We start from the raw sequence: 42532 nt of genomic DNA, 5'->3' as shown, positions 1-42532 counted from the left end.
AAATCATTCCTAGCGTTTGTATATGTCGCGTCCATCTTTAAACTAACTCAATAATGAGTTTTCAGACACATCCTAGAATATCACCAAAACTTGACCATAATGTTGTTTTGTAATTGCTTTTTTTTGTATTCATATAAATATTTAACTAGCACATCAACTAATTTATAAATATCAGGTTCTATATTTATGTGTTGGAAGTAATAATACATGTTGTACCCCATTTCGTACAAACAAAAATAATAAATAATGTATTAATAGTGATTTCGTACAAACGCTCTCAGACCGTCTATATCGCCGTTTAAGGCGTTTTATATTTAGGTTAGATAAAATTATACCTACTTTATATAAAAATTGCTGTATCGGGCTTATAGAGCGTCTGGTGACGTGTTTAACATCAATTCTATTTCAAAATTTCACACAGTAATTAATAAATTTTTGACATGTCGTGTTGGGCGGGTATGGTTAGAGTGGACAAGGGGAAAGGGGAAAAATTTATTATCCTGACAATGAAAAAGAAGCGGATTGACCGCTCCTTTGAATGTGCTATTCTGCTTGTCTATATACTTGATTCATTGCTTTAGCGTACCGTTCAAACTCATCCGTCATCAACCATTCTTCATACATCTGGATTTCTTTTTCTTGATCCATTACGCAGCTACCTCCTGAATCAATTGATAACCAGCCGAATCAATTTCCCCATCTTCATCATAATCAATGACGTACTTGCAAAGCCCTTCTTCAACTTTGATAATCCCGTCAATTGGATTATCACCCAAACATACTGCATCTTTCAGATCATCAATGGACGCAAGATAATGTTCATATTGTTTTGCTTCCTCTTCGTCAATTGTTACAAACCAATCTTCAAGCGATGGGCAATAGCAAATGTACGCTTTTTTGGTTTCAGTTTTTTGCATGGTGAATCCTCCCTTAGTTTTGATGATTCAGGATTTCATTTCGTTTTTGGCGCAATGCTTCAATTTCTTGCATGATTGCTTGGCGGCGTTCAGTTGTCGTGGCTTTCTCGGAAAACTCTTTCGCCAAAGAAATATGACGTAAAGTAATGGACTGTAATTCCTCATGTAAAGTGTCATCACGCCAAAGGCGTAATGCTAAGGACATTATTTCACCCCCTTTGGCTTTAGGGCTGTGAAATACAGGATATGGAGTGTGTTCAGGTCTGGTTTGACTGGTACTCGATGATCGGCGTACTTGATGTGTAATCCTTGGCTATCTTCATGCAAAACACGTTGATAGAATCTACCAGCCATTAGCACTTTGACTTTTTTGCCGATTAATGATTGTAAATCGGATTGTTGGAGTGGAGTCATGGGCATGTCCACTCCTTATATCTCTAAGGAGTTTAAAGGATTAAATTTTTCATTTTGAGAAGCCAAAGCAACACCCCAAATTGCCAAATACCTTTGAGTCATAGCAATATTCGAATGCCTAAGCATTTTTTGCAATGTGAAAACATCACAACCGTTCATCAACATCCGATGGGCAAACGTGTGTCTAAAGGTATGAGCTGATAAGCGGCAATCAGGGAAATTCATGATTTCCTTCAACCGTTTAAAAACACATTTAACTGCATTGTCCGTAAGTTTTTTACCTTCTACATCAGTAAAAACATATTGAGGAACTTCACCAAACGTCTGCTCACAATATACCCTGTACTCACACAGTTCTTTGATTAACTTTTCCGTAATCGGAATGGAACTTTGTTGACGTTTCTTTCCAAAGACAATGATAGTACCATTTTTCAAATCGACTTCATTCCACGACAGATTAACCATTTCACCTAACCTAACACCTGTCCCAAGGAGGAACACAATCATTGTATAGTCCCTATAAGCAAAGAATGATTTTTCACGCTGCTTCAATCGTCTGTAATAACCTAGCATTTGTTGAATATGCCGATCCTGAAACACTTCAATCTTAATGTCCTCTTTACCATAGCCGATTTTTTTGGCTGGATTTTGTTTCTGCGTAATGACTTCGATTTCTTCAAGATAGTTGAAGAATATCTTGAGGACATGCAACTTACTGTTTCTGGTTGTAACATTGTTGTTTCGTTCCTTTTGGCAATACATAAGATAATTCTTAACTGTGTTCGGAGTTACATCACTTACATCAACAATTTCCTGTTTGCCACAATAATCCTGAAATTCATTGAGGGCTGACATGTACGATTCAATTGTTTTAGGGGACAGATTTTTAAATTCCCTATCGTCCTTAAAATCTTTGATGGCAAACTTTAATAACACGAAAAAGCACACTCCCTTCCAGTTTTCTGATACTGAAAGAAAGTGTGCTTCCTATTTGAAAGCGTGTTTGTATGCGACCACTTATTTTTCAAAGTGTTAAAAAGTCGCTCAAACCCTTGATATATCTGTTATGGTGATCCGGACTGGGTTCGAACCAGCGACCCCCACCCTGTCAAGATGGTGCTCTCCCAACTGAGCTACCGGATCATGGGATATGTATGTGATCTTAAACATCTTATGTACTCGCTTAATGGTGGGCCCTGTAGGACTCGAACCTACGACCAATCGGTTATGAGCCGACCGCTCTGACCAACTGAGCTAAGGGCCCGAATCGCACCGGACGTCGATCACATTTATTACTATACAGCATCCCGAATTGGATTTCAAGAGGAAATGAATAATTTCTTGTAATTTTTTTCACTCTTACCAAAAGCACATGAAAAACCGCGTAAAATCAGCCTTTCAGCGTGCTCTTCTCCCCTAAAAATCAAGCTTGTACACACTCCTTCGCATAAAAATCGCCGAGAACGAAAAAGTTTTTACGAAAGATATTTCCTCCCCTAGTGTCTCTTCGCTGATGAAGGGTTTCGGGTTTCGGGGTTCGGCTTTCATGTTAAGGTTTCGATTGAGTTTTTCATTGAGTTTTTTTGTTAAAGCCTTTGTTAAAGCCTTGTTGAAGCTTTTTGTTGAAGACTTTGTCAAAGCTTTCATCGCCCCCCACAACTCCTATCAGCAATGCACCAGAAAGAACAGGAACAAGTCCGAGTAAACGACGGATGAACGAATGAACAGTTAAACAGGCGAACAGACGAATAGAGCGCCGGATGACCACTCCCCGCCCCATCCACCCCAAAACAAAAAGCCATCCCCCCGCCGCTACTCTCCCCACACTCCCGGCCCCGCTCACTCAAACGGCGGGCGCCCCGAACATGGGAACAGCACCAACGAAAAAATGGCTCTCGCTCATCCATTGCAAACACCTTTTCCCCTGCGAAACGGAAAAGCCTCACAGGCGAAATTCCTAAGAGAAGAAAACCCTAACAAGAGAAAACCCTAACAGACAAAAAACTGCAATGAAAAAAACGCAAAAAACCTGTCATCAAAAATCCTGCAGAGCAAAAAACCCGCCAAAACCGCCACACCCAAACCACAAAGATAGATAGGTAACAATCCAGGCAAGTAAGTCTGGATGCAAGCCTGCAAGCCTGTAAACCTCCAAACCGCAGTTCAGCAGTTCCACAACTCCACAGCTCCCCTGCTACCCGGCCTGCTCCGTCCCTTCACCTTTATCCTCCACGCGCAGCTCGGCTTTCAGCGCTTCCGCCTCGGAGCGGGCCAGCTCGGCTTCCTGTTCATCGCGCATGCGGTGGGCCATTCGGCTGGAAGCGTTTGCCGCCACGCTTGCGATCAGGTCGTCGAGGAATGTGTGTACGCGGCCCTCGGCGGACTTGGTGTCCAGTCTTTTGATGACGCCGACTTTATGTTTGTCCAGATGTCCAAAGGTTGTGACGGCGATGCTGCCGTATCCGAAGACCGATCCCAAAGCCAACGTCTCGTCGCACCCAAACAGGCCCTCGTCTGTTGCGATGATCGACTGGAGCGGCTCGGACAAAAGGCCCTTTTCCGCCAACGTATCCAACTCAACGCCAACTAAGATGGCGTGCTGCATTTCCCTTTTTTCCAAGACGGCTTTCACACTCTCGATGCACGGCTCCATGGTCAGGCCGGGATGGTACGGAGACTGCATGAGATAGACGATCTCCGCGATGTCCTCCACCGTGACGCCACGTTCTGCCAGGCGATTGAGAGCAGCGTTTCTGACTTCGATGCTGTGTACTTGCTTCTTCATATAAAAGACAACCCCTTCCACAAATCGAGTGAAGTCGTTTCCTACCATAGTATCACACGGTGACAAAATTGCGACAATCTTTCGCCCAAAGAACATGCGGACAACCTTGCCGTCCGCTTGCCGAAAAGCTCTTTGCCCACGAACCAACTCTCGTCATGGTTCTCGCAGCACACGAAAGCATTGGGCAGCCCATGCGCTCTCCTGTATAATAATTTTTGCGTAAACATCCATAAGGAGGACACCGCTGTGGCCCTTGAGGAAATCGTCTTGGACAGCCGGCATTTGGGAACGCCGGAAAAACTGATTGTCTACACCCCCAAACGCTATTCGCCGCTCTACTCCTACCCGGTCCTCTACGTGCAGGATGGCGACGATTATTTGGCCATGGGCCGAATGGCGACCTTGCTGGATCGGATGATCGAGGACAAAGAGCTGCCCGATCTCATTGCCGTTTTTCTTCCCGTCGAAAAAACAAAGCGTTTTGACCGCTACCATCCGGACGGCAAGGAGCATCTGGCTTACACCCGCTTTCTGGCTGATGAAGTCGTCAGCTTCGTGGATTCCCGTTACTCTACGCACCCACTCGGCAACGGGCGGACCTTGCTTGGGGAATCGCTCGGTGGCGTCGTTTCCCTGTTTACGGCGCTGGCTTATCCGCATACGTTTGGACAGGTGGCCTGCCAGTCGGGGGCCATGGACGAACGGCTGAACCGCCGTGTCGCGGAAGCTGAGCTGACGGTGCCGCAGACGTTTTATCTGGAAATCGGGACGGAAGAAACCGCTGTGAACTCTTCGCGCGGCGTCCTGAACCTGTATGCGGCCAATGAGGAGCTGCGAGCCATTTTGCAGACGAAAAAGGCCACCCTCTTCTACGAAACGTTCGAGGGTGACCATACGTGGGGCCACTGGCAGCAAAACCTCCCCCGTATGCTGCGTACGCTTTACGGGTAAACTTACCGTGGCTGTTCTTCCTGCGGGCCTTCATCCTTTAAGGGCGAAACGAGTGCTTCTTCGAACTCTCCTTTGCGAATCGCCGACAAAATGGTGAAGGTCAGCACTGACAACAGGAGCAGGACGAGAAAAATGAATGTTATCATCATGGCCGTGTACATGCAGTGCGGCACCTCCTTGCACTACACAGTGTGTCCCGACGCGGCCGGAATATACGGTTCGACGCATAACATTACACAAATGAAGAATTTTCTGTTAAAATAGTTTCTTGTAGAGCATGCATGATAGATAGCAAGGAGGAGTGGTTCTCATGATGTATAGTATCGTAATCTTTCCATCCAGCAAGGTGCAAGAAGTGGCCAACTCTTACCGGAAGCGTTATGACCCTGCATACGCATTGGTACCTCCATATATCCGTTTGAAAGAAGCCTTTGACCTTGAAGAAGCCAAGCTGCCAGAGCTGGTGAGCCATCTGGAGCAGGTTGCCTCCTCTACTGAAAGCTTTACTGCTCATTTCCATCGGGTTTCTACTTTCCATCCGACGACGAACGTCATTTATTTGGCTGTGCAAAACAAAGAGCCATTCCACGCCCTGCACGAAAAGATCGTGAACCAGTGTGTGTCGGAAAAAGAAACCTACGCGTACGTACCGCATCTGACCATCGGGCGCGACCTGTCCGACGATGAACTGCGTGATGTAACCGGACAATTGAGCATGGCCAAAATCGACCTGACGAGCGAAATTGACCGCTTCCACCTGATTTACCAACTGGAAGACGGCATCTGGAGCGTTTACCAGACCTTCCTCTTGAAAAAATAAAGCAAGATTGGCGCCCTCCCCGTGAGCTTGGCTTGCAGGGAGGGATCTTTTTACCGCAAAACAGAAAAGGACGTGTCCTCTATGAAGCAGCAATCTTATGTGATCCAAAAAGTAAACTCGGACCAGGAAATGCAGGATGCCCTCGCTGTGCGAAAAGCGGTGTTCATTGATGAGCAGGAGGTTCCCGCCGACCTGGAGATTGACGAGCATGACCAGCCAGCAAGCGGCACCGTTCATTTCGTCGCGTACAACGAGCAGCAACCAGTCGGGGCAAGCCGCTTGCGGCCGTATGAGCCTGGCGTGGGAAAAATCGAGCGCGTGGCGGTACTAAAAGACGAGCGCGGCACCGGACTGGGGCGCCAGATCATGATCGTCATGGAAGAAGCCGCCAAAGAGCTCGGCTTTGACAGCCTCAAGCTGAACGCCCAGACGCACGCGCAACGTTTCTATGAAAAGCTCGGCTACGAGCCGCACGGCGACGTTTTCGATGAAGCCGGCATCGAGCATATCGCGATGGTCAAAGCGTTGCGCTAACCGATTTCATCGCCAGACTGCAAAACTTGTTCGTCTCGCCCTCCGCCCTCCTTCACAATGGGAGCGGAGGGTTTGTTTGTATTTTTGGCTGGCGCGTCGCCTTTCGTCTTGACATGCCCTCGCTATCTGGAATAGGATGGAACCAAAACATACGCTACCGTATTTTCAGAGGTGAACGATGCAATACACACGCGAGGATTGGGTCCGGGCAGCGCTGGATACGCTTGGCGAGTCCGGCATCGAGGCTGTGCGCGTGGAAGCGATCGCGCGCAAGCTGCGAATTAGCAAAGGCAGCTTTTACCACCATTTTCAGGACCGCCGCGATTTGCTCGACGCCGTGATCGACTATTGGGAGGAGCACGCCACAGAGCGGATCATCGCGGCCCCCCAAGCGGACGACGCCACTTTGGAGCGGCTGTTGTCGTTTGTTTTTACGACAGAGCGCAAAGTCGAAGCGGCGATGTACGCGTGGGCCAAACAAAACCCGGACTTGGGCAAGCGGTTGGTCGGAATTGAAAAACGGAGAATCGGCTACGTCGCGGCCTTGTACGAAAAAAAGGGGCTGTCCTCCGCCGACGCATCTGCCCGTGCCCACCTGGCTTACCTCGTCTACATCGGCTGGCTGGTGCGCGGGGAGCTGGATGAGCCTTTTGACATCTCCGGGCCTTTGCAGCATTTTTTGACGTGGGACTGTTGAAAGCTTCTTTGCTTGGAAAAGCTTCTCTGCTCGCGAAAAGCTCCCGCAAAAAGGAGTTTTTCACGGCCAAAACATACGGTTGCGTATCTTTTTGTGTGAAAGAGGATAAAAGGGAAAGCCGACACCAAAACGGGGGCAACCCCAAGGAGACGTTTTTCATGACCACTCTGTTTGTCCTTGTCCGCCGCGTTTTTACTCGCTGCTGTATCGCTGCTGCACGTCTACTGGGCTGTTGGCGGAAGCTGGGGAGCCTTGTCGCCATTCCTGTATCCGCGGACAGTGCCCGCCCCTTGTTTCGCCCGGGAAAAGCGGGAACGCTCGCAGTAGCAGGCTTGCTGCTGTTCGCCGACTATTTGCTGCTTGCCAAAAGCGGCTACCTTGCGCCACTGATCGCGCCTGCCCTGATCCAATGGGGCTGCATCGCCTGCGCCGCCGTCTTTTTGCTGCGCGCCATGGGCGACTTTCGCTATGTGGGCTTTTTCAAGAAAGTGACGCACACTGCCTTCGCCCGCCAGGATACGCGGCTGTTTAGTCCGCTGTGCCTGTGGCTTGGGTTCGCGTTTGTGGCGGTTTTGCTCTAGGAGCAGCAGCAAACGGGGAGCTTCGCCTGCTGCTTTTTGCCCTGGGACTGGGATGGAAAAGCCGATCTGTCTGTACAAAAAGCCCCCTCTTCTGGGTTAGCCAAACTGGCTACAGACAGGGGGCTGACTTTTTTCTGATGAGACAAAAGGCTCCTGCGCTTTGGTTAGTCTTGCCGTCCAGCGATGGGGCATGGCGTTCTGTGCTTTGCACTGGCGAGCTATTGATTCAGGCTCGTTTCCCCTTTTCATTCCCGAGTGATTGAACACCGTGCCCTTTCACTTCCGGGCGAATGACTCGTTCGCCTTTCTCGCTCCCCAATCATTGTCCTGGGCCGCCCGTTACCCCCTCCGCTTCTGCGCTAACTCCCGCAACCGCTCCACGACCTCCAGCGACGCCGTGTGCGAGCCGAGCATGGCGTGAAACGGCTCCTCGCCGCGCCAGCCGTGAAAATCCGAGCCGCCTGTCATGACGAGGCCGTGCTCGTCGGCCCATTTGCTGTAGCGCAGCTTTTGCAGCTCGTCGTTGTCCGGGTGGTTCACTTCGATTCCGTCCAGCCCGAATGCGATCAGTTCGCGCACAAGCTCGTCATCGTCGTACAGTCCCGGGTGCGCCAGCACGGCTACGCCGCCCGCCTCCTGAATCAGCGTGATTGCCTCCTGCGGCGTGATGCGCGGCGGGTTGACGTACGCCGCTCCCCCTTTTCCCAGGTATTTGTCGAACGCTTCTTCCATCGTAGCGACGACGCCAAGCTCGATCAGTTCCTCGGCGATGTGCGGACGGCCGATGTTTTTGTCCGTCCCCTGCTTGCGGCGGTAGACGTTTTCCAGCGTGATCGCAATGCCCAGCTCCTGCAGGCGGGCGATCAGCAGTTGGTTGCGTTGATGGCGCGTCTCGCGCAGGCTCACCAGCCGCTCCTGGAACGCCTGATCTTCGTAAGGCACAAAATAGCCGAGCACGTGAATGTCCTGGCCATTGCCGACCGAGCTTACCTCCACGCCCGGGATGATTTCCACGCCGAGCTTCGCTCCCGCCTCCATCGCTTCGGCTACGCCTGCCACCGTATCGTGGTCCGTAATCGCAAGAGCAGCCAGTCCGGCTTCTTTTGCCAGGCGCACGTTTTCCGCAGGCTCGCAGGTGCCGTCTGACGCCTTTGTATGAGTATGTAAATCTGCTTGCTTGAGCATGTTGCTTCCACTCCTTCTTTTCGTTTTCTCTAAGTCTGAAATCCGCCCACCACTCATAGGATGGTACCAAACCCGAATTTTCTCACAGGTTGAGCCGAGGAGGATGTCCATGCGGTTAAAAAACAAGACCCTGACCGGTGTCGTGCAGCCACTCTCCTATGTCGACAAAATGCTCAGACAGCAGGGGTTTCACCGATCAGGCGGGGACGGCATGCCCACGTATGATGTCGTCATGTACGATTCTGCCAGCAGCAGCACGTATTTCCTGCGCATTCCCACCAATTTCACCAACTCGTCAACAGGCAAAGGCGAGATGACTGTCAAGCTGGGTCATCCGTATCTGGAAGCGAAATTTTACATGAACACCTCGGAAGAAATTTTCTTCATACCGAAATCCGTTCGGGAAGCAGCCGAGCACAAACTGGCAGAGATTGCCGATTACCTGTCTTCTCCCTCCGCTCCATCCTGAACCGTGCTCCACAGCCATCTGTTCGCAGCAAACCGATACGCCACTCTCTTTTCTTTTGCCAGGCCGACGAGATAGCCCATGAAAGCCGTCCGGAACAGGGCGTAGCTTGTCGCGTTCTCGATGGAAATGTGCAAGCGTTCACACAGGAGGGCGAGAGCGTCTTCTACTCCGCGCTCCTCTCTTAAAATGTCTTCGATGACGGCGTAAATCCGTTCATGCCATTCCATATTTTTGTGCACCGCACCTTGAGAGGAGGTGGTGTACGCTCCATGACCGGGCAAATATCCTCTGCAATCGGTCGACAGGAGCTTGCGCAAACTGTTCATCGTCTCATGTGCATCTACGAGAAACGGCAGCTTGTGCTTTTCCAATACTTCTTCACCCAAATAACTGTCCGCGGCAAAGCAAATGTCCTCGCAGATCAGACCGACCTGCTGATAGCTGTGCCCCGGCAGAGAAAGGATCGTAAACGGCACACCGTCGATTTCCAGCATCCCTTCTAATGGAAGGAGGTGGTCCACCCGGGAAGCTTGCGCCAGCAAAAACTTGTTTTTCAGCTCCGCAAGCGGTTCTGCTCCCATGTTCAAGTAGATGGGTTCCAGAACCGGATAGCGGATGATCGCTTCTTCCAGCGGTGGCGCGAATACTTTGGCTTCGGGCCAGCATCCGAGCAGGTAGGCGTTTCCTCCGAAGTGATCGGCATGAGCGTGTGTTTGAATGATCGCGCACAAGGGCTGGGCAATCGCGTCCAGCCCTTTTTTGATTTTTTTGGCGGTTTGCGCCTCCAGTCCGGAATCGATCAGAATCGCTCCGCTGTTGCCGATAACCAGGCCGATGTTGACGTGACCGGGAAAATAGCCGACCCGCTCGGTTATCATTTGCGGTGTATAGGCAGACACGATGTTGTCCCTCATTTCATCCTTTTCCTATTTATTTTCTCCAAAATGTCTGCTTCCCCTGCCCTGTTTGCCGATCTCCCTGCCGCTTTTGCGCGAACAGGCTCGCTTGGGCCGCTTTTTCTTTGCGCAATCGGCGAAAGCGACAGGCCAGGCCCGCGCTTCTCGCGTGTGCCTGCCTGCCAAGTATGCAGCGGACCGATGATCGTATAGGGAGGCTGCTGCCGTCCAAGCCCGCTGAACATGTGCGTCGTCGCCGCTACCGCGATGATGGTCACAAGCGAAAACACCGTGCGCTCCAGCCCGATCGTATGCAGCGAACAGAGGACGATCAACCCGTCGATGGCGAGAATCAGCAGCGCCACAGACATGTTGAAGCGCCTGGCCAAAAATTGCGCCAGCAGGTCGGTCCCCCCTGTATTCGTGTCAAAAGCGAGCATCAGACCGACGCCCATTCCGATCAACACCCCGCCCGTCACCGCTGATGCGGACGTCGACCAACTGTTGAAGCCGCGCAAATCCGAGAGCACGTCGATAAAAAACGAAGAGATCAACATTCCGTGAAAGCTGTGGAAAAACAGCCTGCGGTCATAAAAAAAGACGAGGACATAAACCGGGATACTGACACCCATCATCACCATTCCGGGCGGCCATTGCATGTAATACGTCGCAAGCAGCCCGATCCCGATCATTCCCCCATCCATGAGGCGGTGCGGCACCAAAAACAGGTTGACGCCAATGGCAACGAGCACACTTCCTACGATGATCGCCACACTTTTTTGCAGCCAGTACACGCGCCTCCCCTCCCCCGGACAACTGCTCGCTTATGAATATGAAAAGACAGATTCGGGTATGTCCTGACAATGTGCAAAATGCGCCAGAGCAAATCGGAACGTTTTGACTCTTCGGTTGACCTATTGGTATACTTACCTGTAACAAGGAAGATACGAATGTTTAGCCGTTTTTGTTCGTACATTTAAAATACACTTAGCGTAACGGAGGTGAATTCTCCGCCTTTCGCACCGCGGGAGGCTGGAGGTGCGCTTGGAGAGTCCGATAGGGGAGATTACGCTGAATCTGCTGCTCGTGGTGTTTTTGGTCCTTCTGAACGGCTTCTTCGTCGCAGCAGAATTCTCGTTGGTAAAAGTTCGCCAAACTCGTCTGGCCCAGCTCGTCAGTGAGGGCAACAACAAACGTGCCCACTACGCGCAAAAGGTCACCCGCGAGCTCGACGCCTATTTATCCGCCTGCCAGCTCGGCATCACGCTGGCATCGCTTGGACTAGGCTGGGTTGGTGAGCCTGCAATCGCCCATTACGTCGAACCCATGATGGCCTATTTTCAATTCCCGTCCTATATGGTGGGGCCCGTTTCGCTTGCCATCGCGTTTGCCATCATCACATTCATGCATATCGTGTTCGGGGAGCTTGCTCCCAAGTCGCTTGCCATCCAGAGAGCGGAAGCAACCTCGCTGTGGACGGCTGCTCCGCTCATGTTTTTCTACAAGCTGAGCTATCCGCTCATCTGGTTTTTAAACGGCGCGGCCAACCTGTTCATCCGGCGTCTGGGCATCGAGCCTGCCCGGGAAAACGATCCGGCCCATACAGAGGAAGAAATCCGGCTGCTCGTCAACCAGAGCCATAAGAGCGGGCATATCGACCAGACGGAAATGGCCCTCGTGGACAACGTGTTCGAGTTTTCCGAACGCCTTGCCCGGGAAATTATGATCCCGCGCATCGACATGATTTGCCTGTACGACGACAACACATTTGACGAAAATCTCCAAATTATCCGGCAATCCCGCCATTCGCGCTTCCCTGTCGCGCACGAAGACAAAGACAGGCTGATCGGCTTCGTTCACACGTCCGACTTTTTCCTGTCGGCGCTGACAACCGGGAAAGCCGAGCTGAAAGATTTTCTCCGTCCCCTGCTCACGGTGCCGGAATCGATGGAAATCAGTCACGTATTGCGGCTGATGCAAAAACGCCGCTCGCAAATTGCGATCGTCATTGACGAGTACGGCGGTACGGCGGGTATTTTGACGATGGAGGACATTCTGGAAGAAATTGTCGGCGACATCCAGGACGAATTTGATGAGAACGAGCGCCCGGAAATCGAAGAAAGCGCAAGCAATGCCCTCTCCGTTTCCGGCAAAACGCTTTTGGCCGAGCTGAACGATTTTTTGACCATCGAGATCGTCTCCGATGAGGTCGACACGATCGCCGGTTGGCTCTACAGCCAGTTAAACGAGGAAGTGACGCTCGGAAAAGCCGTCATGTACCAGGGCTATCTGTTCACCATCAGCGAGCTGGAAAACCATCGCATCACCCGTGTAGCGATCACCCATCTGGATGAGGAAGATTCAGCCGCCCTTCCCGACGATACGATTTTACTGCACGCCCAATCGTAAAGAACGACTTTTTTGGCACGTGTCCCCTGCCGCCAGGGGGCACTTCTTGTTTCCACGGTCCGCGTACGACTTTGACAAAGAAGCTGCTTTATCGAGGTGTCATCATGAACTATGCGTTACTAGACAACAAACCTATCCTGTTGCAGCCCGAGACTTACAACCGCATCCCGTACTGGCGCATGGCCGCCCGGCAGGACAAGGTTCGCTGTCCAGCCTGTACCGCCGCGCTGCGCCTGATTGCCGGAATCAGCTTTGAGCCGTACTTCGCGCATCCGGAGGGAGCCGTCTGCCCGCTTTTGGCGCAAGACAGCTCTGCTTCCATGGAGTGGCTGCAAGCTTTGGACGAGACTGCTGCGGCCGTTCTGCACCCGCTTGTGACTGGCGCAAGCCCTGGTGCTGCGACTGACGCTGCGCCCGCTCTCGCTGATGATCCGCATACGCGCGCGCCTGAGCACGCGGCTGCTGCCGACAGTTCGCTCGCCTTTTCGGATGCGGCCGTCCCGGCTCCGGCACAAACGCCAGACGAGCCTGCTGCCCGGGAAGAAGACACGGCGATGATCGGCTCTTTTCGCTTGCCGAAAAAAAGGGCGATTGGCAGCACGGTCACGCCTGCACCGCCTCCGTCAAAGCCTCCGGTCTTTCGCAAACGGTTTATGCCCAAAAAGACGATTGCGCATTTGGCCGAGCAGCAGTTGGACCAGCCGCTTCATCCTACCCAGCAGCAAGCCGTGCAAACGACTGACGGCCCGCTTTTGATCCTCGCCGGAGCCGGCAGCGGCAAGACGCGGGTCATGACGGCCCGCACCGCTCATCTCATCAAAGACTTGGGCGTGGAGCCAAAACGGATCATGGTCGTGACGTTTACGACCAAAGCAGCAGAGGAAATTCGCCAGCGCATCGCCCGGCAACTGCCGTCCGGCCAGGCTCGCGAGCTGATTGCCGGAACGTTCCACAGCATTTTTTACCGCATGCTGTTGCACCATCAGCCAAACGGCTGGGATCAGCAGCGGCTGCTGAAAAAGGACTGGCAAAAGTGGCGGCTGCTGCGCGAAACCGGAGCATTGCTCGGCCATGACGAGCTTATGGCGCTGAAAGAAACGGACATCACCGAAGCGCTCAGCATCGTCAGCCGTTGGAAAAACGAATACATTCTCCCGCAGGAAGCGGCTTTTCGCGAGGCGGCGACCGATGCGGAAAAACGGGCCGCCCAGCTTTACCCGCTCTACGAGGCCGCGAAAAAAAAGCACCAGTGGTTTGATTTTGACGACATGCTGCTCGGCTGCTACGAGCTGTTGCGCGATAACCGCGATCTGCTGCAACGCTACCAGGAGCGGATCACCCACGTCATGATCGACGAGTTTCAAGATATTAACCGCATCCAGTACGAAACGGTCAAGCTGCTCGCCGCACCGCAAAACAACCTGTGCGTCATCGGCGATGATGACCAGTCGATCTACGGCTTTCGCGGCAGTGACCCCCAGTACATATTGGGCTTCACCAAAGATTTTCCGCAAGCTTCCACGATTACGCTGGAAGTCAACTACCGCTCCCACTCCTCGATCGTCAGCCTCGGCTATTCGCTGATCGGCCACAACCGATCTCGCTGGGAAAAAGCGTGCCGGTCGTTCCATCGCGAAGAAGGCGACACGTTTTTGTTCGAACCGGACGACGAAGAAGAGCAGGCATCCCGAATCGTGGATGAAATCGTGCATCGGCGCGAGCAAGGAACGGCGTTCGGCGAGTGCGCGGTGCTGTACCGCACGAACGAGTCGGCCCGGCCGATCCTGGAGCGGCTGAGCGAGGCAGGCATTCCGTTTCACTACACGCAGGAGGAAGACTCGTTTTACCAGCGCCAGACTGTACGCTGGACGTTGCACTATTTGCGGCTGGCGCTCAATCCGGACGATACAGACGCGTTAAAAGAAATTTTGCCGACGCTCTACATCTCCGGCGATGCCTGGAATGCCGTGCGCAGCCAGGCGATTCTCGAGGACAAGCCGATTTTGCACATCCTCCCGCATCTGACCCAGCTCAAGCCCTACCAGCGCAAGCATATGCAAGCGATCAACGACATTCTCGCCGCCTGCAAAGACTGCCCTCCTGCCCAGGCGCTGGAGCTGATTTACGAGGACGGCAAGCTCCGCGAATATTTGAAAAAGCGGGCGCGTGACCGGGAAGATGGCCGGGAACGCTGGAGTGACGAGCTGCAGCAACTTCTCTCTGCCGCCAAGCGCCACGCGACGATCCGCGACTTTTTGGCCTACATCGAGCAGATGATTAGACAGGAAAAAGAGTGGCGCAATCTGCGGCCACTCCCGGATGAAGCTGTACACGTATTGAGTATTCATCGGGCAAAAGGGCTGGAGTACGATCACGTCTTTCTGCCTGATCTGGTCGAAGGCGCCCTGCCGCACGAGTACACGCTGGACGAGCTGCGCAAAGGCGGGGCGACAGCCCTGGAAGAAGAACGGCGCCTGCTATACGTGGCGATTACCCGGGCCCGCCGCAGCCTGTGTATCGGTATCCCCCGGGAGCGCTTCGGACGCAAGACCCGCCCCTCCCGTTTCATCAGCGAAATGGGCCGGTAAATACTGATAGCCGCCGCCCATGTAAATCAGAAACTCTTCCATGTTCGTAATCAATGGAAACATAAGCCAGGCTCCCTTCGTCGCATTTTGGTTAGTATGCGAGCAAAGGGAGCCTGTTATTCATTCGTATGGGCGCAAAACTTGGCCGCTTAGCCGCCGATGATGTTGTATCCGGCGTCTACGTGCAAAATCTCGCCCGTAATGCCTCTGGACAGGTTGCTGAACAGGAAGAGGGCTGTATCGCCTACTTCGGTCTGGTCAATCGTCCGGCGCAGCGGCGCTTTTTCTTCGATTTCTTTCAGAACCGCGTTGAAATTGCGGATGCCTTTTGCCGCCAGGGTGCGGATCGGACCTGCGGAAATCGCGTTGACGCGAATGTTTTCCTTGCCGAGATCGTTCGCGAGGTAGCGCACCGATGCGTCCAGCGCTGCTTTGGCTACGCCCATGACGTTGTAGTTTTGCACGACGCGCTCGCCGCCCAGGTAAGTCAAGGTCACGATGCTGCCGCCTTCTGTCATCAACGGACGAGCTGCGCGGGCAACCGCCACCAGCGAGAACGCGCTGATGTCTTGCGCAAGCGCGTAGCCGTCACGGGAAGTGTTGACAAATTCGCCTTCCAGCTCCTCGGTTTTGGCAAACGCGATGCAGTGCGCCAAGCCGTGAATGACGCCGACTTTTTCCCGAATCGTCGCAAACGCCGCTTCCACTTCTTCATCTTTGGTCACGTCGCAGTTGACCAAGAGCGATTCCTTGCCCAGTTTGGCGGACAGCTCTGCCACGTTTTCGCGCAGACGCTCTCCCTGATAGGTAAAAATCAGGTTCGCTCCTGCGTTGTGCAAAGATTGCGCAATTCCCCAAGCGATGCTGCGGTGGTTCGCTACACCCATGATTACGATATTTTTGCCTTGCAACAATGTATTCATTATGTATTCGCCCCTTCCCAAGCTATTCCCCGCCATTATAACCGATCTTGTCCTTCGTTACGAGAGGGGCGGAAGAAAAGAGCGCGAAACGCTTCGTTTCGACAGCTGCTTTTTGGCTGTTACTCGGCGGCTCCATCCTGTTCAGTCAGCGGCTTTGCAGAAGCAAACGTCCCCCACGTTTCGTCAAAAGGATTCAGCGACGTCCCCATGACCGGGAACTCCGTTACTCCCTGTGCGGCTTCGTCGAACTGGTTCAGATTGGGCTGGTTCATGCTCACAAGACTCCTTCCATCCTGCTGCGATTCCATTGTTTTCTTAGGCTGGCAAGGAGCGCCCCTGTTTATGCATGCAGATGATTGGCATGCATGTACGCCGACAGCACAATGTAGATCAGCACCGCGCCAAAAAAGTAGACGCCGTATTCCGCCCGCCTCGCCTGCACGATATACGGCACGAGGTGGCTTGCTGACACGTACAAAAAAATTCCCGTCGTCATCGCGAGCATCACGCTCGACCAGTCAGGCGGAAAAAACCGTTCGGCAAGCCCGAAGCTGCATGCCCCCACTATCGTGGCAATCCCGAGCGAAGTCGCGCCCCACAATGCTTTTTTCCGGGAGTTCGTCGCGGCGAGCATCAAGGAGGCTACCGTGACCCCATCCGGTATTTTATGCAAAAGCATCGCCAGCAGGACAGACATGCCGACCTCTGCGTCCACCTTCAAGCTCGCCACGAGCGACACCCCTTCGACAAAAGCGTGCAGCAAAAAGCCGCCCAGCACCCCGATCACGCCCGTCGAGCCGATTTCCCCTCCGGCCGCCTTTACGAGCAGCTCCAGCGCGAACAACGCGGCAAAGCCTACGAGCACAAACGGCATCATCCGCGAGCTTTCCCCCTGGATGACGTGCGGCATCAAGTCCAGCATCGTAATCGCCAGCAACAATCCGGCCCCTGCGCTAATCATCGCGAACAGCGCTTTGCGCGACCAGGCGCGAAGACAGAGCAGAAGCCCGCCGATACAGCTCGCAAGCGCCGCAGCAAGCAAAACAAGCCAAAAGAAAGGTTGCATCATACGGTCCTCTCCTCATCCCGCATGAGTATGGGGACGTGTATTCCTTCCATATGTACGCGCCTGTCCGGGTCAATATGAGTGAGCCAGCCACAATTTGTCCGGCTCGTGACGGAATGACAAAAAACGGAGCACCTGTCCGAAACGGGCGAAATGCCACTACTTTTTAGAACCTTTGTCGATTCTCTCTTACCCGGAAAAAAATGGTGCTATAATGAGTCCACCGGGAATACCGAGGGGAAAAAAGGAGTGATTCGGGATGGATGTACAAGTTTGGATGGCTTCGAAAGAGGTAGCTGATCGCCTTGACGTACATGTTCGTACGCTGCGCAACTGGCTGGACTTGTTCGTACCCGCAAAGGAACGTCTGAAAAATCCGCAGGGTCACTATTTGATTAGCGAAGCGGGCTTTGCCCTCTTGAAAGAAGTGAAGGAACGCAAAGATAGCGGAAACAGCTCGCTCAAGGAAATTCAGCGACAGCTCATAGATGAAGGCCGTTTGTCGGAAGAAATGCTGACTGCCGAAGAGTACGCCAGTGCGGAAGAAACAGCCGTAGCCCTCAGTTCCGGAAGCAACCTGGAAGCAGGCGTGAAGGAAATGGAGCTGGCCGTTCACGAGACGCTGCTGAAGTTCCAGCAGGAGCTGGCCCAGCTTTCCTCGCTGAACAACATGCAGTCGGCCATCCTGCAAAAAATCGCCGACATCGAAGAGATGCAGGAATCGCTGCGCCTGGAGATGCGCCGCGTCACCTTCGAGATGGATTTGATGCAGCAGCGACTGACCCGCCGCAAGGAACGGTACGCCCGCCACGAGCCACGCTGGTCGTTGAATCCGTTTCGCTGGTTTACCCGCTCCGACCGGGCGGCAGAACAGTGAGTTTGGCGAAAAAACGACAAAATGGGAAAAACCGACAATTTTAAGAAGTGACGGCAAGCAGTAGTGCCCTAGACTTTCCATATGATAGAATTGTACTAAGCGAACTGGCAGAATATCAGGACTATTTACATTCTATCGACAAAGGACTGGGGCTTTCGTTGTGAGAAAATTGCATATTACTTCAGTGAAGCCAGGAGATGTTATTGCCAAAAGCATTTTTCAGGAAAACGGGAACGTCCTGCTCGGGATGGGCGTACAACTGACGGAACGCTACATCGAACGCCTCAAGCAATTAGGGATTGATACACTCTACATTCAGGACAAGCGTACAGACGACATTATCCCGGAAGACGTCATTCGCGATGAGACGCGCAAACAGGCGGTCGATGCCGTGTACAAGAAGATGACCACCCTGATGGACCAGCCGCACATGAAACGCCGTACCTCTCTGCCTGATTTTGGAAGCGCTTTTCAAAGGTGTTCAAAGAGATATTGCAAGACTTGAGCAGCAGAAAAGACGTGCTCGTCAATCTGTCCAATCTCCACGTAATGGACGGCTATTTTTTTCACCACGCCGTCAATGTCGCTGTGCTCGCAGGTGTGGTTGGCCTGGCAAAAGGCTACAACCAGCAACAGATGCTGGAGCTTGGCATCGGCGCCTTGCTGTTTGACATCGGAATGACCCAAGTGCCAAAAGAGCTGTGGAGCTTGCGCAAAGAGTTGACAGCCGAAGAGCGTCAGCGCCTGCAATACCACACCGAAGAAGGCTTCAATCTCCTGCGCAGCCAGCATAATATTTCCGTCGTTTCCGCGCACTGTGCGCTGCAGCATCACGAGCGCTACAACGGGACGGGCTATCCGCGGCAGCTCTGTGGCAAGGACATTCACGAATACGCGCGCATCGTCGCGATTGCGGACGTCTACGACGCGCTGATCTCGCCGCGCCCTTTTCGGCAAAGCTATTCCCCCTCGGATGCGACCGAGTATTTGTTTGCTTCGGGGAATACGTATTTTGATCTGGAGCTGCTCAAGCTGTTTTTGCAGCACGTCGCCATTTTCCCGATTTCCTCCACCGTTCAGCTCAGTTCGGGACATACGGGCGTCGTCTCGCGGGTCAATCCGCTCGCCGTCAACCGGCCGACGATACGCATCCTGACCAACGAGGACGGCTCCGAGGTCGCTGCGCCGTTTGAAATCAACCTGTACGACAAAGAATGGATGAGCGTCACGATTGTCAAAACATTGTAACAATTCCAGTCATAGAAACAGCAGCCACTCCGCTATCGGAAGGGCTGCTGTTGTTTGCGCTATTTTCTAGTCACGCAACAGGCGAAATACTTGCTCGACGTCTTTGTCGCCGCGACCGGACAGGTTGACGATCACAATCTGCTCCCGCGACAGCGTCGGGGCAAGCTTCAGCGCGTAGGCGATGGCATGGGCGCTTTCCAAGGCAGGGATGATTCCTTCCGTCCGGGACAGCTCCTGGAAAGCGGCGAGCACTTCTTCGTTCGTCACGGTGTAATATTCCGCCCGCCCACTCGTCTTGAGCTGGCTGTGCTCCGGCCCGATGCCCGGATAGTCCAGCCCGGCAGCAATCGAGTACGTTTTTTTCGGCTCTCCCTGTTCATCGAGCAGCACGAGGCATTTGAAGCCGTGAATGACAGCCGGAACCCCTTCGGTCAAGGTCGGGGCCTGGTCTGGCTCCACTCCGATCAGGCGCACGGAAGGCTCGTCAATGTAATGGGCAAAAGCACCGATCGCGTTGCTTCCGCCCCCTACGGCAGCGATGACGGCATCAGGCAACCGCCCTTCCTTCTCCAAAATTTGGCGCTTCGACTCCTCGCTGATGATCGCCTGGAAGTGCTTGACCATCGTCGGGAACGGATGCGGCCCTACAGCAGAGCCTAGCAAGTAAAACGTGTTTTGGTAGTTTTGCACCAAATCGTTCAGCGCTTCGTCTACCGCGTCTTTCAATCGGCCCTGCCCTTTGGACACAGGCACTACTTTTGCCCCTAACAACTCCATCCGGAACACGTTCAGCGACTGGCGCTTCGTATCTTCCTCGCCCATGTAGATGATGCATTCCATGCCAAACATCGCGCACGCTGTCGCCGTCGCCACGCCGTGCTGCCCCGCTCCCGTCTCGGCAATGATCCGGTGGGCGCCCATGCGCTTGGCGAGCAAAATTTGCCCGATGACGTTGTTGATTTTATGGGCACCTGTATGGTTCAAGTCTTCACGTTTCAAGTAAATTTTCGCGCCGCCCAGCTTGTCCGTCAAATGGCGGGCATACGTCAACGGATTTTCCCGTCCGACGTACTCCTTCAAATAATACCGGAACTCTTCGTTGAACTCGGGATCGTCCTTGTACGTCTCAAACTGCTCTGCCAAGTAATCCAATACTTCCTGCAGCTCTGGGGGAACAAAGCTCCCGCCGAATTCACCGAAATATCCCTTTTTGGTCTGCTCTGTCAAAGACATGCTCATCTCTCCTCAGCTATTACTGGACTCTTCTAATTTTTTCAATCATATAAGATAAAAAGAGCGTTTGTCAACGAATGTAAAGTTTATTCTGAAACTTCTTTGTTTACTGGACAGAAACGGGCAAAACGCTTTCCCGCTCCCGCCCAGGCGGCTTGTCATCGCGCCTTTGCATGCGAACGCTGCCAGTACCCGAGCAGCAAAACTGCGCCCACCAACACGACCTTAAACAGCACCACCAGCCATGGCACCGGGGCGATCCATTCGCGGACCGCTTCCTCTGTGAAAATCATGTTGGCTGCAGCGAGGGCAAGCACTCCAGCCCCGACATAGACGAGCCAGGCGAACCGTTCCATGACGCGCAAAATCAACTGGCTGCCAAATACCATCAAGGGCACGCTAATCAGCAGCCCGATGACGATGAGGATGATATTCCCTTGCGCCGCTCCTGCGATGGCGAGAACGTTGTCCAGCCCCATCATGACGTCGGCCACGACGATCGTTTTCACCGCCTGCACGATATCCTCGCTCGCGTCAATGTCCTCCTGCCCGTCCTCCTCCCGCAGCAGCCTGTAACTGATCCACAGCAAAATCAGCCCGCCGATCAGGTACAAGTACGGGATTTTCAGCAAGTACACCGCGAGGATCGTAGCGATGACCCGGACGATTACGGCGAGCATCGTCCCCCAGATGATCGCCTTTTTTTGCTGCGCGACAGGCAGCTTGCGGCAGGCAATGGCGATGACGACGGCATTGTCTCCGCTCAGGACGATATTGATTGTAATAATGAGCAAAAGCGAAGAGTAAAAACCAGGCTCGAACAATGAATTTCCCTCCGTTTCCTTTTGCGTAAAATCTGTCATTTTTACGGTCACAAGCAAAAACAGCCGGTTCTCCCGCCGTGTCCGGGCTTGTTGTCACTGGGCGATTTCAGTATGATGGTAACGAGGAGGGTTGTCGAAATGTCGAAACAATTCGTTATTGAAGCGATCATGTTGGCTATCTACGGGGAGTTGATGGTCCCATCGCAACCGGTAGAATACCTGATACCCGCGTCGACAATCTATGAATTGGACGAATTTATCCAGAGTCCTGAACCAATCATGCCCTACTCCGGCGACGATCAGTACGTGCGTCGGGTCATGAAGGAAATGAGCCAGTTTTTTGCCGATCCATTCAATCGCAAGCGACTGGAAAAAGGACTGATTGCCCCCTGGTCCAAAGTTCCGTTCACCTTTCCGAACGGCGTCACGCTGACGGTCATCAAGGTGGAGGACAACGCCATGTGGGGAGAAATTTTTGATCCCGTCGAGACGCAGCTTCTGCTGACGTCCGTACGTTTTGAAGTCCCGCTGCTCACAGACCAGCCCGATTTTCAGGATCGGATTTTGGAATATATCGTACCTGTTCAATTTTACGATGTGGATGATTTCGATTTCGCCCTGGAGCAAGGCATCTCGCTCAACGACCTGCGCGAGCCGTAAAAGTTGCGAAAGCATGCCCGCAAAAAACAGACGAACAGACTGACGAGCCTGTGCTTGTTGGTCTGTTCGTTTTCTATTATGGCTTTTTATCCGAAGAAAATTGGCTCTTTTATTCTCATTTTTTTATGCGTATAGTGAGACAAAAGAAAGGGAACAAAGGAGCCGTTTTTATGGGGAGAACTCCGATTTACACCCGCGTTTACAACCAGCTCAGGTACCAAATTTTGAGCGGCGAGCTGCCAATTGGCTCCCATTTGCCGCCGGAGCGAAAGCTCGCTGCCAGGCTCGGCGTCAGCCGCAATACCGTCGTCAGGGCGTATGCCGAGCTGGAGGTGGAAGGCTTCATCGCCGGAAAAATGGGCAGCGGCCGCTACGTCGAGGCTCTCCCGCCTGCCCCGGCCTTGAGCAGAATCCACTGGAGCAGCCAGCACAACTACACGCATCTGCACGCCGCGCCGCCTCATATGGCTGAACTGCTGGCGATTACGGATACGTACCCGGACACGATCAACTTCGCGCATGGCGACGGAGGCAAGCATACGCTCGTCACTTCCGGCTTTCCCGCTTATGTCAAAAGCGCCGCCGACCAGATCAACTCCTACTTTTTCACATCGGTCCAGGGCTTTCCCCTGCTGCGCGAGCAACTCGTCCGCTGGATGGGCTTCGAACAAGTTTCTTCGCCCGAGCAAGTTTGCGTGACTAGCGGCTCGCAGGAAGGGCTATACCTCATCACGTCCATGCTCGCCAGGCCCGGAGACTGCATCGTCACGGAAATGCCAACGTACTTCGGCTCGTTGCAGCTTTTTCAGTCGCTGGGCATCCAGGTGATTCCCGTTCCGCTCGATCAGGAGGGCATGAAGACGGATATTTTGGAAGGCATTCTTGGCCGCTACCGCCCGCGCTTCATCTACACAGTCCCGACGTTTCACAACCCGACTGGCTACACGCTTTCCCTGGTGCGCCGCAAACATCTTCTGTCGCTGTCCGAGCACTACGGCATCCCGGTCGTGGAGGACGACGCCTACCGCCACTTGCATCTGGACACACCGCCGCCGCCAGCCCTCAAGGCACTGGACCAAGCCGGCCACGTCATTTATTTAAACACGCTGTCCAAGCTATTGTTCCCCGGGCTGCGCATCGGCTGGATCGCCGCCAATCAGCATTTTATCCAGCTTGTACGCAGGCTCAAGGAGCTGTCCATCTCTACCAACATGCTGGGACAGATCGCTCTTGCCAACTACTTGAAAGCCGATGCGCTCACGCCTCATCTCGCTCGTTCACGCAACTTGTACCGGCAGCAGGCCGAAGTGATGGAAGCCCATCTACAGCCGCTGACAGCACTCGGTCTGCAATATGAAAAAGCAGCGGGCGGCTTTTACTTCTGGGTCTCGCTTCCGGAAGGCGTCGAAGCGCGCAAGCTGATGCAAACGTGCAGGCAAAAAGGCGTGTCGTTCACGTGCGGGGACATGTTTTTGCTGCGCCATGCCGAGCAGCCCTACATCCGTCTCTGCTTCACCCACGAGCCGCCGAGCCAGATCGAGCGGGGAATGTCGATCATCAGCGAAATTCTCACGCGTCAAAAGGAGGAAGCGTAAATGAAGCTGTCCAAACATTCAGCCAGCTTGTTTCGGCAGGGAGCCTGGGACGCGCTGCCGCTTGCGGCCAGCTACATTTTGTCGGCCATCATTTTCGGGATGATGGCGCTTGCCGCTGGCTTGACCGTCTGGGAGAGCGTGGCGATGTCGCTGTTCATCTACACGGGAGCGGCCCAGTTCAGCGCGGTCGGGATGATTGCGGAGCATACAGGCATGTGGGCGATCCTTCTCACGACGTTCCTGTTGAACACGCGCCATTTTTTGATGGGACTGTCGGTATCTCCGTACTACCAGCGCTTGCCGCTTGCCCACGTGAACGTCCTGGCCTTTTTTATGACCGATGAACAATATGCCGTCTCACTGAATCGGTTTCGCCATCATCAGAGCGAGGCGGCTTATTTGTACGGGGTCAGCCTGACTTTGCACGCTTGCTGGGTGTTGGGCACGTGGGCAGGCAGCCTCGCCGGAGAGTGGATTCCTGATCCGGGGGCGCTTGGCCTTGGGTTCAGCTATATCGCGATGTTCATCGCCTTGTCCTATTTTCAGCTCACCTCGCTTTCGCGCATCCTCACGTTTCTTTTGTGCGGAGGGCTGGCCGTCGGCGTCGCCTTGCTTTTGCCAAACGGGCTGCATCTGCTCGTAGCGGGACTGGTCGCCTTTTGCATCGGATTCGCCTTGCCTGCCAAGGAAAAAGCCGCTTCATCGCCACAAGCCGAATCGGCACAGGGGGTCGAGACTGCATGAATCTGTTCTGGCTGTTTGTCCTCATGAGTATCGCCACGTACTTCTCCCGCCGCGCTTTCATGCGCCTGCCCAGCCACTGGATGTCGCCACGGCTGAAAAGCGGGCTGAGCTACATTCCGGTAGGGATTTTCGCAGCGCTCATTTTCCCGGCGCTGTTCGTGCAAAACCAGTCGCTCGTCTTCCAGCCGATATTCTTCGTCGCCGGGATCGCCTGCCTCATCGTCATGCTGCTCAGCAAAAACGCCTTTCTCAGCTTTGGCGTCAGCATGGCGATTGTCGTGATCGCCTCGCTGCAGCTCCTGCCCTAACCTGGCGGAAAAAATGCCGCCGCAGAGGTTTGTCCATGGTACAATGTGGGTAAAGACATAGGAAAGCGGTCCGGGGAGGAATTGTATAAATGGAACTGACAAAACGAAGCAACGGTACAGATTGGGAGGCAGAAGCGGCGACGGCCCAATCGATCTTGTTTAAAATGGGAAGCGAGTATTACGGGCTCTCCATTGCTTTGGTGCGCGAAATCATCAAGCCACTGCCCATCACCCGTTTCCCCAAGTCGCCTGTGTACGTGGAAGGCGTCATCGACCTGCGCGGGCGGATTTTGCCGATCGTGAACCTGCGCAAAATGTTCGGCCTGGAGCCGATTGCCCAGACGGATGACACCCGCTTTGTCGATTTGCAACTGGAAGGGCTGAATATCGGCATCATCGTCGACGCGGTGTCCGAAGTGATGAACATTCCACAGCATCTGATCGAACCGGCGCCACCGATCGTCGCTGGCGTAGAGGGCAAGTATTTGCAAGGAATTGCCCGCCTGGACGATAAGTTGATTATGCTTTTGGATGTCGATGAAATTTTTGGTCAATGGAAAAAAGTGTAGGCGATAGCCTGAGCGAAACCAGTACATGACAACTGTACTGGTTTTTTTGTACGGTCGTCCTGCCGCTTTGGACGGCGGTCTTTGCGAAACCTGGCGGCAGCTTGATGCGTACTACTCGTTGCAATCATTTTCTTTTTAACGGAGCGTGAATCCTGTGCATACTCATCCGCTTTTCCCGCTGGCAAAAGCAATTCCGCTCGCTCTCTGCTGCGGTCAGTATAAAACGCTGTACAGCATGTGCAGCGCGGCCTTTCGGGACGAGGTCAGTCTGGAGGAATTTGTTTCCTTCGCCTCCGACTTTCAGCGCGATGGCACCCCATATGCGGAACAGCCACTCTCCGTCGTGCCGCTTGCGGGGATGAGCCGTTTCGTCTGGACTACAAGCGATGGACAAAAAGGCTTGTCCGCGGCGATCGACTCGCAAGGAACCATCCACGGGCTTCGCCTCGCCCATCTGACGCCCCATCCGGAAACGGATCGCATCGTCAGCCGCCACCTTTACCGCCTGCCTTTTCGGGGCGAATGGTTCACCTTTTGGGGCGGCATGAACGAGCTGGTCAACTACCATTACGCGTATGACAACCAGCGCTACGCCTACGATTTTTTGCTGCTCAAGGACGGCCGTTCCTGCAGCGGCGATCCTTCTGTCAACGAGAGCTACTACGCCTTCGGGCAGCCGATTGTGGCTCCGTGCGCCGGAACCGTGGTCAAGGTAGTCGCTGACGTGCCGGACAATTCGCCCGTCGGGGTGATGAACGAGCAGCAACCTGCCGGAAATTTCGTCGAGATCGACCACGGACAGGGCGAATTTAGCGTGCTGGCCCACCTTCAGCAGCATTCCATCACGGTGAGGCCAGGCGACCGGGTCGCAGCCGGGGATGTGCTCGGGCGGTGCGGGAACTCGGGCAATTCCAGCGAAGCGCATCTGCATTTTCAAGTCTCCAACGCCCTCGACCCGTACACCGCCGTCTCGATTCCGATCCGGTTTCAGTCGCACGCTGCGATCGTCCAAGGGATGTTTGTCCGTGGCTGATTCCCCGATCGCGGACTCCCTTGCTTCCCGATTGGAAAACTTGGCGGCACAATTCTTATCTGTACAAAAAAAGAGCGGGAGCCATCCCGCCCTTTCTGTTTTCTACTCCCTGCCCCCACTTGCCAAATACGCATAATTCACCCAGACCATTTCTTCGATCCCTAAAATCTCTTTGAAAAGATCCACCGAATCGTACAAAAGCGAAGCGCCGGTTTCTTCGTCTACATCTGTCAGCAGTTGCAAATCAAACAGCGAGCGCAACTGCTGCACTTGTTTTGGCCCCGCGATCCGACTGAACGATTGCGGCTTGATTCGCGTAATTCCTTTGCCTACCTCTCGCCGATACAACTCCGAACGCACAACCCGGTCCAGTATGTCTTCATACTTTTGCCGAACGTCCTCGCTGTCTGTAATCCCTTCCTGCAGGTCAATCTCCGGATAAAGTCTGCCGAACTCCGCCTCCGCCATCTCCACATCCAGTGAATAGCTGATCGTCGCCGAAGAGACTTCGAAACCAGCATCGAACAGACGAAACCCCCAGCCATTGTCTTCTGCGTCGTGAAACCAAAGCAGCGGCACGAATTGCTTCGACAGTTGAAGCAAAAACTCAAGCGTCGAGGAAGTTTCAATCCACTCATCCTGCAGGAAAAATGCGTTCCAGTCGCCATTGATGCTTCTGTGGAAGTACGGTTGCGAAGACTTGGACAAGGCAATCAGCACTTTCGGTTCGTATTTGCGTGGATAAAGAATGCCGGTCGTGAACTCACCCATCCGTTTTCCACCGCTTTCTGGAAAGCTTTCCCTGGTCCTTTTCTTAGTCTATTCAGGTACCGCTTGTTTTTTGCTGTGATCTTTATCAAACGTGCTCGTGTGGATCACCGTATGCACAGCTCCCTCCGGCAAAAGCTCCGAACGGTACAGATGGACATGCCGCACCTTCCAGCGAGGCGCGTCGGCTGCCAAGTACCGCTCGTTCCAGTCGAGCAGCGGCAGCCCTTCCGGCGATGCTTGCGGTCCGCGGGCGAGCGTGATGTGCGGACGGTAGCGCTTGCGATCATACGACACCCCCTGATGTAGCTCGAACCGTCTGCCGAGCAGCAGGTGAAGCTGCTTGAGCGGATTCGTTTGCCCGCGCAGGCCGAGCCAGAGGACGCGGGGATGCTGGGCATGGGGAAACGCCCCGAAGCCGCCGATGCGCAGTTGAAACGGTTCGATAATCGCGCTGACGATGTCCATGTCCTCACAGATGGCCGGGACGAGCGCTTCGTCGACTTCGCCGAGAAAATGCAGCGTCAAATGAAGATTGTGCAGCGGCTGCCATCTGTCTGCCTGTACTTCCGATTTCAGCCGCTTTTGTACATCGGCAATATAGCGGACAGCCTCTTCGGGAATGTCCAGGGCCACGAACAAACGCATAGACGGATTCCTGCCTCCTTTTTATCCAAACGCCTGCCTTGCCGCGAACGAAAAATAGCCCCCCTGTGACGGAGAGCCATTTTTTACATCCACGCCGCGTCAGGCAGCCATCATCTTTCCGGTTACGATGCCCAAAACGCTGCGCACATATTCGCCGAGTCGCCCGGAGCCAGGCTGATACGTAAAACGAAGCGTCAATTCGACATGTCCCACATGTCCCGCAGGAGGAATGTTCCAGAAAAGGTCCGCTTCTCCGTACAAAATTTCCTCAATGCGCTGCTTCTTGCCTTCGATGTCCAGATCAGGATCGTGAGACAACGAGAATTTCATCATGATGGAAAACGAATCTTTTTTGATCCCATCCCGCAAGCTTAATTTGCCGTGGATCGCGACGAGTCCCGCTTCTCCCCACAAGTTGTACTCCAGCAAAGCCTGGCATTGCGGTTGAACCTGCAGCTCAAGAGCCGGAAGTCCTCCCTCAATCGTAAGTGCATGACGCTTTGCCAACAGTTCGATCTCCCCTTGAAAACGGTGAGCGCATTCGGAAACAGCCTGGAACAAATCGGGCTCTACAGCGTACATCGTCGTCACCTCTCCCCAACGGATTATCTGCTTTACTACTTCGAAACTCCCCTTGTCGTATCCTTTGTTGAAAAATGACTTATTTACCCATATTTCCTCGAAGGGCAAAAGATTCCTATGAAAATTCTTTTTCACAATGTTGCAACATTCATTCGTACGGGACGGGCATTCCCGGAAACGCTTTCACAAACAGGGCTCGCAGGTGCTCCTGTACACGCTCGTCCAGCTCCAATTGGTAGAGTGCGCCATTTTCATAGCGCAAAAAGGGAAACGCTCCCAAGCGCAAAGGAGAAACTTCTTTAGTCTCCACATACTCCGGCAAAGTCAGCAGGAAACGGGAAAACGGGTTCGCCTCGTCCTCGGACATATGGACGACTTCAAACAGGTCGGACAGGCCGGGCGTCACAATCAGCTCCAGCAGCTCGCCGCGCTCTGCGACCCAGACCGTAAACGACGATTCCCTCACTTCGCTGCGCGCGTGCCTGCGCATCACCCAGACCGCCTGGCGGACCGTACTCATTAACAGATGCTGCGCGCCTTCTGCCCCATGTGCCTCAACCATCCGCCTGTAGCGGAAAACAAAGGCCAGCCCTTCTTCTGCAAGCACAGCGTCGGGCAAGGAAAGCGCCGGGATGCTGAGCGTCTCCTCCTCGCGCACCTGCGCCTCCTGCGGTATGGCTTCGCTTCTCCCCTCGAACAGCGAGCGAATCATTTCCCGGGTGCGCTCAACCTCTGCTGTGGAAAACGAAATGGCCTCGGAGTATATGTGCGTCAGCTCGCCTCCCTCGTAAGCCAAATAGTGCAAAAAGGTGCGCGGCTGCTCCAGCATTTTCAGCGCCATGCCCCGCTGCTCCGCCTGCCGGATGTCAAAAGTGAGCGGAAAGCCGAGCGGCTGCAGCGGATCGGACAAAGTCCAGATCACGCCGAGCAGCTTTCCCTGGTACGTCTTGAATTCGACGGAGACAGCATCGCGCGTCTGCTCGACGAAGGCGTCCACCGATTCAAACACCAGGTACAGCTCGACTTCGCCCTGCCCGTTCAACCGGGCAAAATAGGGCAGCCCGGCCTCGCTCGCAAGCTCGTACAAATCACGGTACGCGCTCTTGTCGAGCACCTCGCCCTGCGTCGCCGCCTCGGGCGATCGCAGGGCACGGTCCGGGCTGAGCACAGGATAAAAGTCCTCACTCATCCGGTTGCTCCCCCTGTTTTGCCCACGCCTGCATCAGCGGCCAGCCATCCATCTGCGCGAGCAGCGCACGGTCCGTCGCATCAATGTGCACAGGCGTGATGGCGATATAATCATGCTTCACGAGGTCGTAGTCAAACGGCTCGGCAATCGGCATGACTTGCGGATACTCGCGTGTCAAAAAGTACCCTTCCGCTTCCTCGCTGTACTTGTCTTCATAATGATGCAGCGAAAGCGTGGCCGGGACGATGCCTTTCACCTGCGCCAACGGAACGTGCGGGATGTTGACGTTCCAGAAAACTTCCGGGGGCAGCTCGCCTTTTACTGCCCGTTCGCTGAACTCTTTCACCAGCGGCTCAATCATCTGCACGACATCGCCGTAATTTTCCTGGTCATACCAGTTATCGTAGGACAGGGCTACGCCAGGAACGCCCAAAATGACCGCTTCCCGCGCCCCGCTGCACGTGCCGGAGTAATAAATGTCACGCCCCAGATTCGTTCCGACATTGATTCCGGAAAAGACGATATCCGGTTTTTCGTCCGCGGCAAACAGCAAATGGTACGCCGCCTTGACGCAGTCGGCCGGATTGCCGTTCACGGCCCACGCTTTGACGGGAAGACCGTAAAAGTCGCGTTTTTCCGGTGCCAGTGCGGTACGATAGGTTACCCCATGACCGACACCGCTTTTTTCTTCAACGGGAGCCACCACAAAGATTTCCGCTTGGTCCAGTACGAGCAGTGCTTCCACCAATCGCTTGATGCCCAGGGCATCAATGCCGTCGTCATTCGTCACTAAAATTCGCAACACAAGATCTCCTCCTTTATCGTGGCGCCCATCTTCACTTGCACGTGGCTTCCTTTTATTGTACTTTAGAAAGCTTTGCCAAGCCAAGCTTCCAGAAGCTTCCGGTCGAGAGCGCCGCCTCTTTGCCTATTAGAAAACTTGGCTGCGCCAAGCTTTTGGCGCAGCCTTCGTTGCCCTTATACTTATCTGTATGAAAAAAAAAGGCCCCAACGACGGGGGCCTTGCCTATTCACCGACAATGTCCTTCCAGCGGTCGCGCCAGGCAATGCCTTCGCGAATCCACTCCTCAACCTGCGCCTGCTTCTCCTCCGAGATGCCAATCAGGCAGGCGATCCGCGCGATTTCCTTCGTCTCCGACGGCGACAGCTTCCGGTCGATCAAAGCCATGTGATACAGCTTGCGCATCATCACGAGCTTCTCGCTTTGGCTCATGTCAACCAGATCCTCCACAATCGTCTCCGGGCGCTTCGGATAGTCGATGTCATCCATTAAAATTTGCCGTTCTTTCAAGGTAAAATGTTCCGAATTGACGATGTCATGAATGCGATCCACTTCTCTTGAACCTATATAACCGTCGGCATGCCCAACGCAAATCATCAAACGAATGGAGGCAAACAAAATATGTTTGTCCTTTTCTGTTCTCGTATACAACGTGCGGTTCCTCCTCCGAGCTTAAGTAACAAACGATAATATCTACATCTAATAATACGATGAAAGAGGAAAGCGGTTTCATACGATTATGTGACAAATTTATGCTACTCTCTCAAAAAAACGGACCGAAAGTCAATCCAGCCGTATGCGTCAAGGCTTACCCCCGACAATCGCGGGTGCGCGATCATCTCGATGCGGTTCGCGTACAGCGGAACAAACAGATGGCGGGCCTTCAGCCTGTCCATGATCGCGCGCACGACAGCCTGCCGCTCCTCTGTCGTTGTAGTTTGCCCCATCTGGCGAATCAGTTGCTCGACCTCCGCTTTTGTCCGCTCGTCCAGGTGGTGCGTAATGCTCAGCGCCTCTGCCCGCAAAAATTCAACGAGCGACAGCTCTGTGCGTTCATCCGCATTGGCGCTGTCCACGACCAGGTCGGCTGCCTGCAGCACGGCAGGTTGGGCCAGCTCTTCAGGCGACGCGTAGCGGATTTCGATGACGATGCCGTATTCCTTCGCCTTTTCCCTGATCCACTCGGCATCCTCCACGTGGTCCGCATCTGGGTAGGTGTACAGGGCAAGCTTCTCCCCGCGGTAGCCGCTGGCTGCAATCAAGCGCGCGGCCTCTTTGGCATCGGGCAGACGTGTATCCTGCTGCATCCGTTCTCCCCATACCTCAGCCTGCTCTCTTCCGCCTTGCAGCGCCGCTCTCAGCGCTGCGCCAGATAGCATGCTGGCGACCAAAGCGCGGAACGCATCGTCTGCGAGCGGCCCTTTTTTGGCTGCATTCAGGCTGACGTATTGAAAGCATTGCTCCTGGCGGACGACGTCTCTCCAGGAGGCATCTGCCAGCTCATAGGCCGGATGCGCTTTGTCCACGACCAGCATGCTCTCCTCGGTCAGCTCCGGCTGGCGCATCCCAGGGACGCACCAAAGTTCAATCCGGTCCAAAAACGGCCGCCCGGCAAAGTACGGCGCAAACGCTTCGAGCACGAGCATGGAGTCGTCATGGCGCACAACCCGAAACGGCCCTGTCCCTGCCGGAAGCCGGGCGAATTGCTCTCCCATCTGCTCGGCATAATCGCGCGGAACGATCGCCATCTGCTCTCTGCTCAGCGCTTGCAAAAACAGCTCATCCCGCTGCTTCAGCCTGATCGTCACCACATAGTCATCGCGGACGTCCACCGCCGCAATCGAGCGGGCAAGCCAGCGGTGCTTGAACGATTGCTGCATCAGGCGCAGCAGGGAAAAACGCACATCGTCAGCCGTCAGCGTGCGGCCATGATGAAACAGCACCCCTTTTCGCAAATAAAACGTCCAGCGCGTCCCGTCCTCATCCGCCTCCCAGTAAAAGGCGAGATGCGGCTCCACCCGCTTCGTGGCCGGATCGAAACGGACCAGCGTATCGAACAAATGCTTGACCAAATGCGTCTGCGAGCGCAGCAACACGTGGATCGGGTCCAGCCCTGCAAACGGTCGGTCGAAAAAAAGACGCAATGTATCCACTCGGCCACTACTACCCTTTTCCCGGGTAATCCGCGCTCCAAACTGGATATTCATCCAGCGGGAAAAATGTTGGGCAAAAGTCGGCCAAGCCTGCCCGTATTGCTCCAACAGCTCCTGCGAAGCGCGAATCTCGCCGGTTTGGACGAGCTCCTTGGCCACAGACAGCAGCAAGTCTGCCGGGTCGAGGACGAGCGTCAGCACCGAACGGTTCCCTCTCCCTCGTCCCGGCTGCCAGAGCAGCCAGCCGCGCGCCTGCATCTTTTTCAGGGTCAGCGTAGCGTTGCGCAACGTACAACACAAGATCGCCGCGACCTCTGCCAATGTAATGTCCAGCGGCCGACCAAACGCTTCCTTTGGCCTGGCCGCGCATAAACGAATGTACTGTTCAACAAGCTGCACGAGATTCACCACCGATTTCGCCAAAAAACATGAAAAAATGCTTCTCCTAATCCTACGCTTTTTCTCCTGACTGCGCCAGCTTACAATTCTCGAAAGAAACAAAGCCAAACCGAAAAAAACCGGAGAAAGGACACACACTTATGAATCTGTTACTCGCTTCCCTTGCCCGTTTTCTTGCTGCGTATCCGCCCTTGCTGTGGGTCCGCCTGTTCGGGGAAACGCTCACGTCCCTGTCTAGCACGATGATCGCTCCGTTTCTGGTCCTGTACTTGAGCGAAAACGTCAGCGGCTCCGTCACCGTGACCATGCTGGTGATTGGCTTGCAGCCCTTTTCCGAGATTGTTCTGACCTTGTTTGCAGGCGGGTTGACGGACCGGATTCGCCGCAAAACGATCATGCTTGCAGCGCTGCTCATCCAAGGCTTCGCCATGCTCGGAATGGCCTTTGCGGATTCTATCGCAGCTTTCGCGGTGCTGTACATCATCAATGGCGCTGGCCGCTCCCTGTTCATCCCGGCAAGCCGCGCCCATCTGGCCGACGCGATTTTGCCCGCGCAGATGGCGAGCGCCTTTGCGCTATTGAATACGTCCAGCAGCATCGGGGCGGCGATCGGCCCGCTCATCGGGGTCATTTTGTACCAGTACGATCCCGCCATGGCGTTTTTGCTCACCGCTATCTCGCTCTTGCTCTACGCGATTGCCGTCTGGTGGAAAATTCCGCAAACCCCGCTGCCTGACCTGCCTGCCCAAGCCGGAGAAAACGCCCGTAGCGGCAAGCGCGAAAGCTGGCAAGCGTATCGCCCGGCACTCGCAATCATGACGCTGTCGCTGCCGATCAGCCTGTTTTACGCGCAAACCGAGACGAATTTGCAGTTGCACCTGAAACATACACTGCCTGACTACTTGCACGCACTTGCGCTGCTCATTGCCGTCAAAGGCGTCCTGCTTATTTTGTTCGAATTTCTGCTGGTCAAATGGACCCAGCATCTGCCTGCCCGCCTGCTGATTACTGGCGCGTACGGCTGCTTCATGCTCGTCTCGCTTGGCTATGCCTACATCGACTACTTGCCGCTTTTGCTCGCCATGCAAGTGCTGCTCGTCATCGGCGAAAGCGTCGGCCTGACACAGCTTTTGGCTTTTGTCACACGCATTTCCCCGCCTTCCATGCGCGGACGGTACTTTGCCATCACCGGAACGCATTGGGACATTTCCCGCACGTTCGGTCCGTATCTCGGCAGCCTTGTTTTGCTGCACAATGGCGGTGCGCTTCTGTTCACCCTTGTCGCCGTCATTTTGGCGATTGGAGCGTGGGCGATGCACCACTATTTGCGCAGCAAAGAAAAAGCCCTCCCGCATGCGCAGGAAGGCTGATAAAAAGCGTCAGGTCAACAGGAAGCGGTCTTCGCTGAAGCTCTCGCCGCCACGGGCTGCTTCGAACGCGCGAAGCAAATCCTGCGGCTTCATCGTCCGCTTCTTCTCGTCCGGAATGTCGAGAATGATGCCGCCATCGTGCAGCATCAGCAGGCGGTTCCCCATGTTCAACGCTTGCTCCATATTGTGCGTGACCATGATCGTCGTCAGCTTGTGGCGCGCGACGATCTTGTCGGTCAGCTCCACGATGAGCTGCGCCCGCTTCGGGTCCAACGCCGCTGTATGCTCGTCCAGCAGCAAAATTTTCGGTTCCGTAAAAGTAGCCATCAACAGGCTGAGCGCCTGGCGCTGACCGCCGGAGAGAAATCCGACTTTTGTCTTCAAACGGTTTTCCAGCCCCTGGTCAAGCTGCTTGAGTTGCTCGCGGAACAGCTCGCGCTTGTGGTTGTTCACCCCGAAGCCGAGTGTGCGGCGGCGGCCGCGGCCGAGCGCAATCGCCAGGTTTTCTTCAATCGTCATGTTCGGCGCAGTACCCGCCATCGGGTCCTGGAACACCCGCCCGATCAGCTCGGCGCGCTGGTGCTCGCCGAGGCGCGTCACGTCCTTGCCGTCAATCGTGATCGTTCCGCTATCCGGGAACAGCCCGCCGGAGATCATGTTCATCATTGTCGATTTTCCGGCCCCGTTGCTGCCGATCACGGTGATGAACTCTCCGCGCTTGACGTGCAGGTTGACGTTGCGCAGGGCGATTTTTTCGTTCACCGTGCCTGCGTTGAACACTTTGTTGACGTTCGAAATTTTAAGCATGTCCGTTTCCTCCCCTTGCCGTGCGTACCGCTTGCTTTCTCCAGATGCCTTTGGCAACGGTCGGGACGGTCAGTGCCACGATCACGATCAAAGCGGTAATCAGCTTCATGTCCGACGGATTCAGCCCTGCTTGCAAAGCCAATGCGATCACCAGACGGTACACGATCGAGCCGAGAATGACGGCGAGCGTGACTCTGAAAATGGAGGAGCTGCCAAACAGCACTTCCCCGACAATAACAGAAGCAAGACCAATCACGATCATCCCGATCCCCATGCCGACGTCGGCAAAGCCCTGGTACTGGGCAACCCATGCGCCAGATACCGCTACCAGACCGTTGGACAGCGCCAGACCGATAATGGTCGTCGTATCGGTGTTGACACCGAAGCTGCGAATCATCTTCGGATTGTCGCCCGTCGCGCGCAGGTCGAGGCCAAGATCGGTGTGCAGGAACCAGTCGATTACCAGCTTGAGCAGCAAAATCCCGACGATAAACACGACGGACACGCCTGTCAGCAAAGTGACTCCGTTTACTGTCAAATTCGGAATGCCCAAGTCTTTTACATAGGTGAACAACGTATCTTCACGAAGCAAAGGCAAGTTTGCCTTCCCCATGATCCGCAGGTTGATCGAATAAAGGGCGATCATCGTCAAAATCCCTGCCAGCAGTGCGTTGACCTTCCCTTTTGTATGCAAAACGCCGGTAAATGCCCCTGCCAGGCCTCCGACGACGAACGCCAAGAGGGTAGCCAGGTACGGGTTGGTTCCATCGATGATAAACTTGGCTGCGATCGCGCCGCCCAGGGCAAAGCTGCCATCTACCGTCAAGTCAGGTACGTTCAGAATGCGAAAGGTCAAATACACGCCCAGAGCTAAAATTCCAAATAGCAAGCCCTGCTCGATGGCTCCCATTATTGCCAAATTCATAGAAGAAATCCTCCTGTTGCTGCGTTTATTACTCGATCACTTCGCCTGCGCGGTCCAGCATGGATTGCGGAATGGTCACTCCCATTTTCTCCGCAGCTTTTTTGTTCAAGACGAGTTTCATGTCTGCTTGCATCTCAACCGCCATGTCAGCCGGCTTCGCTTCGCCCTTCAAAATTTTCACGGCCATGTCCGCAGTTTGCTCGCCCAATTTGGTGTAGTCGATGCCGTAAGTGGCAATCGCCCCGCTCTTCACGGAGTTTTCCTCGCCTGCGATCACCGGAATTTTTTGCGCTTCCGCTACGCCCAGTACAGCCGCGATGGACGATACGACCATGTTGTCGGTCGGCACGTAGAACGCATCGACTTTGCCTACCATCGACTCGGCCGCTTGCTTCACTTCTGTCGCGCTCGTGATTGCCGCTTCCTGGATGGTCAGGCCGAGCTTGTCCGCAACCGCTTTGGCTGCGTCTACCTGTACCTTGGAGTTTACTTCACCCGAGCTGTAGATGACGCCTACCGACTTCGCGTCCGCTTTCAGCTCCTTTACCAGCTTGAGCTGCTCTTCGACCGGGTTCATGTCGGAAGTACCTGTCACGTTCGCGCCTGGCTGCTCCATTGATTTTACCAGACCAGCCTCGACCGGGTCAGTAACTGCCGTAAACAAAATCGGAATTTCTTTGCTCGTCTGCGCTGCTGCCTGCGCGGTTGGAGTGGCGATCGCCAGCACGAGGTCTACTTTGTCCGCCTCGAATTTTTGCGCGATGGAAATCGCTGTGTCCATGCTCGCCTGCGCCGATTTCACGTCAATTTTCACTTGCTTGCCGTCTTCGTAGCCGTTTTTCGCAAGCTGCGCCACAAATCCTTCACGCGCTGCATCCAAGGCAGGGTGCTCTACGAATTGGGAAATGCCAATCGTAAACTGCTTGTTCTCAGCAGAAGGCGCCGGCTGATTCGCAACAGGGGTTTCCTGCCCGTTGTTCGCCGGAGTAGCGCTTTGCTGTCCACATGCGGTAACAGACAAAAGCAGCAAAGGAAATAAAATACTCTGAATTTTTCTGATAGTCTTTTTTTGTTTAACCATGCGATAAATACCCCCTTGAAAAATTTTTACTAATTTTAACACGGATAAAACAGTTTTAAAAGAATAAAAAGAGAGCTTGACGCTCTCTTTTTACTTGATGATTTCTTTCGCCTGCTGTTTGAGTGCCTCAGAAATCGTGAGACCAAACTTCCCGGCAGCCGTTTCATTGATGTACAGGTCGGCCTGCTTTGAAATTTCGACTGGAGTGTCGGCGACCGCTTGTCCTTTCAGGACGCGGGCAGCCATCTCTCCTGTTTGTTTGCCAATCAGGTAGTAATCGATTCCGTACGTGGCGACTGCGCCGCGTTTGACGGTGTCGGTGTCAGAAGCGAAGACAGGAATCTTGTTCGCTTCCGCTGCTCCCAGTACGGCCTCAAACGAAGACACGACGGTGTTGTCAATCGGAATGAACATGGCGTCTGCTTTTCCAGCAAGTCCCTGAGCTGCCAGTTGCACCTCGGAGAGCTGGGAAATGCCCGCCTTGACGATTTCTACGCCTTCTTTGCTCGCTGCTTCTTCCAGTTCTTTTACCTGAACCTCCGAATTTACTTCAGAGGTGGTGTAGATGACGCCCAGCTTTTTCAACTGTGGCAGGAAGGTTTTGACCAGCTTCAATTGCTGTTCCATGGATACTTTGTCGCTCGTACCGGTCACGTTTTTGTCCGGTTTTTCCAGACTGCTGACCAGTTGAGCCGAGATCGGGTCTGTTACGGAACTGAACACAACAGGTTTGTCGGCAATCGCCTTGGCTGCAGCCTGAGCGGACGGGGTAGCGATCGCTACGACCAAATCCTTTTTGTCTCCGGCGTACTTTTGCGCAATTGATACCGTGTTGTTCATATCGCCATGGGCGTTCTGGTAGTCAACCTCCAGATTTTTGCCCTCTTCGTAGCCGGATTCCTTCAAGCCATCCAAAATTCCTTGATGAATCGCATCCAGTGCCGGATGCTCTACGAATTGCGTCAGGCCAATTTTCACGGTTTGCTCCTGGCCGGAATTAGCCGTGGTAGCCTCACTTTGTCCACCTGTTTGATTTCCACATGCTGCCAAAGAAAAGGCCAGCAATGTGGTCAGTACCATACTGACTGCTCGTCTCATCTGTACTTCCTCCTCTAAGCTCTGCTCTCTTAGCCACTGACCACCCTCCGGCGGCCGGGCCTTTTTGCATTTGTGCAACTTGTGTCCCATTATAGCATATTATTGCGTCCTGAAAAGCTTTTTTCATCAATCTTTCGTACCGATTTCTTCCTCGACGTTCGCCAGTTTTTTGACAAAAACTCTGGTAATCCGGTAATGATCGACTTCCCCGACCACGAACTCGTACTTGCCTTCGCGCACCCGGTCGCCCACGCGCGGCGGGTGGTCAATCTGCATGTAAATCCAGCCGGCAAGCGTATCCACCTCGCTTGATTCCAGATCAATGTCCAGGTAGTCGCCCACTTCCTCCAGGAGCATCCGGCCGTCGAGCGACAAAATCCCGTCGTTTTTCTCGACTTCCGGGCGCTCATCGTCAAACTCGTCCTGGATGTCTCCGACGATTTCTTCCATAATATCTTCAAGCGTGACCAGCCCCGCTGTCCCGCCGTACTCGTCAATGATGATCGCCAGTTGTCCCCGCTGTTTTTGCAGCATCGTCAAAAGACGGCTGATCGAGATCGTCTCGGGCACAGTCAGGATCGGGCGCATCAGCGTCTGCAAATCTTTGTGCTCGCCCTCCAACAGACCCGTCAGCAAATCTTTGATGTGCAAGCTCCCCACGACGTGATCCTTGTCACCGTCCACGACCGGATAGCGGGTAAAACGGCCGTTTTGCACCAGCCGGACGTTTTCCTCGAACGGATCGCGCAAGTTCAGCACCACCATGTCTGTGCGCGGAACCATGATTTCTCGGGCCATCGTCTCGGAAAAGTCGAAGATGTTGTCGACGAGCATCAGCTCGGTTTGGTCGATCAGCCCGCTTTTGTGGCTTTCGTTGACGAGAATGCGGATTTCTTCTTCGGTATGCGCTTCCTGATGCGGCTCCATCGAAATGTGAAACAGCGCGAGAAAGCGGCTGGCCGACCAGTTCAAGAGCGCAATGAACGGATACATGATTTTGTGAAACAGTTGAATCGGCCGGGCCACAGCCAGCACGACCATTTCCGTGCGCTGGATCGCCAACGTTTTCGGTGCCAGCTCCCCCAGTACAATGTGCAGAAAGGTAATGACCGAAAACGCGATAATAAAGGAAATGCTGCTCACCAGCGTCTCGTTGAGCTGAAAATAGCGAAAAACGGGATGCAGCAGATGAGCCACCGCAGGCTCGCCCAGCCAGCCAAGCCCGAGAGACGCCAGCGTGATGCCAAGCTGGCACGCAGACAAATAAGCGTCCAAATTTTGGATGACCTGCTCGACGTTTACGGCGCGCTTGTTCCCTTCCGCCACCAGTTGGGCAATCCTCGATTCCCTCACTTTTACGACGGCAAATTCGGTTGCGACAAAGAACCCGTTGAGGAAAACGAGGATCAAGACCAATCCCAAGTTGAACAAGCTTCCCCACGTTCCCATGCTCCTCGCCTTCCTTTCCGACCATGCTTTGGGATATTGTTTCCCATCCAACCGTAAATGTTACCTGTTCGTTTTTCTTTCTTTTCCGGATTGTGATACCATAGTGCTGATTCATATGCCGTTTGTAACGAGGTGAATCTCTTGTCTTATCGTCCAGACTTGCCGATGATCGTGCAAAGCGATCGCACTATTTTATTGGAAACGCAGCATCCGCAGTTTGCCGAAGCCAGACAGGCCATCAGCGGGTTTTGCGAACTGCTGAAAAGCCCGGAGTACATCCATACGTACCGGATGACGCCGCTGTCGCTCTGGAATGCGGCCGCGAGCGGGATGCAGCCGCACGAGGTGACAGACATCCTCGGCGCGTACAGCAAATACGGCGTGCCGCCAACCATCGTCAAGGAAATCGACGAAACGATGCGCAAATACGGTCTGATCCGGCTCGAACGCCGCGGGGACGACCTCGTTTTACATAGCGACGATCCGCTCGTTCTCACGGAGCTTGCCGCATACAAGTCGATCGCGGCCCTGCTCGAAGACGGCTACGTGCTCAAAAGCTACGCGCGCGGCCTCATCAAGCAGGAGCTGATCCGGTTGGGGCTGCCTGTCCAGGATTTGGCGGGCTATTCGCAAGGCGAGTCGTGCCCGGTCAGCTTGCGGGCGAACAGCGCTGCGGGAAAGCCGTTTGCCTTGCGCCCGTACCAGCAGGAAGCGGTAGACGCCTTTTACCGCGGCGGCTCCGCTCTAGGCGGAAGCGGCGTGCTCGTGCTGCCCTGTGGAGCCGGGAAGACCGTCATTGGCATTGGCGCGATTTCCCAGTTGCAGACTGCTACGCTTATTTTGACGACGAATACGACTTCCGTGCGGCAATGGATCGCCGAGCTGCTGGACAAAACCGATCTTGATCCCGAGCTTGTCGGCGAATACACCGGCGATCACAAGGAAGTAAAGCCGATAACTGTGGCAACTTATCAAATTCTCACATACCGCCCCACCTCTCTGGATGAATTTCCTCATATGAAACTCTTTTCAGAGCGTGACTGGGGGCTTATTATTTACGATGAGGTGCATTTATTGCCTGCACCTGTTTTTCGTGTTACTTCCGGGATTCAGGCGACACGCCGACTGGGCTTGACGGCTACGCTCGTCAGGGAAGACGGCCGGGAAGAAGACGTCTTTACGCTGATCGGGCCGAAAAAGTACGAGGTTCCTTGGAAAGCGATGGAGGATGCGGGCTGGATTGCGGAAGCGCGCTGCCGGGAAATCCGGCTGCCTTTTGAGCCGAAGTGGCGGGAAGCGTATGCGCATGCGACGGCACGGCAAAAGTTCCGGATCGCCGCCGAAAACCCGAAAAAGCTGGACGTTGTCAAAAAGCTGCTGGAGCGCCACGAAGGCGACCGGGTGCTGATTATCGGCCAGTACGTCGACCAACTGGAACAGATGGCGACTGCCCTGCAACTGCCGCTGATTACGGGCAAAGTGCCGGAAAAAGAGCGCGAGACGCTGTATCAACAATTTAAAAAAGGGGAAATCACACGCCTGATCGTCTCCAAGGTGGCCAATTTCGCCGTTGATTTGCCGGACGCCAATGTGGCGATTCAAATCTCGGGCACGTTTGGCTCCCGCCAGGAAGAAGCGCAGCGACTGGGACGAATCTTGCGACCAAAAACCGAAAATAACACCGCTCACTTTTATACACTGGTGACACGCGATACGAGAGAGCAGGAGTTTTCGCTCCACCGTCAGCTTTTTCTCGTCGAGCAAGGCTATCCATACGAAATTATAGAAAACGAGATGCTGGTCTGAAACGTTTCGGAAAAAGCCAGCGTCACATAGAGGGAAGGGAGGCCGGAGATTCAATGCAATCCGACGCCGAAATCATTCAGCGGATTCTTCAGGGCGACATCGAAGGGTATCGCGACCTCATCCAGCGATATCAGCATATGATCTACGTATTCATCTACAAAATGGTGAACAATCGCGCTGATGCGGAGGATCTGACTCAGGAAGTGTTCGTGAAGGCGTATGAGAAGCTGTCCACGTTCCGAGGCGACTCTCAGTTTTCATCCTGGTTACATACGCTTGCTCGCAACAAGAGCATTGACTTTTTACGCAGACGGAAGTTTCACGACTCCGACGAGCAGTTGGCGTATGTGCCGTCCAATACGCGGGACGAGTCTCCGCAAGAATCGCTCATGAACAAGGAGCAGCGCAGGGAGATCGAGGAGGCATTCGCCTTGCTGTCGGATTCCTACCGGGAAGTGATCGTCCTTCGCTGCACGCATGAATATCCGTTCGAAAAAATTGCTACTCTTCTCGGCATCGCCGAGTCTACAGCACGCGTCCGTTACTTGCGCGCTCGCCAAGAACTCGCAAAATTGTTATCACGCAAGGAAGGGGGGCTCGTACATGAACTGCCAGGCATTTAGAAAAGCATGGCTAGATGACACGGATAGCGATATTTTTTCCCATATAGAGACCTGTGAGGATTGTATCGCATGGATCGAAACACAAATGACAACCGAAGAGGAGGTGCAGTTCTTGAAAGAGGTTCCACCGCCTCAAGCGAACCTGGAAGAGAGGATCATGCAGGCCATCTACCAGAACGCCGGACAAGGTGTGCCCCCTCACGCCGCAACCGTCGCTGTGCTTCCACAGCAAGCGGCAGCACCTATGCCCAGCAAGCGTCGGACCAAAGGCTTCCCTTCATTCGCCTGGGTCAGCGCAGCGGCAGTCCTTTTGGCAGTGGGCTTCATCAGCTACCAGCAGCTCCAAGACGGTCAATTCCAGACAGCGTCACAACAGCCCGCAGCAAACCAGGCAGGCGCTGGCACCCAGATCGCGACGCATGCCACCGAAGCGATGCAAATGCAGGACGCTGCTCCGGCATCCTCGCCTGCCTCTGCCCAATCGGCGGCAAATGCCTATGCTAGCA

At 54.2% G+C, this 42532-nt stretch carries 46 protein-coding genes, 2 tRNA genes and 1 pseudogene (1 of these 49 cut by a window edge); 20 read left to right on the top strand and 29 right to left on the bottom strand.

Annotated elements, in window-relative coordinates; all coding sequences use genetic code 11:
• Nucleotides 1-647: 647 nt before the first annotated feature.
• From AC3WQH_RS12735 to AC3WQH_RS12700, 8 genes are all read right to left on the bottom strand, one after another.
• Nucleotides 648-917: a hypothetical protein gene (locus tag AC3WQH_RS12735; RefSeq protein WP_122953042.1), complete on the bottom strand. Its 270-nt coding sequence runs from the start codon at nt 915-917 to the stop codon at nt 648-650.
• 13 nt (nt 918-930) lie between these two features.
• On the bottom strand, nt 931-1122 hold the full coding sequence (locus tag AC3WQH_RS12730) for a hypothetical protein (RefSeq protein ID WP_122953043.1): 192 nt from the start codon (nt 1120-1122) through the stop codon (nt 931-933).
• A 224-nt stretch (nt 1123-1346) separates the two neighbouring features.
• The gene (locus AC3WQH_RS12725) at nt 1347-2267 is read right to left on the bottom strand and encodes a tyrosine-type recombinase/integrase (protein ID WP_122953045.1); all 921 of its coding nucleotides are present in this window, start codon (nt 2265-2267) and stop codon (nt 1347-1349) included.
• Between the two features lie 131 nt (nt 2268-2398).
• Nucleotides 2399-2474, bottom strand: a tRNA-Val gene (locus AC3WQH_RS12720).
• Nucleotides 2475-2518: 44 nt separating this feature from the next.
• Nucleotides 2519-2595: transfer RNA gene (locus AC3WQH_RS12715), tRNA-Ile, on the bottom strand.
• Nucleotides 2596-2901: 306 nt separating this feature from the next.
• The gene (locus tag AC3WQH_RS12710; RefSeq protein ID WP_152344101.1) at nt 2902-3156 is read right to left on the bottom strand and encodes a hypothetical protein; all 255 of its coding nucleotides are present in this window, start codon (nt 3154-3156) and stop codon (nt 2902-2904) included.
• 210 nt (nt 3157-3366) lie between these two features.
• A complete protein-coding gene (locus AC3WQH_RS12705) occupies nt 3367-3507 on the bottom strand; it encodes a hypothetical protein (RefSeq protein WP_155808619.1) in 141 nt (46 codons plus the stop codon).
• 18 nt (nt 3508-3525) lie between these two features.
• The gene (locus AC3WQH_RS12700; RefSeq protein ID WP_005828254.1) at nt 3526-4116 is read right to left on the bottom strand and encodes a phosphatidylglycerophosphatase A family protein; all 591 of its coding nucleotides are present in this window, start codon (nt 4114-4116) and stop codon (nt 3526-3528) included.
• A 246-nt stretch (nt 4117-4362) separates the two neighbouring features.
• On the opposite strand from AC3WQH_RS12700, the gene AC3WQH_RS12695 reads away from it, so the two are divergent.
• Complete coding sequence (locus AC3WQH_RS12695; protein WP_005828252.1) at nt 4363-5067, top strand: alpha/beta hydrolase; 705 nt, start codon at nt 4363-4365, stop codon at nt 5065-5067.
• Between the two features lie 2 nt (nt 5068-5069).
• Here the strand turns inward: AC3WQH_RS12695 and AC3WQH_RS12690 are convergent, their stop codons facing one another.
• Entirely contained in the window at nt 5070-5228 is a 159-nt protein-coding gene (locus tag AC3WQH_RS12690; RefSeq protein ID WP_005828250.1) for a hypothetical protein, read from the bottom strand.
• A gap of 149 nt (nt 5229-5377) precedes the next feature.
• Here AC3WQH_RS12690 and AC3WQH_RS12685 point away from each other — a divergent pair, with 149 nt between their 5' ends.
• The 4 genes from AC3WQH_RS12685 (at nt 5378) to AC3WQH_RS12670 (ending at nt 7699) form a co-directional block, all read left to right on the top strand.
• Complete coding sequence (locus AC3WQH_RS12685; protein ID WP_005828248.1) at nt 5378-5887, top strand: YjcG family protein; 510 nt, start codon at nt 5378-5380, stop codon at nt 5885-5887.
• An 81-nt stretch (nt 5888-5968) separates the two neighbouring features.
• A complete protein-coding gene (locus AC3WQH_RS12680; RefSeq protein WP_007784544.1) occupies nt 5969-6421 on the top strand; it encodes a GNAT family N-acetyltransferase in 453 nt (150 codons plus the stop codon).
• Nucleotides 6422-6599: 178 nt separating this feature from the next.
• Nucleotides 6600-7118 (top strand): TetR/AcrR family transcriptional regulator, encoded by a 519-nt coding sequence (locus tag AC3WQH_RS12675; RefSeq protein WP_005828244.1) that lies wholly within the window; start codon nt 6600-6602, stop codon nt 7116-7118.
• A gap of 158 nt (nt 7119-7276) precedes the next feature.
• Nucleotides 7277-7699 carry a DUF3995 domain-containing protein gene (locus AC3WQH_RS12670; RefSeq protein WP_007784546.1) on the top strand — a complete coding sequence of 141 codons (423 nt, stop codon included), beginning with the start codon at nt 7277-7279 and terminating at the stop codon, nt 7697-7699.
• A 339-nt stretch (nt 7700-8038) separates the two neighbouring features.
• On the opposite strand, the gene AC3WQH_RS12665 is transcribed toward AC3WQH_RS12670, so the two are convergent.
• The gene (locus AC3WQH_RS12665) at nt 8039-8884 is read right to left on the bottom strand and encodes a PHP domain-containing protein (RefSeq protein ID WP_327953515.1); all 846 of its coding nucleotides are present in this window, start codon (nt 8882-8884) and stop codon (nt 8039-8041) included.
• Between the two features lie 109 nt (nt 8885-8993).
• On the opposite strand from AC3WQH_RS12665, the gene AC3WQH_RS12660 reads away from it, so the two are divergent.
• Complete coding sequence (locus tag AC3WQH_RS12660) at nt 8994-9353, top strand: YugN family protein (RefSeq protein WP_005828236.1); 360 nt, start codon at nt 8994-8996, stop codon at nt 9351-9353.
• On the opposite strand, the gene AC3WQH_RS12655 is transcribed toward AC3WQH_RS12660, so the two are convergent.
• Together AC3WQH_RS12655 and AC3WQH_RS12650 are read right to left on the bottom strand one after the other, a co-directional pair.
• Entirely contained in the window at nt 9323-10267 is a 945-nt protein-coding gene (locus AC3WQH_RS12655) for an MBL fold metallo-hydrolase (protein ID WP_005828234.1), read from the bottom strand. The genes AC3WQH_RS12660 and AC3WQH_RS12655 overlap by 31 nt on opposite strands.
• Nucleotides 10264-11043, bottom strand: a complete 780-nt coding sequence (locus AC3WQH_RS12650; RefSeq protein ID WP_005828232.1) for a YitT family protein — start codon at nt 11041-11043, stop codon at nt 10264-10266. Before AC3WQH_RS12650 ends, AC3WQH_RS12655 begins: the two co-directional genes overlap by 4 nt.
• 244 nt (nt 11044-11287) lie before the next feature.
• On the opposite strand from AC3WQH_RS12650, the gene AC3WQH_RS12645 reads away from it, so the two are divergent.
• Both AC3WQH_RS12645 and AC3WQH_RS12640 read left to right on the top strand, forming a co-directional pair.
• On the top strand, nt 11288-12658 hold the full coding sequence (locus AC3WQH_RS12645; protein ID WP_005828230.1) for a hemolysin family protein: 1371 nt from the start codon (nt 11288-11290) through the stop codon (nt 12656-12658).
• A gap of 104 nt (nt 12659-12762) precedes the next feature.
• Nucleotides 12763-15246 carry a UvrD-helicase domain-containing protein gene (locus AC3WQH_RS12640; protein WP_122953061.1) on the top strand — a complete coding sequence of 828 codons (2484 nt, stop codon included), beginning with the start codon at nt 12763-12765 and terminating at the stop codon, nt 15244-15246.
• 149 nt (nt 15247-15395) lie between these two features.
• Here the strand turns inward: AC3WQH_RS12640 and fabI are convergent, their stop codons facing one another.
• From fabI to AC3WQH_RS12625, 3 genes are all read right to left on the bottom strand, one after another.
• Nucleotides 15396-16169, bottom strand: coding sequence for an enoyl-ACP reductase FabI (gene fabI, locus AC3WQH_RS12635; protein ID WP_005828227.1), 774 nt, complete (start codon nt 16167-16169; stop codon nt 15396-15398).
• 119 nt (nt 16170-16288) lie between these two features.
• Nucleotides 16289-16441, bottom strand: a complete 153-nt coding sequence (locus AC3WQH_RS12630; RefSeq protein ID WP_005828225.1) for a hypothetical protein — start codon at nt 16439-16441, stop codon at nt 16289-16291.
• Between the two features lie 68 nt (nt 16442-16509).
• The gene (locus AC3WQH_RS12625) at nt 16510-17238 is read right to left on the bottom strand and encodes a ZIP family metal transporter (RefSeq protein ID WP_492332063.1); all 729 of its coding nucleotides are present in this window, start codon (nt 17236-17238) and stop codon (nt 16510-16512) included.
• A 256-nt stretch (nt 17239-17494) separates the two neighbouring features.
• Between AC3WQH_RS12625 and AC3WQH_RS12620 the strand changes: the two genes are divergently transcribed.
• Nucleotides 17495-18112: a MerR family transcriptional regulator gene (locus AC3WQH_RS12620; protein ID WP_005828220.1), complete on the top strand. Its 618-nt coding sequence runs from the start codon at nt 17495-17497 to the stop codon at nt 18110-18112.
• A 160-nt stretch (nt 18113-18272) separates the two neighbouring features.
• A pseudogene (locus AC3WQH_RS12615) lies at nt 18273-19360 on the top strand (HD-GYP domain-containing protein).
• A 66-nt stretch (nt 19361-19426) separates the two neighbouring features.
• Here AC3WQH_RS12615 and trpB read toward each other — a convergent pair.
• Together trpB and AC3WQH_RS12605 are read right to left on the bottom strand one after the other, a co-directional pair.
• The gene (gene trpB / locus AC3WQH_RS12610; RefSeq protein WP_005828216.1) at nt 19427-20593 is read right to left on the bottom strand and encodes a tryptophan synthase subunit beta; all 1167 of its coding nucleotides are present in this window, start codon (nt 20591-20593) and stop codon (nt 19427-19429) included.
• A gap of 158 nt (nt 20594-20751) precedes the next feature.
• Nucleotides 20752-21456 (bottom strand): TerC family protein, encoded by a 705-nt coding sequence (locus AC3WQH_RS12605; RefSeq protein WP_051556843.1) that lies wholly within the window; start codon nt 21454-21456, stop codon nt 20752-20754.
• A gap of 99 nt (nt 21457-21555) precedes the next feature.
• On the opposite strand from AC3WQH_RS12605, the gene AC3WQH_RS12600 reads away from it, so the two are divergent.
• From AC3WQH_RS12600 to AC3WQH_RS12575, 6 genes are all read left to right on the top strand, one after another.
• On the top strand, nt 21556-22077 hold the full coding sequence (locus AC3WQH_RS12600) for a hypothetical protein (RefSeq protein ID WP_005828212.1): 522 nt from the start codon (nt 21556-21558) through the stop codon (nt 22075-22077).
• 170 nt (nt 22078-22247) lie between these two features.
• Nucleotides 22248-23672: a MocR-like pyridoxine biosynthesis transcription factor PdxR gene (gene pdxR / locus AC3WQH_RS12595; protein ID WP_122953048.1), complete on the top strand. Its 1425-nt coding sequence runs from the start codon at nt 22248-22250 to the stop codon at nt 23670-23672.
• A complete protein-coding gene (locus tag AC3WQH_RS12590) occupies nt 23673-24416 on the top strand; it encodes an AzlC family ABC transporter permease (protein ID WP_026557496.1) in 744 nt (247 codons plus the stop codon).
• Nucleotides 24413-24724, top strand: a complete 312-nt coding sequence (locus tag AC3WQH_RS12585; protein ID WP_025845844.1) for an AzlD domain-containing protein — start codon at nt 24413-24415, stop codon at nt 24722-24724. The genes AC3WQH_RS12590 and AC3WQH_RS12585 overlap by 4 nt, the downstream gene beginning before the upstream one ends.
• An 89-nt stretch (nt 24725-24813) precedes the next feature.
• Nucleotides 24814-25293 carry a chemotaxis protein CheW gene (locus tag AC3WQH_RS12580; RefSeq protein WP_007784566.1) on the top strand — a complete coding sequence of 160 codons (480 nt, stop codon included), beginning with the start codon at nt 24814-24816 and terminating at the stop codon, nt 25291-25293.
• 154 nt (nt 25294-25447) lie between these two features.
• Nucleotides 25448-26326 (top strand): M23 family metallopeptidase, encoded by an 879-nt coding sequence (locus AC3WQH_RS12575; RefSeq protein ID WP_025845848.1) that lies wholly within the window; start codon nt 25448-25450, stop codon nt 26324-26326.
• A gap of 102 nt (nt 26327-26428) precedes the next feature.
• On the opposite strand, the gene AC3WQH_RS12570 is transcribed toward AC3WQH_RS12575, so the two are convergent.
• The 7 genes from AC3WQH_RS12570 to AC3WQH_RS12540 form a co-directional block, all read right to left on the bottom strand.
• Nucleotides 26429-27097, bottom strand: coding sequence for a hypothetical protein (locus tag AC3WQH_RS12570; RefSeq protein WP_003842325.1), 669 nt, complete (start codon nt 27095-27097; stop codon nt 26429-26431).
• A 48-nt stretch (nt 27098-27145) separates the two neighbouring features.
• Nucleotides 27146-27742, bottom strand: a complete 597-nt coding sequence (thpR, locus tag AC3WQH_RS12565; protein WP_005828918.1) for an RNA 2',3'-cyclic phosphodiesterase — start codon at nt 27740-27742, stop codon at nt 27146-27148.
• Between the two features lie 99 nt (nt 27743-27841).
• Complete coding sequence (locus AC3WQH_RS12560; protein ID WP_005828919.1) at nt 27842-28324, bottom strand: hypothetical protein; 483 nt, start codon at nt 28322-28324, stop codon at nt 27842-27844.
• A gap of 148 nt (nt 28325-28472) precedes the next feature.
• Nucleotides 28473-29513 carry a hypothetical protein gene (locus AC3WQH_RS12555; RefSeq protein WP_122953051.1) on the bottom strand — a complete coding sequence of 347 codons (1041 nt, stop codon included), beginning with the start codon at nt 29511-29513 and terminating at the stop codon, nt 28473-28475.
• Nucleotides 29506-30315 (bottom strand): 5'/3'-nucleotidase SurE, encoded by an 810-nt coding sequence (surE, locus tag AC3WQH_RS12550; RefSeq protein WP_025845854.1) that lies wholly within the window; start codon nt 30313-30315, stop codon nt 29506-29508. The genes AC3WQH_RS12555 and surE overlap by 8 nt, the downstream gene beginning before the upstream one ends.
• A 225-nt stretch (nt 30316-30540) precedes the next feature.
• Nucleotides 30541-30966 (bottom strand): tellurite resistance TerB family protein, encoded by a 426-nt coding sequence (locus AC3WQH_RS12545; protein WP_005828922.1) that lies wholly within the window; start codon nt 30964-30966, stop codon nt 30541-30543.
• A gap of 104 nt (nt 30967-31070) precedes the next feature.
• On the bottom strand, nt 31071-32867 hold the full coding sequence (locus AC3WQH_RS12540) for an SgrR family transcriptional regulator (protein WP_492332062.1): 1797 nt from the start codon (nt 32865-32867) through the stop codon (nt 31071-31073).
• A 140-nt stretch (nt 32868-33007) separates the two neighbouring features.
• On the opposite strand from AC3WQH_RS12540, the gene AC3WQH_RS12535 reads away from it, so the two are divergent.
• Complete coding sequence (locus tag AC3WQH_RS12535) at nt 33008-34237, top strand: MDR family MFS transporter (RefSeq protein WP_005828924.1); 1230 nt, start codon at nt 33008-33010, stop codon at nt 34235-34237.
• 9 nt (nt 34238-34246) lie between these two features.
• Here AC3WQH_RS12535 and AC3WQH_RS12530 read toward each other — a convergent pair whose 3' ends face one another.
• The 5 genes from AC3WQH_RS12530 to AC3WQH_RS12510 all read right to left on the bottom strand — a co-directional run bounded on the left by AC3WQH_RS12530 (nt 34247) and on the right by AC3WQH_RS12510 (nt 39597).
• The gene (locus AC3WQH_RS12530) at nt 34247-35044 is read right to left on the bottom strand and encodes an ABC transporter ATP-binding protein (RefSeq protein WP_005828925.1); all 798 of its coding nucleotides are present in this window, start codon (nt 35042-35044) and stop codon (nt 34247-34249) included.
• Nucleotides 35037-35969, bottom strand: a complete 933-nt coding sequence (locus AC3WQH_RS12525; protein ID WP_025846867.1) for an ABC transporter permease — start codon at nt 35967-35969, stop codon at nt 35037-35039. The genes AC3WQH_RS12530 and AC3WQH_RS12525 overlap by 8 nt, the downstream gene beginning before the upstream one ends.
• Nucleotides 35970-35997: 28 nt before the next feature.
• A complete protein-coding gene (locus AC3WQH_RS12520) occupies nt 35998-37050 on the bottom strand; it encodes an ABC transporter substrate-binding protein (protein WP_007784578.1) in 1053 nt (350 codons plus the stop codon).
• 90 nt (nt 37051-37140) lie between these two features.
• Nucleotides 37141-38148: an ABC transporter substrate-binding protein gene (locus AC3WQH_RS12515; RefSeq protein ID WP_005828928.1), complete on the bottom strand. Its 1008-nt coding sequence runs from the start codon at nt 38146-38148 to the stop codon at nt 37141-37143.
• A 126-nt stretch (nt 38149-38274) separates the two neighbouring features.
• Complete coding sequence (locus AC3WQH_RS12510) at nt 38275-39597, bottom strand: hemolysin family protein (RefSeq protein WP_007784581.1); 1323 nt, start codon at nt 39595-39597, stop codon at nt 38275-38277.
• Nucleotides 39598-39738: 141 nt separating this feature from the next.
• Here AC3WQH_RS12510 and AC3WQH_RS12505 point away from each other — a divergent pair, with 141 nt between their 5' ends.
• From AC3WQH_RS12505 to AC3WQH_RS12495, 3 genes are all read left to right on the top strand, one after another.
• On the top strand, nt 39739-41403 hold the full coding sequence (locus AC3WQH_RS12505; RefSeq protein WP_431809846.1) for a DNA repair helicase XPB: 1665 nt from the start codon (nt 39739-39741) through the stop codon (nt 41401-41403).
• Between the two features lie 53 nt (nt 41404-41456).
• Nucleotides 41457-42026, top strand: a complete 570-nt coding sequence (locus AC3WQH_RS12500; RefSeq protein WP_005828931.1) for an RNA polymerase sigma factor — start codon at nt 41457-41459, stop codon at nt 42024-42026.
• A 103-nt stretch (nt 42027-42129) separates the two neighbouring features.
• Nucleotides 42130-42532: the start of a 2-oxoacid dehydrogenase subunit E2 family protein gene (locus tag AC3WQH_RS12495; protein ID WP_235694719.1), read on the top strand. 875 nt of this gene lie beyond the right edge of the window; only the first 403 of its 1278 coding nucleotides appear in the window; its start codon is at nt 42130-42132; the stop codon falls past the right edge of the window.

The organism is Brevibacillus sp. FW301-21C12A (genome assembly GCF_058788915.1).
Note: the sequence above shows the minus strand (reverse complement) of the source record. Positions and strands in the feature narration are given on the sequence as shown.

Excerpts from the sequence above, each read along its gene's own strand:
- AC3WQH_RS12680 (WP_007784544.1), top strand. The coding sequence starts at position 5,969 with ATGAAGCAGCAATCTTATGTGATCCAAAAAGTAAACTCGGACCAGGAA.
- AC3WQH_RS12535 (WP_005828924.1), top strand. The coding sequence starts at position 33,008 with ATGAATCTGTTACTCGCTTCCCTTGCCCGTTTTCTTGCTGCGTATCCG.
- AC3WQH_RS12555 (WP_122953051.1), bottom strand. The coding sequence starts at position 29,513 with ATGAGTGAGGACTTTTATCCTGTGCTCAGCCCGGACCGTGCCCTGCGA.
- AC3WQH_RS12515 (WP_005828928.1), bottom strand. The coding sequence starts at position 38,148 with ATGAGACGAGCAGTCAGTATGGTACTGACCACATTGCTGGCCTTTTCT.
- AC3WQH_RS12700 (WP_005828254.1), bottom strand. The coding sequence starts at position 4,116 with ATGAAGAAGCAAGTACACAGCATCGAAGTCAGAAACGCTGCTCTCAAT.
- AC3WQH_RS12665 (WP_327953515.1), bottom strand. The coding sequence starts at position 8,884 with ATGCTCAAGCAAGCAGATTTACATACTCATACAAAGGCGTCAGACGGC.
- AC3WQH_RS12670 (WP_007784546.1), top strand. The coding sequence starts at position 7,277 with ATGACCACTCTGTTTGTCCTTGTCCGCCGCGTTTTTACTCGCTGCTGT.
- AC3WQH_RS12570 (WP_003842325.1), bottom strand. The coding sequence starts at position 27,097 with ATGGGTGAGTTCACGACCGGCATTCTTTATCCACGCAAATACGAACCG.
- AC3WQH_RS12660 (WP_005828236.1), top strand. The coding sequence starts at position 8,994 with ATGCGGTTAAAAAACAAGACCCTGACCGGTGTCGTGCAGCCACTCTCC.
- AC3WQH_RS12640 (WP_122953061.1), top strand. The coding sequence starts at position 12,763 with ATGAACTATGCGTTACTAGACAACAAACCTATCCTGTTGCAGCCCGAG.
- AC3WQH_RS12520 (WP_007784578.1), bottom strand. The coding sequence starts at position 37,050 with ATGGTTAAACAAAAAAAGACTATCAGAAAAATTCAGAGTATTTTATTT.
- fabI (WP_005828227.1), bottom strand. The coding sequence starts at position 16,169 with ATGAATACATTGTTGCAAGGCAAAAATATCGTAATCATGGGTGTAGCG.
- AC3WQH_RS12630 (WP_005828225.1), bottom strand. The coding sequence starts at position 16,441 with ATGAACCAGCCCAATCTGAACCAGTTCGACGAAGCCGCACAGGGAGTA.
- AC3WQH_RS12510 (WP_007784581.1), bottom strand. The coding sequence starts at position 39,597 with ATGGGAACGTGGGGAAGCTTGTTCAACTTGGGATTGGTCTTGATCCTC.
- AC3WQH_RS12675 (WP_005828244.1), top strand. The coding sequence starts at position 6,600 with ATGCAATACACACGCGAGGATTGGGTCCGGGCAGCGCTGGATACGCTT.
- AC3WQH_RS12620 (WP_005828220.1), top strand. The coding sequence starts at position 17,495 with ATGGATGTACAAGTTTGGATGGCTTCGAAAGAGGTAGCTGATCGCCTT.
- AC3WQH_RS12625 (WP_492332063.1), bottom strand. The coding sequence starts at position 17,238 with ATGATGCAACCTTTCTTTTGGCTTGTTTTGCTTGCTGCGGCGCTTGCG.
- AC3WQH_RS12690 (WP_005828250.1), bottom strand. The coding sequence starts at position 5,228 with ATGTACACGGCCATGATGATAACATTCATTTTTCTCGTCCTGCTCCTG.
- AC3WQH_RS12585 (WP_025845844.1), top strand. The coding sequence starts at position 24,413 with ATGAATCTGTTCTGGCTGTTTGTCCTCATGAGTATCGCCACGTACTTC.
- trpB (WP_005828216.1), bottom strand. The coding sequence starts at position 20,593 with ATGTCTTTGACAGAGCAGACCAAAAAGGGATATTTCGGTGAATTCGGC.
- AC3WQH_RS12580 (WP_007784566.1), top strand. The coding sequence starts at position 24,814 with ATGGAACTGACAAAACGAAGCAACGGTACAGATTGGGAGGCAGAAGCG.
- AC3WQH_RS12530 (WP_005828925.1), bottom strand. The coding sequence starts at position 35,044 with ATGCTTAAAATTTCGAACGTCAACAAAGTGTTCAACGCAGGCACGGTG.
- AC3WQH_RS12730 (WP_122953043.1), bottom strand. The coding sequence starts at position 1,122 with ATGTCCTTAGCATTACGCCTTTGGCGTGATGACACTTTACATGAGGAA.
- AC3WQH_RS12685 (WP_005828248.1), top strand. The coding sequence starts at position 5,378 with ATGATGTATAGTATCGTAATCTTTCCATCCAGCAAGGTGCAAGAAGTG.
- AC3WQH_RS12500 (WP_005828931.1), top strand. The coding sequence starts at position 41,457 with ATGCAATCCGACGCCGAAATCATTCAGCGGATTCTTCAGGGCGACATC.
- AC3WQH_RS12590 (WP_026557496.1), top strand. The coding sequence starts at position 23,673 with ATGAAGCTGTCCAAACATTCAGCCAGCTTGTTTCGGCAGGGAGCCTGG.
- AC3WQH_RS12655 (WP_005828234.1), bottom strand. The coding sequence starts at position 10,267 with ATGAGGGACAACATCGTGTCTGCCTATACACCGCAAATGATAACCGAG.
- AC3WQH_RS12605 (WP_051556843.1), bottom strand. The coding sequence starts at position 21,456 with ATGACAGATTTTACGCAAAAGGAAACGGAGGGAAATTCATTGTTCGAG.
- AC3WQH_RS12560 (WP_005828919.1), bottom strand. The coding sequence starts at position 28,324 with ATGTACGCTGTAGAGCCCGATTTGTTCCAGGCTGTTTCCGAATGCGCT.
- AC3WQH_RS12525 (WP_025846867.1), bottom strand. The coding sequence starts at position 35,969 with ATGAATTTGGCAATAATGGGAGCCATCGAGCAGGGCTTGCTATTTGGA.
- pdxR (WP_122953048.1), top strand. The coding sequence starts at position 22,248 with ATGGGGAGAACTCCGATTTACACCCGCGTTTACAACCAGCTCAGGTAC.
- AC3WQH_RS12735 (WP_122953042.1), bottom strand. The coding sequence starts at position 917 with ATGCAAAAAACTGAAACCAAAAAAGCGTACATTTGCTATTGCCCATCG.
- thpR (WP_005828918.1), bottom strand. The coding sequence starts at position 27,742 with ATGCGTTTGTTCGTGGCCCTGGACATTCCCGAAGAGGCTGTCCGCTAT.
- AC3WQH_RS12600 (WP_005828212.1), top strand. The coding sequence starts at position 21,556 with ATGTCGAAACAATTCGTTATTGAAGCGATCATGTTGGCTATCTACGGG.